Raw genomic sequence first — 57,671 nt, 5'->3', positions numbered from 1 at the left:
TTCGGCATGTAGGCGCCATAGATCATGATCGAGCCGACGCCCACGCTCAGGGAAAAGAACGCATGCCCCATCGCGGGCAACAAGCCGTCCAGAACCTTTTCCGGGTGGAAGTCGAACATGAAATGCACGCCTTCCATGAAATGACCGGTGGTCATGCTGTAGCCCAGCAGCACCAGGACCATCACGAACAACAACGGCATCATGATGCGCAGACTGCGCTCAAGCCCGGCGACCACACCCTTTGCGATCACCACCGCCGACAGCAGCATGAAAATCGTGTGCCAAAGTGTCAGGCGCCAGGGGTCGGCAATGACATTGCCGAAGTAAGCCCCCACCTGATCCGCCGTCACTCCCTGAAAATCGCCACGCCCCATGTCGATGATGTAATCCAGCGACCAGCCGCCCACCACACTGTAGAACGACAGGATCAGCAACGCCGTGATCATTCCGGCAAATGCCCCCCAGGACCATTTGCCCGAGTGCCCCGCCTCGACCGCCAGCGCCTTCAAGGCATTGGCCGGGCTCTGTCGTGCACGCCGACCGATCAGCGTTTCGGCCAGCATGACCGGCACGCCAATCAGCGCGATGCAGGCCAGAAACATCAGCACGAAGGCACCGCCGCCATAGACGCCGACCATGTACGGGAATTTCCAGATACTACCCAGCCCCACGGCCGAACCGGTCGCGGCGAGTATGAAGACCCAGCGGCTAGCCCAACTGCCGTGGACAGAAACCTTGTCTGTCGACATCGTTATCACGCCCAAGCGTTCAAAAAAGAGGCCGCATTGTCCGGGATTCAATCAACCTGCTCAAGCACGTAGCAACCCCGTAGCCGACTCTGTTGTAACTCCCTATAATGCCGCCCCTATGGCTAAACAGAAGAAACACCCAACAGGGACCATCGCGCAAAATAAAAAGGCGCGACACGATTACTTCATCGAGCACAAGTTCGAGGCTGGTCTGGTCCTGGCCGGCTGGGAAGTAAAAAGTCTGCGGGCAAGCAAGCTGCAACTGGTTGACAGTTATGTCCTGCTCAAGGATGGCGAAGCCTGGCTGCTCGGCAGCCACATTACGCCCCTGACGACCGCCAGCACCCACGTCATCGCCGACCCGGTGCGCAGCCGCAAGCTGCTGCTCAACCGTCGCGAGCTGGACAAGCTGTCCGCTGCGGTGCAACAAAAGGGTTACGCCTGCGTGTGCCTGTCCTGGTACTGGAGCAAGCACATGGTCAAGTGCGAGATCGCCTTGGGCAAGGGCAAGAAGGAATACGACAAGCGCGACACCGAGCGCGAACGCGACGCGGGTCGCGAGTTGCAGCGCGCGGTGCGCAACAAGGGCAAGGAAGACTGATTTTTCTGCCCGAGTTTCGCGGCGTCAGCGAAAAGATCGCAGCCTTCGGCAGCTCCTACATTGGAATGCGCTCCCTGTAGGAGCTGCCGCAGGCTGCGATCTTTTGCTTCAAAAGGTCACATCCCCTTGCGCCGTTCCGCCCGGGCCACGCGCTGCACTTCCTGACGCACTTCTTCCAGCACCTCCTGCACATACAGAATGTGCCGGCTGGAAACTTCCCGCGCCTGCTCCGCGCGCCCTTCGATAATCGCCTGGTACAACTCCCGATGCTGCGTGATCAGCATGTCGCGGGTTTCAGTGCGCTGCTTGTACATGCCGCCGATGTTGGTCACCACGTTGCGCTTGAGCAAGTCGAACAGCCCGCGGATGGTATGCAGCAGCACGGCATTGTGGCTGGCCTCGGCGATCGCCAGGTGAAAGCTTGCGTCCGCGGCCCCCTCTTCGGCACGGCTCACCTCTTCGTGGCGCGAATAGCAGTCCTGCAACTTGTTGAATGCCGCGGTCAGCCGCTCGCGATCCACATCAGTGGCGCGCAACGCCGCGTAGTAGGCGCAGGACGCTTCCAGCGTATGGCGAAACTCGAGCAGGTCGCGCTGCGCCTCGGGGTTGCTTTCCAGCAGCTGCAACAAGGGATCACTGAAGGTGGTACCCAGTGATTCCACCACATAGTTGCCGCCGCCCTGGCGACTGACCAGCAACCCCTTGGCGGTCAGCTTCTGAATGGCTTCACGCAACGAAGGGCGGGACACGCCAAATTGTTCGGCCAACGCGCGCTCGGCCGGCAAGCGCTCTCCGGCCTTCAGCGTGCCCTCGAGAATCATGCCCTCAAGCTGCTCGACAATATCGTCAGACAAACGGCGCTGACGAATCTGATCAAACCCCATAACTCGATTTCTCCACGATCCGACGACTCGCCGGGGCTCTATTCTGGCCTATCGGCGCCGCGCCAGCACCTGCCACAACGCATTTGGTCATACCAGACGGACGACCTGCGCACTTTGCATTCGACAAAAGTTTTAGGGCGGCAAATTGACACACCACCTACAAGGCTTTTACCCTAGCCAACAGCGATTGTAAATTGGTCTTACCAATTATCCAAGAACGCTGATCAGTGCCTGACCAACAACAATTAGGGGCCACCCCATATGCAAACCTGGCAACAGCTCTATACCCCGCTCGGCAGCCTCGGCCTGTCCGCACTCGCCGCCGTCATCCCCATCGTGTTTTTCTTCCTGGCCCTGGCGGTGTTCCGCCTCAAAGGGCACGTGGCCGGCAGCATCACCCTGGCGTTGTCGATCCTGGTGGCGATCTTCGCTTTCCAGATGCCGGTCGATATGGCGCTCGCCGCCGCCGGGTATGGCTTCGCTTATGGCCTGTGGCCGATTGCCTGGATCATCGTGGCAGCGGTATTCCTCTACAAACTGACGGTCAAGAGCGGCCAGTTTGAAGTCATCCGCAGTTCGGTCCTGTCGATCACCGATGACCAACGCTTGCAGGTGCTGCTGATCGGCTTCTGCTTCGGTGCTTTCCTGGAAGGTGCCGCCGGTTTCGGCGCGCCGGTGGCGATTACCGCCGCACTCCTTGTAGGGCTGGGCTTCAACCCGTTGTACGCCGCTGGCTTGTGCCTGATCGCCAACACCGCGCCGGTGGCCTTCGGCGCCCTCGGCATTCCGATCATCGTGGCCGGGCAAGTGACCGGTATCGACGCCTTCAAGATCGGCGCCATGACCGGCCGCCAACTGCCACTGCTGTCGCTGTTCGTACCGTTCTGGCTGGTGTTCATGATGGACGGCCTGCGCGGCGTGCGGGAAACCTGGCCAGCAGCGCTGGTGGCCGGTTTGAGCTTTGCCGTGACCCAGTACTTCACTTCGAACTTCATCGGCCCGGAACTGCCGGACATCACCTCGGCCCTGGCCGCACTGATCTCCCTGACCCTGTTCCTGAAAGTCTGGCAACCAAAACGCGCCGCTGGCCAGCACATCGTCGGCGCTGTCTCGGCCTCCGTGGTAAGCGCCAGCGTCGGTGGTTTCGGCCAGAAACGCACAACAGTGGCTTCGCCCTACAGCCTTGGGGAAATCTTCAAGGCCTGGTCGCCGTTCCTGATTCTCACCGTACTGGTCACGATCTGGACCCTGAAGCCGTTCAAGGCGATGTTCGCCGCTGGCGGCTCGATGTACAGCTTCGTGTTCAACTTTGCGATCCCGCACCTTGATCAAATGGTGATCAAGGTCGCGCCGATCGTGGCGACGCCAACGGCTATTCCGGCAGTGTTCAAACTCGACCCGATTTCTGCCACCGGCACAGCGATCTTCTTCTCGGCGCTGATCTCGATGCTGGTGCTGAAGATCAACGTCAAAACTGGTCTTACCACTTTGAAGGAGACCTTCTACGAACTGCGCTGGCCGATCCTGTCCATCGGCATGGTGCTGGCGTTCGCCTTCGTCACCAACTACTCGGGCATGTCCTCGACCATGGCACTGGTACTGGCGGCGACAGGCGCGGCGTTCCCCTTCTTCTCGCCGTTCCTCGGTTGGCTGGGCGTATTCCTCACCGGCTCCGATACTTCGTCCAACGCCCTGTTCAGTTCGCTGCAAGCGACCACCGCACACCAGATCGGTGTCAACGACACCTTGCTGGTGGCGGCGAACACCAGCGGCGGCGTGACCGGCAAGATGATCTCGCCACAATCGATCGCCGTGGCCTGCGCCGCGACCGGCCTGGTGGGCAAGGAATCGGATCTGTTCCGCTTCACCCTCAAGCACAGCCTATTCTTTGCAACGATTGTCGGCTTGATCACCCTGGCTCAGGCCTACTGGTTCACCGGCATGCTGGTGCACTAAGGACTACAAGCAAATCGGTAAAAACCGACGCCGGGCCACGCCCCCGGCGTCCGCAATTCACACCCCGGTCTGTAAGGCTGCTGAAAGCTTCCGGCTCTATATTCAGCGGCCTCGACAGACGAATAACCGGGACCACCCGGAGACACGCCTGATGAGCGAGCTTTTTTACAACGCTGTGCCGAATGCGACCCGTGTCGCCCCGCCGCTGCCCGAGCCTCGGCAATACCCCAGCGAGAAACCGTCACGGGTCTACCTGTTCGGAACCTGCGTGGTCGATTTGTTCTACCCCGAAGCCGGGATGGACGCGATCCACCTGCTGGAGCGCGAAGGCATTCGTGTCGAGTACCCGCAAGGGCAAAGCTGCTGCGGACAACCGGCCTACACCTCGGGTTACACCGAACAGGCACGGACCGTGGCGCGCTCGCAACTGGCGCTGTTCGCCGGGGATTATCCGGTGGTGGTGCCGTCAGGCTCTTGTGCCGGGATGTTGCGCGAACACTATGCCGACTTGTTCAAGGACGAGCCGGACACGTTGAAACAGGTTCAGGCGCTGGCTGCCAGAACCTATGAACTGGCCGAGTTCCTGCTGTTTGTCTGCAAGGTGCAGTTCAAGGACAGCGGTGAGCCGGTGAAAGTGGCGCTGCACACTTCGTGTTCGGCACGCCGCGAAATGAACACCCACCTGCACGGCCGCGAGTTGTTGTCGCAGTTGAGCAATGTGGAACGGGTCAATCACGATCACGAAAGTGAGTGCTGTGGCTTTGGCGGAACATTTAGCGTCCGTATGCCAGACATTTCCGGCGCGATGGTGGCTGACAAGACCCGGGCGTTGAAGGAATCCGGCGCGCACAAGGTATTGAGTGCCGATTGCGGCTGCCTGATGAACATCAACGGCTCATTGGAAAAACAGCAGGAAGCGTTGCGCGGTCAACATCTGGCCAGCTTCCTCTGGCAGCGTACCGGAGGTGCCCGATGAGCACCTCCACGATTATTCCTACGGTTGCCGTAGAAGAAGATTTCCGCACCCGCGCCCACAACGCGCTGGGCGACGCGCAATTGCGAGGTAACTTTCGCAAGGCGATGGATTCACTGATGACCAAACGGGCAGCGGCGTTCAGCGATGCCCATGAAAGAGAACACTTGCGCGCACTGGGCAATGCAATCCGTGCCCGCGCGCTCTCCAAGTTGCCCGACCTGCTCGAGCAACTGGAACAGAACCTGACCCGCAACGGTGTGACAGTGCACTGGGCGGAAACGGTGGACGAAGCCAATGGCATCGTCCTCTCGATCATCCGCGCTCACGAGGGGCGGCAAGTGATCAAGGGCAAATCGATGGTCAGCGAAGAAATGGAGATGAACCATTTCCTGGCTGACCGGGGCATTGAATGCCTGGAATCGGACATGGGCGAGTACATCGTCCAGCTCGACCACGAGAAGCCTTCACACATAATCATGCCGGCGATCCACAAGAATGCCGGTCAGGTCGCGTCCTTGTTCCACGACAAACTTGGGGTGGAATACACCAAGGACGTTGACCAACTCATTCAGATCGGTCGCAAGGTCTTGCGGCAGAAATTCTTCGAAGCGGACATCGGCGTTTCCGGCGTCAACTTCGCCGTGGCCGAAACCGGCACCCTGCTGCTGGTGGAAAACGAAGGCAACGGGCGCATGACCACCACCGTACCGCCCGTGCACATCGCCGTCACCGGTATCGAAAAAGTCGTGGAAAACCTGCGCGACGTGGTACCGCTGCTGTCGCTGCTGACCCGCTCGGCCCTGGGCATCCCGATCACGACCTACGTCAACATGATCTCCGGCCCGCGCAAGGCACATGAACTCGACGGTCCGCAGGAAGTGCACCTGGTACTGCTCGACAATGGTCGCAGCCAGGCCTTTGCCGACAGTGAATTGCGCCAGACCCTGAACTGCATCCGCTGCGGTGCCTGTATGAATCATTGCCCGGTGTATACCCGAATCGGCGGCCATGCCTATGGCGAGGTTTACCCCGGCCCTATCGGAAAAATCGTCACCCCGCACATGGTCGGCCTGGCGAAAGTCCCGGATCACCCGAGCGCTTCTTCGCTGTGCGGTGCCTGCGGCGAAGTGTGCCCGGTAAAAATCCCGATCCCTGCGTTGCTGCGGCGCCTGCGCGAAGAAAACGTCAAGGCCCCGGACAGCCCCCATCAAGTGATGCGTGGTCAGGGCAGCAAGTATTCGCGCAAGGAACGGTTCCTCTGGAATGCCTGGGCGAAGCTCAACAGTTCGCCGACGCTGTATCGCCTGTTCGGCTTCTTCGCCACCCGTTTGCGCGACCTCACGCCGAGCAATGTCGGCCCGTGGACGCAAAACCACAGCGCACCGAAACCCGCCGCCCGCTCACTGCATGACATGGCCCGCGAGCACTTGGCCAAACAGGGAGACCGCTGATGAGCGCCAAGCAAAATATCCTCGCCAAACTGCGTAAAAGTCTGACAGGCACCACGCCGGTGGCCGACAACTTTGATGTCGATCTGGTGACCCAGCCTTACACCTACGCGCCTGAGCAACGCATTCCACAGCTGCGCAAACTGATGGAAGCGGTGCACACGGAAATCCACCTGACCTCCGGTGAAGAGTGGCCGGTGCTGTTAGCGCAATTGCTGCGGGATCGCCAGTTGCCCAGCCTGCTGATCGCACCGACAACACCCCACGGTCAACGCATCACACAGCACTGGGCGAATAATCCCGATCTGCCGACGCTCAAGGCCTACGACCGCCCGGTCGAAGAATGGAAAGCCGAGCTGTTCAACGACACCCCGGCGAGCCTGACCGGCAGCCTCGGTGCCATCGCGGCAACCGGCAGCCTGATTATCTGGCCGACCCGGGAAGAACCGCGCTTGATGAGCCTGGCGCCACCGGTGCATTTCGCCCTGCTCAAGGCCAGCGAAATCCGCGACAACTTCTATCAGGTGCAACAGGAGTTCGAATGGGCCCAGGGCATGCCGACCAACGCGCTGCTGGTGTCCGGCCCGTCGAAGACCGCCGACATCGAGCAAGTGCTGGCGTACGGCGCCCACGGTCCGAAAGACCTGGTGGTGTTGATCCTGGAGGACCAATGAGTCTACCGGCCGCTTTCCTGCGAGATGCACAGCAACTGATTCCACAAGAGCGACGTTTCGACGACCCGCTGTCGACCCTGGCCTTCGGCACCGATGCCAGTTTCTATCGGTTGATTCCGCAACTGGTGATCCGCGTCGAATCCGAAGACGAAGTCGTGGCGCTGCTGCAACTGGCGCAACGCGATCAGGTGCCGGTGACCTTCCGCGCCGCCGGTACCAGTTTGTCCGGCCAGGCGATCAGCGACTCGGTGCTGATCGTGCTGGGGGACAACTGGAACGCGCGCGAGATCCGCGACCAGGGCACACAAATCCGCCTGCAGCCGGGTGTGATCGGCGCCCAGGCCAACGCCTGGCTGGCGCCGTTCGGACGCAAGATCGGCCCGGACCCGGCCTCGATCAACGCCTGCAAGATCGGCGGCATCGTCGCCAACAACGCCAGCGGCATGTGCTGTGGCACGGCGCAAAACACCTATCACACCCTGGCGGGCATTCGTCTGGTGCTGGCCGACGGCAGTCGTCTCGACACTGAAGATGCCGCCAGCGTCGCGGCGTTTCGCCAAAGCCATGCCGCGTTGCTGGAGCGTCTGGCGACGCTGGGTCGCGAGACCCGCGCCAACGCTGATCTGGCTGCGAGAATCCGCCACAAATACCGTCTGAAAAATACCACTGGCCTGTCGCTCAATGCCCTAGTGGATTTCGACGAGCCTGTGGATATCTTGAGCCACTTGCTGGTGGGCTCCGAGGGCACGCTCGGGTTCATCAGCGCGGTGACCTACGACACGGTGATCGACCACCCGAACAAGGCCACGGCCCTGATTGTCTTCCCGGATGTCGAGACCTGCTGCAACGCGGTCACCGTACTGAAAAGCCAACCGGTGTCGGCCGTGGAACTGCTGGACCGGCGCAGCCTGCGCTCAGTGCAGGACAAACCCGGCATGCCGTCTTTCGTACAGCATCTGTCGAACAATGCCTGCGCCTTGCTGATCGAATCCCGCGCCGCTTCGTCCGCCCTGCTGCACGAACAACTGGCGCAGATCATGGCGTCGCTGCAGGCGTTCCCGGTGGAAAAGCAGGTCGACTTCACGGAGGACCCACGGGAAAACGCCCGTCTCTGGGCCATCCGCAAAGACACCTTCCCCGCCGTCGGCGCGGTGCGCAAGACCGGCACCACGGTGATCATCGAAGACGTCACCTTCCCGGTCGAACAACTGGCCATCGGCGTCAATCGCCTGATCGAGCTGTTCGACAAACATCACTACGATGAAGCGATCCTTTTCGGACACGCACTGGAAGGCAATCTGCACTTCGTCTTCACCCAAGGCTTCAACAACACGGAAGAAGTCGCACGCTATCAGGCGTTCATGGACGACGTGGCGCAACTGGTGGCGGTGGAGTTTGGTGGCTCGCTGAAAGCCGAACACGGCACCGGACGCAACATGGCGCCCTTCGTCGAACTGGAATGGGGCAGCGATGCCTACCGGTTGATGTGGCAACTCAAGCGTCTGCTCGATCCAAACGGGATTCTCAACCCGGACGTGGTGCTCAGCGAAGATCCGCAGATCCACCTCAAGCACCTCAAGCCCTTGCCGGCCGCCGACGAGATTGTGGACAAGTGCATCGAATGCGGCTTCTGCGAACCGGTCTGCCCATCGAAGGGCCTGACCCTGAGCCCACGCCAACGCATCGTGATCTGGCGCGACATTCAGGCGCGAAAACGCGCCGGCATCGATACCACCGAACTCGAAGCCGCGTACGAATACCAAGGCATCGACACCTGCGCCGCCACCGGCCTGTGCGCGCAACGTTGCCCGGTCGGCATCAACACCGGCGAACTGGTGAAAAAACTCCGTAGCCGCACGGCAACCCATACGAAAACCGCCAACTGGCTTGAAGGCAATTTCGCCACGGCGCTACAAGGGGCGCGGTTCACCCTGCACGTCGCCAATGGCGCACGGATGTTGTTGGGCGCGCCACGCCTGGCAAAACTCTCGGCTACATTGACGAAGCTGTCCAAAGGTCAGGTCCCGCAATGGACCAACGCCATGCCGCAGCCGGAAAAAGCCATCCGCTTCAGTCCTGCCGTGTCGGACGAACGCCCTCGGGTGGTGTACCTGGCGGCGTGTGTGTCGCGGGTCATGGGGCCGGCGGCGGGGGATAAAGAGCAGGTGTCGTTGTACGACAAAACCCGCGGGCTGCTGGAAAAGGCCGGTTACCAGGTGGTCTTCCCGGACAATCTGGACAACCTCTGCTGCGGCCAGCCATTCGCCTCCAAAGGCTACGCCGAACACGCCGAACACAAACGCCAGGAACTGATCGGCGCCTTGCTGCACGCCAGTCGCGGCGGGCTCGACCCGATCTATTGCGACACCAGCCCCTGTACGTTACGGCTCACTCAAGACCTTGGCGACGTTCGACTGGACCTCTACGATCCGGTGCGTTTCATCCGCACGCACCTGATGGATCGCCTCGACTTCACACCACAGGAAGCACCGATTGCGGTGCACGTCACCTGCAGCACCCAGCACCTTGGCGAAAGTCAGGCGCTGATCGATCTGGCGCGCAAATGCAGCAAAAACGTGGTCATTCCTGAAGGCATTCACTGCTGCGGCTTCGCCGGCGACAAGGGCTTCACCACGCCGCAGTTGAATGCCCATTCGCTGCGCACCCTCAAGGACGCGGTGCAACAATGCAGCGAAGGCATCTCCACCAGCCGCACCTGTGAGATCGGTTTGACGCAACATGGCGGCATTGATTACCACGGTCTAGTCTATCTGGTGGACCGCGTTACCCAGGCTAGGGTGCCCTGATAGAAGGACCCAAGGAAGGTGCATAGATGTACCTACTTGCCGGAATCGATAGCTCCACAGTAAAAAACAGAACCCTGAGGTGCCACCGCAGTCCACTGATCAAGTCCCGCCAATGCGGGACTCTCCCAACACTCGGTAGCTCGATTTGATGGCCAGCAATGCCTGGCCCTTCAGCTCAAGGAGATACACATGAATCGTTCTGTGCTGTTAGGTTTGTTTATTACTGCCTCTATGCTCGCCTCCCCCTCGTTTGCCGCAGAAAAAGATCAGTGCGCGGTCAATCTGCAAACCATCGAAAACGCAAAGGCACAGATTCCTCCGGAAATGGTTGACCAGGTAAAAGCCTCCGTCGAGCAAGCCGAAGCCGACCATGCAAAAGGCACCAAGCAGGGCACTGATGATTGCATCGCCGAGACCAACGACGTCATCAAGGCCCTCACCGACGCGAAAAAAGGCGGGAAGTAATCCGATACGAAGCAAAACAAAACCCGCCAACGGCGGGTTTTTTTGCATCCGGGGTCTGGGAATGTGTAACCGCCCGCATCGAGGGAAAAGCTTGGCACGCTGTCTGAAAAAACCGAATTCTTGTGTTGAATCGTAGTCTTTGAGGTAGGCCCCATCCGTTCAAGGTGATATCCATGAAGCGCACCACACTCGCTGGTCTGTTCATTTCCGCTGCAATGCTGGCCTCCCCTGCATTTGCTGCGGACAACAACCTGTGTACGAGCAAGCTGCAAGAGCTCAAAGGCAAAGTGAACGCGCTGCCGGCGACCTCCGGAAGCACCGCCATGGAGATCAAGAGACTGATGTCCAGCGCCGAAGCCTCACAAGCCTCCGGAGACGACACAAAATGCGTCACCGAAGCCACCCAGGCATTGGCACTCGCTGACAAACAGAGCAACCAGCCAAACCCATGATGTGTGGTGGCCTACCTTCGGGTTGGCCTTCTGAGTCGTGTTGACGTACACTGTGCAGGCTTGTTGCTCACTTGATTCACAGAGCACCAGGCTCGGGGCCGTTTAGGATTCGACGCCGGTTGCGAAACTTTAGGTGCATGCCGAGTTGGTAACAGAACTCGTAAATCCACTGTTGCAACTTCCTATAGTTGCCAATGACGAAACCTACGGGGAATACGCTCTCGCTGCGTAAGCAGCCTTAGCCCTTCCCTCCTGGTACCTTCGGGTCCAGCAATCATCAGGGGATGTCTGTAAACCCAAAGTGATTGTCATATAGAACAGAATCGCCGTGCAGTACGTTGTGGACGAAGCGGCTAAAACTTACACAACTCGCCCAAAGCACCCTGCCCGTCGGGTCGCTGAGGGTTAACTTAATAGACACGGCTACGCATGTAGTACCGACAGCGGAGTACTGGCGGACGGGGGTTCAAATCCCCCCGGCTCCACCACTTTTACATCTAAAGACGTCCAAGGGCGTCTTTTTTTGTGCCTGAATTCCAGCAAAATCAAGTCTTTAGGGTCCATTGGCGTCCATGGACGTCCGCCACAATCCGCGACATCGGGTATTCCAGATGGTATTCCAAGCCCTTCAGTGGTAATTTTTGGAATACCAATTGATATCATGGAACACCTCATGTGCGCCCAAGCCACCCGCCTCTCTGACCGCCAGCTCAAAGCGGTAAAGCCGAAAGACAAAGACTATGTCCTCAGCGATGGAGACGGCTTACAGCTGCGCGTGAGGGTCAATGGCTCTACGCTCTGGAACTTCAACTACCGGCAGCCGATCACCAAAAACCGCATCAACATGGGACTCGGCACCTACCCAGAACTCTCACTCGCGCAAGCCAGGAAGAAGACGGTCGAAGCCAGAGAGCTTCTAGCCCAAGGCATCGACCCTAAAGAACAACGTAGCGAGTTGGAGCAGACAAAAAGGCAGGCAACCGAGCATACGTTCGAGAACGTGGCGTCTGCCTGGTTTGAACTGAAAAAGGATTCTGTGACCACGGCTTATGCCGAGGACATCTGGCGCTCGCTCACGCTGCATGTTTTTCCATCGCTGGGAGCAACACCTATCTCGCAGATCAATGCCCCAAGGGTCATCGAGCTGCTGCGCCCTTTGGAAACGAAGGGCAGTCTGGAGACAGTGAAGCGACTGACACAACGACTCAACGAGATCATGACCTACGGCGTGAACTCGGGAATGATCTTCGCCAATCCGCTCAGCGGCATCCGGGCTGTTTTCAAGAAACCGAAAAAGCAGAATATGGCAGCCCTTCGTCCTGAAGAGCTGCCAGAACTGATGATCGCCATCGCCAATGCAAGTATTAAAAGAACAACGCGCTGCTTGATCGAATGGCAGCTCCATACCATGACCCGCCCCGCTGAGGCCGCCACGACCTCTTGGGCTGACATCGATCTAGACAAGAAAACCTGGACGATCCCAGCGGAGCGTATGAAAAAGCGCCGCGCTCACGTCATACCGCTGACCGAACACGCACTTGCGCTGTTGGAGACGATCAAACCCTACAGTGGCCACAGAGAATACGTGTTCCCGGCCGACAGGGACCCTCGAGATCACTGCAACAGCCAGACGGCAAACATGGCCTTGAAACGTATGGGCTTTGAAGGTCGATTGGTGAGTCATGGCATGCGCTCAATGGCGAGCACCATCCTGAACGAGCAGGGGTGGGACCCAGAGCTGATCGAGGTCGCACTCGCCCACGTGGACAAAGATGAGGTGCGCAGCGCCTACAATCGTGCGGATTACATTGAGAGAAGACGCCCGATGATGATCTGGTGGAGCGAACACATCCAACATGCCGCTACTGGCAACTTGTCGGTTTCGGCCATTCAAGGAACCAGAGGCCTCAAAGTAGTATCGATGCGTTAAACGGTAAATGTAGCACCTTACGAAATTGCACTCTACATGATCACCACTCGTTTGCATTGCACTTGACCAGGCGCTTGCATTCGACCTGATCAACCAGTGCATCGGATTTGACCAGCACGCTTAGTAACCATGAACGGCAGAGTGCTGTTCATTTCTGCCGGTAGAAACAGGCAGTGATAGGCCAGTAGTCAGCTCAAAGAAAGCTTGACCGAAATGGGAGAAGGTACTACAGGTAATATTCAGAGCTGGCTGTCAGGGCGAATCCTACTTGTCGAAAGCATGGCAGAAAGTTTAGCAACTTTGCCAGCCGCAGATGCGCAGAACCTCGCACTCAAGCAAAAAACCTGTTTGCCACATTCATGAACGTCTATGTGGGTCAGGGTGACGGCACTTTTATCATGCAGCCCCCCAATGAAATGCCTGCCGGCTACGATCCACGCACTCGCCCTTGGTACAACGAAGCAGTCAGCGCTGGCAAGATGACGCTTACTGAACCCTACCGTGATTCCGTCACTAAAGGGCTGTTCATCACCATTGCAACACCGGTCAGGAGCCTCACCGGACAGCGTGGAGTTGCGGGCGGCGATCTGAGCTTGGCAACGCTCGTGAAAATGATCAGTTCGATACATTTTCAGGGCGACGGATGTGCGTTTTTGGTCGATGAGAGTGAGCATATCTTGGTGCACCCGGACACATCACTGGTGATGAAAACACTGGCCGAAGTCTATCCAACTGACACGCCCAAGCTGTCGCAAAAAATCAGCGAAAACACGCTTGGTGGCCATGCGCAAGTTCTGACCTTTGCGCGGGTAAATGGCCTGCCTTCAGGGAACTGGTATGTGGGTGTAGCCCGAGATAAAGGAAGGCGTACTCAATGCTCAGTGAGCTCCGGAACTCTGCGATAGCGGCGACCATAATCGGCGTTGCTCTGATCATCATTCTGCTCGAGGTGCTGCTGAGCGTCCTGATGCGCCCTCGTAACCTGATGGGCAAAGGCGCCAACGCTTTACCACCACTTCGGCGACAAGGTCGGGCTAGAGTTGGCACTCGTGCGGCGTGCAATGGCTGATTTTATGAAACACAAACGCTCACCGGCCGACACCGCCGACCTGGTGGAGCAACTGCGCTTCGGTTGGGATGTCGCCATGGAGTTCGCGCTGAAGCGCCCCTTGCTTTATGCGCTGTTCGCGCAACATGTGGTCGTCAACCCAGACTTGGCTGCCGAGGGATACGCGCTAATGAAGGCCAGAGTGCAGCGCTTAGTCGATACGGGGCGCTTTAATCAGCCGGTCGATGTGGCGGCGCGCGCAGTGTGGGCCGCGTCACAGGGCCCGCTCTCGCTGGCCGCCCAGCACGTCGCGCAAGGATGTCGAAATGACCAGCAGACTTCTCTTCGATGCCGTGGTCAACGAGCTCTCGCGGGCTCCAGACTAGAGGCGGCGTGTGAGCGATGGTGAAAAGTTACCGACCTACCCCGTTCGCGCTTGCTGGTGTCACGTCATCCCTGCCTGAATCAGCTGCACAACATGGCGCATAGCTGGCAGGTACCGGCGAGCGGCTTCCTCAATTGGCATCGCCTTGGCGATGTACACAAGGTTCAGGCAGCCCATCACCCTCTCCTCATGAACGACCGGAATTGCAATGGCAGCAATTTTGCGCTCTTCAGACCAATGAGATCGGTTTTCCCCATAGCCTTTAGCAAGCGTGTGCTTCACAAGGCGATCTACGAAACGCCGGTCTGCAGCTAGCACTGACTGTTCATCGTCACGGCTAATCATCAACTCAATCAGCTCTTCGCGTTCGGCGGGCGGACAAAATGCAAAGTACGCCCGTCCGGTCGCCGTGCTGAGCAAGGGCAAACGTCGGCCCACCATCGACCGGTGAAAGGACAGACGACTAAAACGGTGCGTGGTCTCCCGTATGACCATGGCATCGACATCCAACGTGCATAGATCTGTCGGCCAGACAACTTCTTGCAGCAACCCCCCGAGCAACGGCGCAGCGAGAGAAGAAATCCACTGGTCGTCGCGATATCCCTCGCTCAGTTCACGCACTTTCAGACTTAAACAATAACTGTCGTCTGACTCACTGCGGCGCACATACCCTTCGGCTTGGAGCGTCTCCAGCAACCGACGCACCGTGGTGCGATGCAGCCCGATCTGCTCGGCCAGCTGGGCGATGCTGGCCCCTCCGTCGAAGCGGTTTAACGCGTTAATTAACGCCAGGCCGCGCGTTAGCCCGCGCACCGACTTGTATTGCGTTTCGCTCATCGTCCTTTCCTTGCCTTGAAAATCAGCCTTGTGCACCTAGTGCACACTAACAACTGTTCCCGTTGTTCACCACCCAGGTGATTTCCATACTCCGCCGCACAAGAAATTCAAAAAGTGCAGTACGGAGATACACATGAGTTCCACGTCATCTGCTTACCCGCCTGAGCACACCACTGACGTTGCCATCATCGGCGCCGGTCCCGTCGGCCTGATGATCGCCAACTATCTTGGCCAATGTGGTGTGAATGTCACGGTGGTGGAAAAGCTCGACACCCTAATCGACTACCCCCGCGCCATTGGCCTGGACGACGAAAGCCTGCGCACTTTCCAGGCGGTGGGTCTGGCGCAGGCAGTACTGCCGCATACAACGCCGTCACACGCCATGCGTTTCATGACGCCTAGGGGTCGCTGTTTTGCCGATATCCAGCCCAAGACCGACGAGTTTGGCTGGTCGCGGCGCAACGCGTTCATCCAACCGTTGGCCGACCGCGTGTTGTTTGAAGGGCTGCAGCGTTACAACAACGTCAAGGTGCTCTTTGGTCTTGAACTTCAGGATTTTGAGCAAAACGAAGCCGCCGTGACCCTGCGCCTGAAAGACCAGAGTGGCCATGAAGATATCTTGCGAGCCCGTTACGTGGTGGCGTGCGATGGCGGCAACAGTTTAGTTCGCCGCACGCTCGATATCAGCTTTGAAGGAAAGACTGCACCCAATCAGTGGATCGTTTTGGACCTCGCTAACGATCCGCTCGGTACGCCACATTTATATATGTGCTGCGACCCTATGCGGCCCTATGTTTCTGCAGCGCTGCCTCATGGCGTTCGGCGCTTCGAATTTATGGTCATGCCTGGCGAGACCGAAGCAGAACTGACTAAGCCCGAAAGCCTGCGCAAATTGCTGGGCAAAGTGCTGCCCAACCCCGACGACATAGAGCTGATCCGCAGCCGGGTATACACCCACAACGCACGGCTGGCTGGGCAGTTTCGGCAAGGCCGGCTACTGCTGGCCGGTGACGCCGCGCACATCATGCCAGTGTGGCAAGGACAGGGTTACAACAGCGGCATGCGCGACGCGTCCAACCTGGCATGGAAGCTGTCGCTGGTGGTCAAGGAGCTGGCGGCCGACCACCTGCTGGATACCTACCAACTAGAACGTCGCGACCACGCGAAAGCGATGATCGATCTTTCTGTGCTTGCCGGGCACGTGTTGGCCCCACCGAGACACTGGCAGGGCACGTTGCGCGACGGGGTTTCGTGGTTACTCAACTACCTCCCCCCTATCAAGCGCTACTTCCTGGAAATGCGCTTTAAGCCCATGCCGCAATACACGCAGGGGGCATTGGTCGTATCAACGGATAAGGCTTCGCCAGTGGGCAAGATGTTCATACAGCCTAAGGTGCTCACAGAAGAAGGTGAAACCGCCTTGCTTGATGACGTCATCGGCAACGGGTTCGCCATCATCGCGTGGGGCTGCGACCCGACATGGGGGCTGAATGCCGCGCAACTCCAACAGTGGCAAGCCCTGGGCGCGCGGTTCATCCAGGTCATACCCGACGTCCAGCTCAAGGCAGCCCGCAGCGGTGGCGACGATGTCATTCGCGTTGGCGATACCACCGGGCGCCTGAAAGAGTGGTTCGCACGCGGCTCATCCTCCATTGCAGTACTGCGCCCTGATCGCTTCGTTGCCGGTTTGGCTATCCCGCAAACGCTTGGTCAAACCTGTGACAAGCTGGCGTTGGCGCTACACGCATTACCACAACGCACTGCAGCGCCTGCTGCCAGCAAGGTGGCCTGATATGAGTGTGTATCTGCAGTGCCTGTCGCACACGCCACTGGTGGGTTACGTCGATCCGGCACCCGAGGTGCTCGCGGAAGTCGAGGACATGATCAGCGAGGCCCGCGCCCGAATTGCGCGTTTCGATCCAGAACTGATCGTGTTGTTGGGGCCCGACCATTACAACGGCTTTTTCTACGACGTTATGCCGGCGTTTTGTATAGGCGTAGCCGCCCATTCAATTGGTGATTTTGGTACGCCTGCCGGACCGCTGGACGTCCCCAAAGCTTTAGCCGAGAACTGCGCTGGTGCGTTGCTCGATGCCGGTATCGACATCGCAGTGTCTTACCGCATGCAGGTTGACCACGCGTTCGCCCAACCCCTGGAGTCGCTGCTGGGCGGGTTGCAAGGCTGCCCGGTCATTCCAGTTTTCATTAACTCAGTTGCAGTCCCCCTGCCCGGCTTTAAGCGTGCCCGCTTGCTTGGCGAAGCCCTCGGACAGTGGGCACGCACTCTGAATAAACGGGTGCTGTTTCTTGCCTCCGGCGGTTTGTCTCACCAACCGCCAGTGCCCGAGTTGGCCCATGTGGACGCGACCATGGCCGACCGCTTGATGGGCAGTGGCCGAAATCTGTCGGCTGATGAGCGTGATGCACGCCAGAAACGCGTCATTCAGGCCGCCCACCATTTCATTGAAGACCAGAACTGTCTGCACCCCCTCAATCCGACGTGGGATCAGCAGTTTCTCGACACCCTGGAGCAAGGGTGCCTGAGCAATCTCGATGCCCTGGGCAACGATGAGCTGTCGGCCCTGGCCGGCAAGTCCACTCACGAGGTCAAGACGTGGGTCTGCGCCTTCGCCGCGCTATCATCCTTCGGTCCCTACGAGTGCGAGGGGCGCTACTACCGCCCTATTCCTGAATGGATTGCCGGTTTCGCCGGTCTTGGCGCCCACCCCGTGAACAGTCACTTCTGAATACAAGGAACCCCTATGACTTCCGCCGCATTTACTGAGTCCTCCACCAGCCACCTGGTACGTATCCGTGAGGGCAAGCTGGACTTGCAACTGCATTACAACGACATAGGCCAAGGCACTGAAACCGTAGTGATGCTCCATGGCTCCGGGCCTGGCGCAAGCGGGTGGGCCAACTTCAACCGCAACATTGAGCCGCTGGTGAATGCCGGTTACCGCGTCATTCTGATGGACTGCCCAGGCTGGAGCAAAAGCGATCCAATCGTCAGCGAAGGCTCGCGCTCGCATCTCAACGCACAAGCGCTCAAGGGTTTACTTGATGCGCTAGACCTCGACCAGGTGCACATCGTAGGCAACTCGATGGGCGCCCACACCACGGTGGCATTCGCGCTCGACTACCCCGAACGCATTGGCAAATTGGTGCTGATGGGCGGCGGTACAGGCGGCAACAGTGCCTTTGTGGCGCAGCCCACCGAGGGCATCAAGTTGATCGGCGCGCTGTATCGCGACCCCACGATTGAGAACCTGAAGAAGATGATGACCGTCTTCGTCTTTGACGCCAGCAGCATGACTGAAGAGTTGTTCCAGACGCGCTTGGACAACATTCTTGCCCGTAAGGAACACCTGGAAAACTTCGTCAAAAGCAGCACGCTGAACCCCAAACAATTCCCCGATGTCAGCCACCGCCTGCACGAGATCAAAGCCAAAACCCTGATCGTCTGGGGCCGTGAAGATCGGTTCGTGCCCATGGACACCGGCCTGCGCCTGCTGGCCGGCCTACCGGATGCCCAATTGCATGTGTTCAACCGTTGCGGCCACTGGGCTCAGTGGGAACACGCCGATACGTACAACCGCCTGGTGTTGGACTTCCTGACCCACTGATGATCGAGGCCGACATGCAGCCTGCTCAAGAAAAACTCGATCAACTCGCTGCTGACCTGCGTAACGCGAACGCTCACCGCCAAGCGATTGCGCCGCTGCGCGAACAGATCGGCGAAGACAATGCCGATGCGGCTTACGCCATTCAGCGCCTCAACGTGGCTCACGTTGTCGCCAATGGCGGCCGTGTTGTGGGTCGCAAGATTGGCCTGACCAACCCAAAAGTACAGCAGCAACTGGGGGTGGATCAGCCGGACTTCGGCACCTTATTCGCGACCATGTGCTACGGCGATAACGAGACCGTGCCTGCCAGCCGCGTCCTGCAGCCAAAAATAGAAGCCGAGATCGCCTTGGTTCTGGAGCGTGATCTGCCCTTTGCAGACACCACGTTTGCTGATGTAGCAGTTGCCGTTGGTTGGGTTATGCCAGCACTCGAAATAGTCGGCAGCCGCATCCAAGACTGGAACATTCGCTTCGTCGACACCGTGGCAGACAACGCATCGAGCGGCGCGTTTGTACTGGGCGGCCCGGCCCGGCGCCTAGACGGGCTAGACCTGCGTCAAGCCAGCATGCGCATGACCTGCAACGGTGAGCTGGTGTCCAGCGGCAGTGGAGCCGAATGCCTCGGCCACCCATTGAATGCAGCTGCGTGGCTGGCGCGGACCCTCGCTCGTCTGGGCGATCCGCTGCGCGCCGGGGACATCATCTTAACCGGCGCATTGGGGCCCATGGTGGCGGTGGCTGGGGGTGACCGATTCGAGGCTGAGATCGACGGCGTAGGCCGAGTCAGCGTGAATTTTAGTGCCGAGAGATCCGTGGCCAGCGCACAAGTGAGGCAACAACCATGAAAAAACTAAAAGTCGCCGTAGTGGGTTCCGGGAATATCGGTACCGACCTGATGATCAAGATTTTGCGCAACGCAAAGCACTTGGAAATGGCAGTGATGGTCGGCATCGACCCGGCATCCGACGGTCTGGCCCGAGCGCAACGTATGGGAGTGCAAGTCACCCATGAAGGGGTTGAGGGGCTGTCCAAAATGGACGTTTTCCAACACATCGATTTTGTCTTTGATGCCACCTCGGCTGGCGCGCACGTGAAGAATGATGCGTTTCTGCGCGCAGTAAAACCTGGCATTCGTTTGATCGACCTGACACCTGCGGCCATTGGTCCCTACTGCGTGCCGGTGGTGAATCTGGAGCAGAACCTCGAGCAACTCAACGTCAACATGGTCACGTGTGGCGGGCAGGCAACCATTCCAATGGTTGCAGCCGTGTCGCGTATCACCAAGGTGCATTACGCCGAGATCGTCGCCTCCATCGCCAGCAAATCGGCAGGGCCTGGCACTCGCGCCAACATCGACGAGTTCACCGAAACCACCTCCAAAGCGATCGAAGTGATCGGTGGGGCCACCAAGGGTAAAGCCATCATCGTGATGAACCCGGCTGAACCGCCCTTGATGATGCGAGACACAGTATTTGTGCTGTCCGCCCTCGCCGACCAGGCGCACGTCCAAGCATCTATTGAAGAAATGGCCGCTGCCGTAATCGCATACGTGCCTGGGTATCGGCTTAAACAGAACGTGCAGTTCGAACTCATCCCAGCCAGCGCGCCTTTGCGAATTCCCGGCCTGGGGACGTTTAGCGGCTTGAAAACCTCAATCTTCCTCGAGGTCGAAGGCGCTGCCCACTATCTACCGGCCTATGCCGGCAACCTCGACATCATGACATCCGCAGCCTTGGCCACAGCCGAGCGCATGGCGCTGTCGATGCTCAGTGCCTGAGGAGACGGCTATGACATTCAAAACTGCCAACAAGCTTTACATCAGTGACGTCACTCTGCGCGACGGCAGCCACGCAATACGTCACCAGTACTCCATTCAGAATGTTCAGGACATCGCCCGCGCGTTGGATAAAGCCGGCGTCGACTCAATCGAAGTCGCACACGGCGACGGGCTCCAAGGCTCCAGCTTCAACTATGGCTTCGCCGCGCACACCGATCTGGAATGGATTGAAGCGGCGTTCGATGTCATCAGTCGAGCCAAAATCGCTACGCTGCTCCTGCCGGGAATCGGTACGGTGCCTGACCTGAAGGCCGCCTACGGTGCGGGTGCGCGTGTAGTACGGATCGCCACGCATTGCACTGAAGCAGACGTATCGAAACAACATATCGAATATGCCCGCGAGCTGGGGATGGACACCGTCGGTTTTCTGATGATGAGTCACATGATCCCCGCCGAGCAGTTGGCCGCGCAGGCCAAGCTGATGGAAAGCTACGGGGCGACCTGTGTGTACATGGCCGACTCCGGCGGCGCGATGAGCATGCAGGACGTACGCGACCGGTTCCGTGCATTCAAGGCGGTGCTAGATCCGAGCACCGAAACAGGTATGCATGCCCATCACAACCTGTCGCTAGGCGTGGCCAATTCCATCACCGCCGTTGAAGAAGGCTGCGACCGCATCGATGCCAGCCTTGCAGGCATGGGCGCGGGAGCGGGCAATGCTCCACTTGAAGTGTTTATTGCCGCCGCTGAGCGCCTGGGCTGGAACCACGGCACTGACCTGTACACCTTGTTGGATGCCGCCGATGACATCGTCCGTCCGCTGCAGGACAGGCCCGTGCGTGTAGACCGCGAAACGCTGGCACTCGGTTACGCCGGCGTTTACTCAAGCTTCCTGCGCCACGCCGAAATCGCCGCCGCCCGGTACGGCCTGAAAACACTCGACATCCTGGTCGAGCTGGGCAAACGACGGATGGTCGGCGGCCAAGAAGACATGATCGTCGATGTGGCGCTGGACCTGCTCAAACGCTAGCGACCGACGAGACGTTTTGACCCAGCAGCGGTGGACATCCCTGCTGCGAACCGCCCCTTCATTTTCAACAGGTAATCACTTCACGGCCCTCGCCAGGGGGCCTTGCTACACCCGTGCGTCTGCGCACGGCATTCCAATAATAAAAACAAAACACCGGAGTACAACAGCTATGAAACGCATTGATCGCCGTCTCGTCGGCGTGCTCGCCGTCGGCGTATGTCTACCTGCGACGGCCGACCTGCTGAGCGACAGCTCAGCCACCTTGCTTTCGCGCAACTATTATTTCGACCGGGACTATGCCAATGGGACGGGCCCGTCTGAGGCCAGGGAGTGGGCGCAAGGTTTTATCCTGCGCATGAACTCGGGTTACACCCAAGGCCCCGTCGGCTTTGGCCTTGATGTATTGGCAATGGGCGGTATCAAACTGGACTCCAGCGCAGGCCGAAGCGGAACAGGTCTATTGCCTTTTGATGCGGTGACCCGGGAGCCGGCCGACGAGTACAGCAAATTGGGAGTAGCCGCCAAAGTCCGATATTCCTCAACCGACCTGCAGGTGGGTACATTCCAACCGTTACTCCCCGTGATATTGGCCATTACTACCACACGGCTCTTTCCTCCGACCTTCCGAGGCGGTTACCTGCGCTCACAGGAAATCCCCGGCCTCACCCTGCACGCGGGCAACGTCGACCGTATTATTTTGCGCAACTCAACCGACGAAGAACGCATGGGCGTCAGTAGCCTCAACGGGCGATTCAACCCCAGCGGACTGTCCGATTCGTTTAGTTTTGCCGGCGCTGACTACGCCTTTAATGACCATCTCACCGGCACCTACTACTACGCCGAGCTAGACAACTTGTATCGTCAGCAATACGTGGCATTGCTGCACACAATGCCGCTGGGCGAAGGCAAGCTTAAAAGCGATATACGCTTCTTCGACAGCACAGGGGATGGCGCCTCCAAAGCAGGCACTGTAGACAACCGCACGCTGAGCACCATGTTTACCTACAAATGGCGCGCGCACTCGATTGGCCTGGGATATATGCAGTTGAATGGGTCCTCGGCAATGCCCTACATCGCGGGGACAGACGTCAACGTCAACTCCGAAGGCGCTCAGGCAGCGGACTTCGTCAATCCAAAAGAACGCAGCACGCAACTTCGCTACGACGTCGACTTTACAAGCTATGGTGTCCCCGGCCTCGGGGCAACATTGCGGTATCTACGGGGTAGAGATATCGAATTGGCGAACAACCCGGCTGCTTCCAAAGAGAACGAACGTGACGTCGAGCTGAACTACCTGGTCCAGTCCGGCACGTTTAAAGGGCTGAATGTTCGCCTTCGCCAGGCCACCTATAACAACGACTTCTCCCGTGACTTCACTGAAACCCGGTTCTACCTCGATTACCCTCTAAAACTTTGGTAAGCGCCGCAGGATAGAGGCGCAGACTGCAACCTGCGCCTCAGCCAAGACTACGCAAAAGCCCGCGCCTCAATGGCTGCGGGCTTTTTTGCGACAATTTTTTCCTACCTACAGCGAAAGAGATCGCGTAGTCGCACTCCGGTTCACTCGGCTGTCTGCCGCTCAGCCTATTGCTAAACGTTCGCAAGGCCGCGCAAACATGAACAGTCGCATGCGTGCCCAGGCCTTAGAGACCGTGGTAGCAAGGGGGCCAGCCAGCATTATCTGGAGTGCGCAAGCGTAGTGCCGAATGTGCTCTGCGCTGGTCGTCCAGTCGTGCTACCGACGAACTCATTCATCTGCTGAACGTTTGTTTCGCCAAGGTGAAAACCCATCTGAACAACGGTTAACTACTTGTGGGAAGTAAGCGACGGTATACGTTGGAAGGGAAGGATCATAAGACCCAAGCGCTGAGGATTTCCATCGGGAAAAAATGAACCCGCCACGAGAAGCTCGTGGCGGGTTATTGGGAGTGGTCACCGCGGTGACAGGATAAATGTGGAAGCGATAACCGAAGCGCGGTTACGAGAAGATATTGCGGCTGGCCCTCAGAAGGCCGGCAGCCGCAAAAACGATCAGCACAACACTGAATGCCACGAGCATTACCCCGCTCTGCCCCTGCCCTAAGAGGATGCCCGCCAGCAATGGCCCGATCACAGAGCCAAGCCGCCCCACCGCCCCCGCCGCGCCAATTCCTGTACCGCGCACGGCCACTGGATAAGCCGTGCCGGCGAGCGCGTACAACACCGACTGCGCGCCGGTCAGAAACAAACCGGCAAGCAGGCCACCCGCAGCCATCGCCACACCATTTGTGGCAGCAGCCAGCGCCAGAAGCGCGATCACTACGCCGATGTATGTGGCGATAACCACCACCCGTTTGTTTGAGCGATCGAACAGAGCGGCAATGGAAATGGCACCTATACCCGCACCGATGTTAAACATGATTTGAACGCTGCTGGCCTGCAGCGGCGTCAGCCCGCGAGAGAGCACCAGAGTAGGCAACCAGTTGATCAGGAAATAGAGAACAATGAGCGTGCACAGGTAGCTAAGCCATAGGGCGAGCGTTGTGCTAGCGCGACCGCCTTTCCATAGCGCATCGACGACAGCCCCCGACGCTTGGACGCCACCTTTCTCACTGGCGCTGATGTACTGATTGGACTCTTTCAGGAACAGTGCCAACAAGGGCAGCGTGAGCAAGGGGCCGATTCCGCCCAGGTAAAAGATGTGCCGCCACGCATCTTCAGCATTGCTGACAATACCGATAACCGAAGCGAACACAGCACCGAACGGCAGGCCGCAGTACATCGCACCCACCACAGTACCGCGCCTTTCCGGCGGTGTGGTTTCCGAACACAAGGCAATGAGGGTAGGCATCGCGCCCCCCAGACCTAGACCTGTCAAAAAACGTGCAACCAGAAGGCTATCCAGGTCCCAGACCTGAGTGGTCAAGATGGAAAAGATACCGAACCAGGCCACCGCAAGCATCAACATATTCTTGCGGCCAATGCGGTCAGCAAGCCATCCACCAATCGCGGAACCCGGCAATAGCCCTAACGCGTTAATACCAAAAACCCAGCCAAGCTCGCCTGGGGCCAGGTGAAACTCGCGCGCCATACGAGGCGCCGCGACGCCGATCGATTGAAGATCCAGCCCCTCCAGCAACGCCACTAAGAAACACAATCCAATCGTAAATTTGCCCGCTGTACGGGGCTGAATGCTCGCTAAGGTAGTCACCTTAATCTCCTTATTTTTTCGCTAGGTGCGGTGCTCATGGGCAGCGCGTTGTTGTAATTGGGCTCGACTCGAAGCGCTGGTTTAAGCAGCGCGTTCGGCAGATGGGGGATTACGGAATACAGCGGTGGCGGTCATTAAGGTGATGCCGTCTGAAACCAGGCTTGCGCTAACCCAACTCATGGTCCTGGTGCTGCCATCGACATTGGCCCGTCCGATGACGGTCGCGCCCGCATGCGCCGGCCCAATCATGTTGCTGTTCAACTGAATGGTGACGGGGTGCCGGCCGTTATCGCACTTCAGAAATGCCTCGACCGTCATGCCCAGCGTAATGTCCATAAGGGTTAGCAAAACGCCGCCATGCGCCGTTCCATTGGGGTTGAGATGATGGGGCTGTATTCGCAGTCTGGTTTCAACAACACCTTCGCAGATCGCCCGCTCGATCCCGCCCACGTGGCCCAGAAAGCTGTTCTCCTGGCCTACACTTTCAAACTTCTGCGCACTCATTTTTCATCTCCATCGAACACAACGCAGAGCCAATCACACACCGCTGCCGGGCGCGTGCCACCTTCAATTTCAATGACGCAGCCAAGCTGCAAACGCATACCGCCAGCCTGCTGACCGATATCAACCAGTGTCAGTCGTAAACGTACGCGGGTATTGGCGGCGACGGTCGCGGGAAACCGGACTCGGTCCAGCCCGTAGTTAAGCCAGCGCTCTGCCCTCTTCACCCGGAAACACTGTGTAGAAAGCCCAGTCACCAGCGACAACACCAAAAAGCCATGCGCAATCACCCCGCCAAAAGGCGTTTCGCGTCGAGCGCGCTCCTCATCCATGTGAACCCAATGGGTATCACCGGTAGTCCGCCCGAAGCTGGCGATCAACTCCCGATCCACGAGCACCCAATCGCTGACACCTAGCTCCATGCCTACGTATTCGGCGAGGTCCTTACCTTGATCAAACTCGATCATGCTTGCCCCCTGACGTTGAATAACGCCTCAATTTCAAATGGTCGGTTTTTACGCAACGCGTTTCGATCCACCTCCCCTTTGGGTGTCAGTTCAGATGCCGAGGGCGCTGGGGAAAGGGTGGCGAAACGCTCGATGCGCTTGGTGGGACTGGAGTGTTCGGCATTGTGCTGAGCGAACAGGTCGTCCAGCGCAATGGGGCGAGCCGCCCAGCACAGCGCGGCGATGTACGCTTGATCGGCACCCAGGATCACCACATCGTGCAAGGCGCCATCGGCGCGCCTAAGCAGCTCATGCCGAAGGCCGCTGGCATTCACCCAGCTCCCGTTTTCAAGCTTGAAGTCTTCAGCTAGCCGACCCTCGAAACGCAGACCGAGCTCTGGGCGTTCGGGGTCAACCAAACGACCTGCATCGCCCGTCCGATAAAAACCTTCTTCATCGACTGCTGCGCTGGCGCTAGCGCCCCAATAACCGCGCATGACGCTTGGCCCGCGCACACTCAGCTCAAACTTATCCCCACTGGGGCTTAGGCGAATCTCGGCGCCCGGCAAGGGCGTTCCAATCCAGCCGGGCTCAGCATTTGGCGCATGTACAAGCGTGGCGCCGGGGCCTGTTTCGGTCGCACCCCATCCGGTCAGAATGGGCACCGGTAAACCGCGCACGGCTGCTGAGTTGCGGCACAAGCGCGTGAAAATGTCCGGCGCCATTGCCGCACCGGCAGAGAACATTGCATCGAGATTGCCGAAGAACGCCTGGCGAAACTCGTCATCAGCCTCCATCACCGGTAACAAGGCTGCCCAACCCGACGGCACAGCGCCGTGAAAGGTGGGCTGTAACCTGCGAAGGTTCTGCACATGGAGGTCGAAACGCTCCGGCTTGCCCCTGGACTCATCAATATGCAGAGTGCCGCCCTGCGACAGGACAAGGTGGACATTGTTATTGCCGCCAAACGCGTGATTCCAAGGCAGCCAGTCCACTAAAACGGGCTTGCGGCGGAGCACAAATGGCCAGACGTCCAGGGTTGCCAGAAGATTGTCCGTCATCATGGCGTGGCTATAGGGAACCGGCTTGGGCTGGCCAGTGGAGCCTGAGGTGAGCAACAATTTTGCTGGCGCAGACGGGTCAAGCCAGGCGATGTCTGGATCGTCGACACCATCGGCAGCTTCGAACAGCTGCGCCAAACCGGCATCGCCCTCGATTACCAGCCGTGCCGCCCTCGCCGCCAAAGGGGCATCGGCAAAGCTGTCGCAGTAAACGGCTGCTGGCTTAAGCTTCTCTAGCACACTGGCAAGCTTCTCCTTGTCCCCACCCAGCGCGGCATACTGGGCTGCAATGGGCACATAGATAATTCCAGCACGCAACGCACCCAGTGCGATGCGCATATGGCGGATACCGTTAGGTGCAAATACAGCAAGCCGATCTCCGGGCTTCAGCCCTATTGCAAGCAGCCCCGCGCCAAGTCGCCCTGAGTCATGCCACGCTTTGGCGTACGACAGGCCCTGACGCTGTCCGCTCGACATCACCTCGGAAATAAATACAGCGGCTGGCGTGTCATGCGCCCACTGCTCCAGCCAGTCGACGACCGTGCGTACGCGCGCACTCAAAATGCGGCGTGAAGTGAGGTAGAGGCTACCGTCTGGCGAGGCGCGTAAGTCGACGTCGGGCGTGGCGAACATCGCCGAGCGCCAGTCTTCGCTGTTGTCGTGTTTGTTCGGGCCGTGTTTGATTTGATCAGGCATTTTTATTATGAGCTCCTCTGAACGACTGCTCGCCTTACGGCGGCAGCCATTCAGGCCTGTACGATTCAAAAGCAGTGTGTTCAGTAGACCTTGTGCAAAAGGTCCAGGAAGTAAGGTGCTTCGGCGGGTAACGGTGCAGTCCGGTTAAAGACACTTTTAGTGGCTGCCTCGGCGACTTCGGGCAACGCGTCGAAGGGCACGCCCAATGAACTCAACGTACGAGGCAAACCGATCTCCGATACGAGCGCCGAAACGATGTCCTCGCAGCGTCCTCCCAGGACACGATCAAGGCGCTCGAACTTTTCCGGGACAACCGTCCGAGCCCACTTGAGGGTTTCAGGGAGAAGCAAGCCGATCAACGTGCCGTGGTGCAAATTGAACGTGTCCAGAGGAATGGAAAGCGCATGAGCCCAGCCCAACCCTTTCCACATGCACATGCCCCCCTCCATAGCGCCCATCAACACCTGCGAACGAGCTTCGCGATCTGAAGGGTTGGCCACAGCTGTGCCCAGGTTGCGGCACAGCCTTTCTATAGCGTCCAGTGCAATGGCATCGACTGGCGGGTTCACCGCCGGTGAGAGATACCCTTCGATTGCATGACCCAGCGCATCAATACCGGTCGCGGCAGTCAGCCGCGCGGGAAGCGTAAGGGTGAGATCCGGGTCATAGAGCGCGACCTTTGGCACCAGGTTTACGCTCATAAAGATCGCTTTTTCGCCACCAGAGCCTATTGCGATCCCCGCGCCGCGTCCCACCTCGCTACCGGTGCCGGCAGTGGTGGGGATGCAAAGCAGCGGCGCGACAAAAGGACCAATCTGTGCCCCTCGCGCGCTCCCCACTGCATAGTCAGCCAACTTGCCCTCGTGGGTCGCCATCAACGCGACGCCCTTGGCCAGGTCGATAACCGCACCGCCGCCCAGGGCAATCAGGCCATCGCAATTCTCGTCTTGGTAAACACGCAATGCCGAAAGCACCGCGTCCTCAGAGGGATGGCTCGGGCAATCACTAAACGTTGGGGTTTGCTCACCCAGCGGTAGGCTTTCAAACACTTTTACCTGCAGACCGGCTTTGCATACGCCGTCGTCCAGCATGAGTAATGGCCGAGAGATACTCAGCAATTGAAGCTCGCTAGCCAGCTCGGCCAACGCGCCAAAGCCAAATCGGATCCTGCCAACATGTTGAATATAAGCGACCACGTTAATCACCTGATAAGTAGAGGCTGCAACAGCCAGATACGGACTCGACTACAACTTTCAGCGCCGATGCTCGGCAAGATCGCGCAGGTCGGCGACCCCGCCCCGGTTGGTCACCAAAGCTTTGCGAAGGACAAAACGCAGCAGTGCGTTGGGGCCCATGCGAGACCCGCCAATTCCAGAAGATTTGAAAGACATTTTTTCCGCGTCGCGAAGGATGTAAATCGTGATGGCCGCATCCTGCAGGGCCACAGCGCCAGCGTCGATTTGCTGGCCGATACGCATGGCCTCCTCTTCGCTACCGGCAAAGACTGCTGCAGACAGGCCATAGACTGAGTCGTTGGCCAGCGCGACCGCTTCATCTTCCGTGCGGTACTTCATAACGGGAGTAACCGGCCCGAATGTCTCCTCGGTCATCAACTTCATGTCGTGCGTTACGTCAGAGATAACCGTCGCTCGCATGTAGTGACCGCCGCCCAGGTTTTCGCTTTTGCCACCGGTCACGATTTTCGCGCCCTGCGATACAGCATCATCGATATGGGAATCGACGATCGCTGCTTGGCTGGCGAGAATAAACGGGCCCAAATCCCCATGCGCAGGGTCTGGGTACGCAAGCTCCAGCGCTTGCGACTTGCCCGCCAACAAAGCAACGAAATCGTCGTAAACGGACTCATGGACATACACCCGCTCAACCGAAAAACAGATCTGACCCATGGCGAATACCGACCCGCGAAGAACCGAAGTAGCCGCACGCTCTAGATCCGCATGCTCGGTGACGATTGCGGGGTCTTTGCCACCCAACTCGAGAAACGCCGGTATGAGCCGTCGTGCACATGCTTCCGCCACCAAACGACCAGTCTTGATGCTGCCGGTGAAGCACACGGCATCGACCCGCTGAATCAGTGCCTGTCCTGTGGCGCTGTCACCAGCCACGTACCTCAGAACTGCGGCCAGCTCAGGCAACTGACGCACCGTGTCCATGACCGGCTCGATAAACCTGGGCGCGATTTCGCTGGGTTTGATAACGGCTGCGCAGCCGGCAAGCAACGCCGGGATAGCGTCGATCATTGACAGAAGAAAGGGGTGGTTCCACGGCGTAATAAACCCAACCAAGCCGTAGGGCACCAGTTGGGTTTCGAACACGACATTAGCGTTGATCACTGACGCGCCAGAACGCTGCGCGGACTCGAAGATCTGCGGCGCTTTTGCACACCAGTCACGGATTGAACCCGCCACCATGTGCGGGACTTCGTGAGATAACCGCTGCCGCCCAGTATCCAGCGCTTCGGCAGCGCCGATGAGGTTTGCATTGGCCTCGATTGCACCGGCCCATTGAAGAAGCACCTTCACTCGCGCTTCCAGTCCGGCTTTCGACCATGTCTTTTGCCCGCTGCGCAGCTCCTCGCAAACCGTGTCGAAATCCGGCTCTGACAAGCGAGCAATGCGATAGTCAACGCTGCCTGTGCGCGGGTTCTTCACGTCAATTTCTAATGTCACGCTACTTCTCCTAATTTTTGTTCTTGGCGACCGCTACAGCCCGAGAGCTGGCTACCGCATGAGGCGAATTCTGACGGGACTTTAGCCGGCTCTTTTCTTGAACAACTGCGCGGCGTTTTCACGGTAAATACGGCGACGCGTCGCATCGTCCATGGCGTAGTTTTCAAGGAGTCTCAAGAAGTTCATGGACCTGGCCTTCGGCGCATACGGCCAGTCACTGCCGAAGAAAATTCGTTCCGGCTTTGCAAACTCCAATAAGGCCGCAAGGGCAAAGGGGCTGCTGGCCAGCGCGGTGTCGAAATAGAACCTTCTGAGCCGCTCGATTCCCACGTCATCCGGGCCGCCATCCGATACCGCCCGAGCGATTCGCTGGGCAGCGAACGGGAGAAAGCCTCCGCCGTGAGACAGCACGAACGAAATGTTTGGATATCGCTCTAGCCAGCCAGCCTTAGCGATATTGATTGCCGCACGGGTTGTATCCAGGAGGAAGTCGGCCACATAGGGCGGAATGCCTTCTACCGGCTTGCATGGCAGTTCACTGGGATGGATGAACACCACACTGCTCCGACGATTCAACTCTTCCATCAACGGCTCGAATGCGGCCTCGCCCAGGTAGCGGCCGCCTACGTTAGCCAGCAGGATGACGCCGTCGGCGCCCAGGTTATCGAACGCATAGGCCGCTTCAGCAATCGCACCTTCAACATCCGGCAGAGTCAACGTCGCGAAAAACCCGAATTTCCCAGGGTAGGTTTTGGTGACACTGGCAGCGTACTCATTCAATTCCCGAGCTTGCGCGCGAGCCTCTTGATCATTCCCCAGGTGAACACCCGGCGTGGACACCGAAAGAATCGAACAAGAGGTTCCCTGTGACTCCATAAGATCCAAACTGCCCTCGGCTGACCACACTGGAATAGGCAAACCACCCGCTGTTATCCCGCGCGAGCCCAACCACTTTGCGTAATCAGGCGGGACTATGTGGTGATGGGTGTCGATCTTGAGTTCCATGAACTGAACCTTCAAATAATGTGAGCGGTGACAGCGGAGCTTGTTGTTGTTTGAGCCCCAGACTCGGCCTTGCCCAAAGACCGCCCCACTGCATTGACCGAAATCTACAGAGCGTGTGAGTATTGATCCAGCGCGTATAACGGATAAGCGAAATCGACATGGTAGATATCAGGAAATTCGACCTCAACCTTCTTCCCATACTGGAAGCCTTGCTGATCCACCAAAACGTTTCGCGTGCGGCGGATGAGCTGGAAATGAGCCAATCAGCGGTCAGTGCCGCGCTAGGCCGCCTTCGGGTGCTGCTGGGGGATGATCTTCTAGTGCGCACGGGCCGAGGCATGCGCCCCACAGCACGAGCACTGGAGCTCAAAGCGACGGTGTCGCTCGTGCTTGATCAGGTTCGTGATGAGTTGATGAGCAGCGAAAGCTTCAACCCTGCAGAGTCCACGCGGAGCATTATCCTGGGTCTTTCGGAGGTGGGATGTTTCGTACTGGGCGCACGCATCACCAAACGTGTGCGTACGGAGGCGCCCAACATTCAACTCAAACTCACGACATTGTCGACAGAGGTCGTTGAAGATGCGCTTGAGCGAGGAGGAGCTGATCTAGCGCTGGGTCCCTTTGAATGCCACAGATCGACAGTGTTTCAACGACGGCTTTATGAACGCCACTACGTATGCCTGGCAGCCAAGGGAAGTACTTACTGCCATGAAAAAATGACGCTGGCGCAATTCGCACAAGCGCCACAGCTGGTCGTCAAATCGCCGTCACGCGTTCATGAAGTCATCAGTCAAGAGCTAGCCGAGCACGGACATACGTCTGCCAACACCATGGAAATTCCCAGCTTTCTCCACGCGCCCATGATGCTTGAAACGGGGGAGTTCATATCCGTAGTACCCGGCCAACTCGCGGACGTTTTTACAGCGCATTGGGACCTACAGATTATCGACGCTCCAATGGTCCTTCCCTTGCGGACGATTCGATTATTTTGGCACCGCCGGTCCAACACGGATCATGCTATTCGCTGGTTGCGGAACATGATTGTTGACGAGCTGACTTCAGAAATATTTTCATTGCCGGGCAATATCTAACGCAAATAGCTTCGAGCGATAGTTGGGGTTTGTGGTCGGCAGTTTTTGCCGTCATCGGACAACTGCATCAGACCGAAGACTGGCTGGCGGGACTTGCTTCTCCGCCTGAACTGGACAGTGGTTCGTCTGTTCAAGACGTCACTACGTCCGAAACCGAAAATCCCAATGCGATCACAACAGGCAGCAATCGGCCCAGATTGTGTAAAAACTCTAGATCCCGTTTTGATTTTCAAGACTGTGTGGCTGTCCGGCTCCGTAGCCTGATCAAGGCACGATGTCCCTTCCTGATGAGCTAAACCGCCCCAGCAACGCGCCAGATCATCGGGAGACGTAAAAACACGCCGGTTTTTAGGCCGTTAGCGCCTTCATCAAGTTATGGGTACCGATGATTTTCATGACCCGTTTCAAGTTGTAGGCAAATACATTCAAGCTCATCTCCGCACTTACTCCGTTCAGCTTTAGGGTCAGGAAATGCGTGGCGCCCCATCCATTGTTTGAGTGTCCCGAAGGGATGCTCAACCGTACGTTTGCGGACTCGCATCATGTCCGGCGCGTTGCTCAGCCTGTTCTGCATTTCCTCCAGGACGACTTCAAGCTCCCAGCGGCGAACCCGCCGTTCCGTGCTCGATGTGCACTGCCGTTTCAGTGTGCAACCCCGGCATTTTGAACTCCAGTAACGGTGCAAAGTCAGGCCTTTTTAAAGCCGCTACTGGAAGCTTGTCAGTTTCAGCCATCCAGGAGGGGTCTCAAATAGGTATAAACCCTCTGCGAGGCTTGGCTCTAACAAGCTAAACCTACGCGCGTTAATGCACAATGCGGATATGCGAGTTGCCGACCCGTTCCGCATAACCCTCAAGCAAAATTGGCCCCACATAAGAAGCGATCGACACCGGGGTGATATTCGCCTGAAGCCAAGCACCAATACTGTCAGCATCGGCGTTTGTCCGAGATGCACCAATAGGCACCACACGGTTAAGGAATGTCTTTCTCAGTGCCGCATACTGCCCGGCACTGACATACATCTTTCTATTTTTGCCATAGGTGATAGTAGTACCGGTCAGTACTGTGCCCTGGTAGTCGAAATTGCTACGCATTCCCCAAGTCTTCATAGAGCCCCCATATCTAGCGTTCCAAGCACTTTAATTGTGCTACTCGAAGTTGCCTGCAGGTTGAGTCTTCAGCCTTCAAGGACCATTTTTTTGTACACCGCATGACGGGAAGCCGTGGTGCGGATGAACTCCAATCCGAAATCCGCCGCATCACGTTTTACCTGCTTACCAAAAGTCACCCGGCTGGAGCGATCAAGGGTTTGCCAGACCTCTTGGCCGATGATTTGAGGTATCTCGAACTCCATGTCCTCGGGCAATTTCAGGACGTTTTCTTTTAAGACGACGGCGGCACGATCTGCAGGAGTATCCGTACTTTTCACGTGCGCTTGCAACAAAGCTAGAATCGTTGCCGATACGTCGGGCTGCTTTTGTGCCCAGGCAGCGAGCTCGGGGGTAAGCATGAGTGAGATAACCATAGAAGCTCCCTTGTGCGCGCATTTAAAAATGCAATGATCAATCTCAAATACAATTGCATTTAAAAATGCAATATGCAACTCGAATATGCAATTTATTCGGGTGACGTAATTTCCTATTCGCCCGCTCACGCAGCTGGCGAGTGAAAATCAGGGAGCTGCTCCTGCATCGTTGACAACCGATTTAGCTATGCAAGACCGGGACACCCGATCACTTATCTCCGCTTTTTCTGATTACGATTTTGACATTGTCAGATATTTAGTAATAATATCTGACAATGTCAAAACCGGTATTCACTGGGGGCTAGACGAAATGAGCGATGGGCCACATAGAAGCTTGAAGCTGCGAAAGCCATGGAAAGAACTGGCAAAGCGTGCGGACCAAGATACCTACGATGCCTCCCAGATAGCTGAGGCTACGGCGTACGCAGTGGCCAGTGACTTCAGAATGGAGGTCTCGTGGCATCTGATGGAAGCCCTGAAAGCAGTCTTTACCGGTTGTGATAACTCCCTGGAAATGCCGGAACTTGCGCTGGATCAACTTGAAAATGCGAAAGCTCTAGCAGCAGCCTCCGTTTTTGGAACGAATCTTGTGGAATGGAGCATCACCCTCATCCATGAAGGCAAATTTGGAATTGAAGCATTCCATGAAGCGGTAGGCCTTGCCGCTAAAGACCGCTGCCACGCAAACATCCGGTCGATCGAAGAACACTACCTTCGCGACTCGAATGAGCACAGAGCAGAGCACGTGAGTAAGAGACTCCAGAATGCCATTTCTACTCTATCGAGCACCCAACTCGGTCTGGATCTTGTGGGCCCAGAGCCCAATCGAATCCTCCCCTTTAGGAAGATGGAAGGTCTTGATGACGGGGTATCGTTGTGATGAACACCTTGCCGACTAAGGAAATAGCTGTAGATATACTTGAACCTGGCGCCCGCAAAAGAAACGGTGTGGTCCCGTGTTACATCGAGAAGAACATCGAGTTCAATCTTGAGGCTCTCGCATCCTTCTCATCCCATGACAAATGGGAGCCCGTAACGTATGACGCACTTCTCATAGCCGCTGCGGTCGAGTTCTGTGATCGCCTCCTTGTCCGCAGCACCATGAGCTGGGGCAGGCGGTTCATCGTGCATGTTCCAGTACACGACGTTGAACGGTGGTCGAGTACCAAGGTAGATCGAGCGCTCGTCAACGCGCTGAACCTCCTGACCGGCGACGACTGGAATTTCAACTTTCGATATCGAAAGCAACCCGCACAGAGACCGCCACAAGGCCAAATATCTTTTCCTTCCGATGCAGAGGCGGTCATTGCTTTCAGTGATGGAATGGACTCCCGTGCGGTCTCTGAACTTGAGAGCAAGCGCCTAGGCAAACGCTTGATTCGTCTTCGAATAGGGAGCAAACAACATGATATTTCAAAGAGGGAGCGGCAAAGGATTCCGTTCACGGCCATCCCATATTCAGTCAAACTTGATGACGCAAGAAGCGCCGAGAGAAGTGCGCGCAGCCGCGGGTTCAAGTTCAGCATCATATCCGCAATTGCGGCGTATCTAATTGATGCTCCAATGGCCATCATCCCCGAAAGCGGACAAGGTGCCCTTGCACCTGTGCTCCTTCCTGTTGCACATGGGTATGAGGACTATCGAAATCACCCCGTGTTCACCAAGCTTATGGAACGCTTTATCGAGGCCCTTCTTGGTTATCGATTCCAGTACACCTTTCCCAGGCTTTGGATGACGAAAGGCGAGACCCTGCGTGAGTTTGTGGAAACCTGCGGCCCTCACGCGAATTGGATAACGACCAGGTCGTGCTGGCAGCAATCCCGACAGGTAGCCGTTTCAGGCGCAAGAAGGCAGTGCGGTATATGCGCCGCGTGTATGCTTCGCCGCCTTAGCGTCCACGCTGCAGGATTAGAGGAGCCACCAACGAATTATGTATGGGAATCCCTAGACAGCCCAACCTGGGAAACAGGCGCAGCAAAAGAATTCACCAGTTGTACTAAAGCCTTGCGACAATACGCTATCGCAGGGGTGCTTCATTTCGAACACCTTTCTTCGATTCGGGAATCTTCGCAGTACGAACTGATCAAACGCCGCAGAACGACCGAACTGGCTCGAGCTCTGGCCGAGTCGCCACATGCCGTGGCGCAGAACCTTGACAGGCTCTTGCAGCAACATGCCAAGGAATGGTCAGCGTTCACGAGCGATATGAGATCAGAGTCGTTCGTGAGGAAGTGGATAGATGGCGCATCATGACCAAACCAAACTTTGAACTGAACCCAGCTGAACTGGGTGAACGACTGAAGGTCGCGCGCGAAACCGCGGCCATGACCCAAGACGCAGCGGCCAAAGCAGTTGGCTTTGCTCGAACCACTCTTGTGGCCATTGAAAAAGGACAGCGCTCTGCAAAGCTTGACGAGATCCAGATGCTTAGCCGCTGTTATGGAGTATCTGCTAACTCTTTGCTGCGCCGAGAAGCGGTCCATGTGGACCTTGTTCCTCGCTTCCGCTCACTCCCAGACACTGGTGATGCAGGCATCGACCAAGCTGCTCGGATGCTGAATGATCTCGTCAGGGCAGAAGTAGAACTTGAGAACATTTTAGGTGTTCGGAAAACCTCAAATTATCCGACCGAAAAAAGCATCTTGCCTGGCGATGTACGCAAACAAGCAGAGCACGATGCACATAGCCTCCGAAGCTGGCTAGGGCTCGGCGAGAGCCCGATTCAAGATCTGTTTTCACTCATAGAGATGCAACTTGGAATTCGTGTCTATAGCCGGAGACTTGAATCGAAAGTGTCTGGGCTGTTTGCCTATGACGACGCCGTTGGCGCCTGTATGCTAATAAATGCAGTACATCGGAAGGATCGTCAAACTCAGACTGGCGCCCACGAGCTCGGGCACTTTATAGCGACGCGGCGTCAGCCCGAGATCTATCAAGCCGAAAAGTATGAAAACTCGCGTGAAGAGCGTTACGCGAACGCTTTCGGAAGCGCGTTTCTAACGCCAGCCCGTACTGTCATGGAAAAGTTCAAAGAAGTGACCATTGGATCAACTCACCTCACTCGTCGGCACATCATCCTGCTCGCTAGTTTCTTTGGTGTTTCACGCCAGGCGATGGTGTTGAGGCTTGAAGAATTGGACCTGACGAAAAAGGGTACTTGGGATTGGTTCATGGATAATGGCGGTATAACCGACGACCAAGCCCAGCAGGTACTAGGCCCGATAGCTCACGATTCCACGCCTACGGAAGGCGCGCAATCAACGAGGCTTTTTTTATTAGCTATCGATGCGTGGAAGAAAGATTTAATCAGCGAAGGGCAAATGTCGGATTTGCTTAAGCTCGATAGGGCAAAAGTACGCGAGTTGCTTGATGAGGCAGAAGAGGATGAGGTTGATGACCTTTTCAAGCTGTCTCACTGATCGAGATAGCATTCTCGTTCTAGACGCCAGTGTCATCATAAACTTGCTGGCGACTGGCTATGCAGGCGCAATCCTGCAAGCAGTTCCGGCTCCTATTGTCGTCACCGACAATGTAATACGGGAGATTGAGCAAGGAGCAGTAAACGGCCGGCCTGAGCCGAAACAGCTTTCGGAGCTAATCCATAATCAAACTTTAAAGAGAGAAGAGCTTTCTGGCATTGCACTAGAGCACTTCTTTGACTTGGTATCCGGATCCACAGCGGCTTCGCTCGGAGACGGAGAAGCCGCGACACTCGCGCTTGCACATAGCAACGGGTTCACAGCGGTCATTGATGAAAAAAAAGCAACTCAGATTTCCTCCCAACGCTTTGGAACACTGAGACTAATTACAACAGTCGATATTCTTGCTTACGAGCCCGTGCGTATTTCAATCGGAGATAAAGCCTTAGCCGATGCAACGCTTCAAGCGCTGAAACACGCCAGAATGCAAGTCCGAGACAGCCAATTCGACTGGATTGAAAAGGTGATCGGATGCGAAAACGTAGGTTTATGCCCAAGCCTTAGGAGGCTTGCAAAGCTTAAGCTGGCAGCGCGCCGCAATGTTAGCCAGTAATGCTGGACCAACTTATACAGCTAAAAATTAGCTGTATAAGTCTGAGAATTCAGTCACCAGAGGGCCGCACTAGGAGAAACAAATTTCTCTTTGCTCGAGTAGCAGCAACGTGCAGCAAGCATCTTTCAGAAATTTCAGTATCTTCGGTTACCCCTGCATCCTCATCACGGCTTAATTGGTCGGCGTAGGAAGCGGCTCCTCTGTAGGCGGCAACAATCACTACGCTAAACTCAAGCCCTTTGATGCGATGCATGGTGGCCAGGCGAACGCCCGGCTGTGCCGAATCGTCAGAGGTTGAGTTGTCCAGTTTCAAGTGAACAATACCTGCCTGCTGCAGAGCCCGAGCGACATTATCCAGATCGTCATTAGTACGCGCAGTTATGCAAACCTGTCGAGGCTCCATCCCATCGTCCTGCAATTGTTTAAGGATCGCCTTTATATGCGGCATATCTTCGTGTGCGGAAGACGACTCGATGATATCCGGCACATCACCATGCGTCAGAGACCGATAACCGCGCAGAGAGTCCACGTTGCCATCCAAGTCATCGACAGCACATCCTTCGAGTTGAGCGCAGGCCCATTGACGGATTTCGTCGGTGGTTCGGTAATTCACCTTCAGGTTATGGCTACGGCCGCGAACCTCGATGCCCACCCGACTAAGCACGACTTTGTGCCGGTAGATACGCTGGTGGGCATCACCAACAATAAACAGGTCGTTTTCGGCTACTTTTACTGCCGTACGAATTAGCTCAAAGCCCGCGTTGCTAATGTCCTGGGCTTCATCCACCACCATGGAGCGGATACCCAGTGCAGGCTGCTCCTTCCTTAACAACTGAGAGGCCTCACGGAAAGCTTCTTCTGGCTCGCGCAAATTGGCAGCTTGCAGTTGGGCCCGGTATTCGGCAAACACCGGCCAGATAGACTTACGCATCGCACGGCCAAGCTGACCGCCGCGGCCTACTCGACTGGCACGCATATAGTCCTCAACAGTTTCGCAGGCTTGAGGAAGCACCACCCGCTCATATTCGGCACGCATGAACTGCAAGCTGAGATCAACCGATGCGGGCATCGCCGATAAGGCTGCTTGCCAGAAACGGCGACGGTCGCCTTCGTTATACAACAGGTTATGTGGGTAACCAAAACGACGCAGAAGACTGGAAGCCCACTGATCCAGGTTCACCACCTGAATTTTCTCCAGCTCCTGCGGTGTGCACAGCAGAGCCAAATGCTGGCGAATGTCCTCAGCCAGGGTTTTGGTGAAAGTGGTAAACAACACCGGACGACCTGGCAAATCCGAGTATTGTCGTGCAAGTCTTGCAGCGCGATGCATGGCTACAACAGTTTTACCAGTACCTGCGCCACCGGTCACCTTCACAGGGCCACTCCAGTCACGCTCAACCAACTTACGCTGGCTTGGGTGCAGGAAGACCCTCCAATGCTCTAGAGGTGCCGCCAGTAAAGCTTCTAGATCGCTGTCGTCAGTAAGCACCACGAAATGACGGCGTGAGCTATCACGCTCCAGCGCAGCACCGAAGTCTGTAGGGTCGACCGCCGCCGGCGCGGATTGATCACTGATAATCTTGTCGAAAGTCTCGCCGGCAGCAAACAGATACAACGCTTCGTATGCCTCATCGGGCAATTGCGCTTCCAGCGCCTCAAGTTCGCCTTCATTAGTTACGGCACGCACCGCTTCCAGCCGATCATCGGGTACGCCCAGCCGGCGAATCTCACGATCCTTGAGGGCATCGAACAGCCCCACTGCACGCACCTCGGCCGAGGCGTCAGACGCTTTCGTGTTAGCCACCTCCTGCACTGCATAAACCTGGATGCTGCCAACATCCGGATGGATCGCGACTCGATGGCGACGTGCCCACTGATAGGCATCGTCATGCTGGTCAACCCACAACAGGCAGTAGACGTTGCCCACATCAGGTTTAAGCACGATTCCACGCATATTTTCGTTAATCCGAACCGAGCGCATGTTCGGATCGGCGGCATCATGAATGCGCTCATAATTGATGCCGGTCGCCATTGGGTTCTGACGAAACTTTGCAACGAAGGCCAGTACCGCCTGCTGATGAGAACGTGGAACTACCGAAAACGACTTCAGGAAGTCATCGGACATTGCAATCTTGAGTGCCAGCGTCATGCCAGTGTCTCCATCAAAAGGGTTCTCAGCTCATCAGGCAACTCACTGCCGTCAGCGGTAAAAGAATGCCAACCTTGGCGAGCAAAAAGCGCAGCCTCTGATCCAGAATCTGGCAGTAGTACCGCGGTACGAACATCTGGCCAAGCCAATTCAGCTTCTGCTATTACGCGGCCTTTTTCATCCATCAACTCATAGCCCACTTCTGGGGCGGTTATGCCCAAACCAGCCAGAGCCAAGCTCCAAGACTGTACTTCATGTGCAGCCAAACTCAGCGCTTCCTGCCAGGCGTCAGACAACCCGCCAGATTTTGCTTTGAGCGCAGAACAATCCTGCAGCGCAGATAACCCCGGCATTTCAGCGTTGCCAACCCAAAACTGACTCAGCGGCAACAATAAGTTAAGTGCCTGCCAAAGTTGCTGCCAGCGTAACTGAAGCTCGCTTTCGGGCAGGCCATCTTCTTTCCATTCGCCAACCAAAAGAGGTTCAGTGTCTGCCGAGCCATTACCCGTCATCACTTGCTTCAGATGCTCCGGGCGCATGGCAATAGCCAGCATCCAAGCTTTACCGAGCTGACGCAGGCTCAATCTATGCAGCTGCAGGTCAGGTAGCAGGCCCAGCTCATCTAAACGCTGCCAGAAAGCCCCTTCGCGCAGGACTTGAAGTGCAGTAGTGTCCCCCGGCGGCATCAACATTCCCGCAGCCAGGGAGACGGCCAATTTGCCGAGCGCTTGGTGTTGCCCACGGGCTAAACGCTGATGCAGCTGGGTAAAGGACGGCAGCGATTTGAAACTGGAGAGTGTTGCGATGCCCTGTGCCGCACACAGCTTCTGCACTACCTGCTGCGGATCATCATCAAGCAATGTTGGCCAAGGCGATGGTGTAGGTAATACCTGGTTTTGCAAGGCGCATTCGACATCATCCCAGGTCAGCGTCCAGACTGAGAACTTCCCGCTCTTGGCCACCGCCATACGTTTGGCCATATCGGTAGTAATGATGTCTTTGTGGTACTGCCAACCATCAACAAAGACCGCCACCGGCAGGTCGTCGGCGGCATCGTCTGGCCAGAACACGAAGTCAGGCTTGCACGGAATCAACACACTTTCGCTGGCTCCCAGATTGACCTGCAACTCCATCCGCCAGCGACGCGAGCCAGCCTGTATCTGATAGCCCGCCTTACCTTTGAACAACAGCTCACTCAGTTTGAACTTCTCACCTTCATGCTCACGGCGCAGCGCTTCGACAAACCGCTTCTCCAGCATGCTGTCCAGTAACTGGTTAGCTGGCTGGGCGTCGGCCAGATGGGTAACTGGCTTCAGTGCCCCCTTGTACTGCATCACTTCACCCAACAACTTCTGTGCTGTACGTCGCGAGATAGACTTACGATCATGGCTGTTGTGATAGCGGTACACGCAGCGATAACAGCCATCGGTGTCCGCATTCTGGTTGCAGGTACAGCTACTGAGGGCTTGCAGTGCAATGTCGAATACGTCCAACAGCGGTTCCGGCGCGCGCATCAATTCCTTGAGATAGCCGGTGCCACCCGGCACGCTGTCGTAGATCACTAGATAACAACGCGGCGTATCTGAGCCCGCAGCCATACGCATATCTAGGGCAATACGCAGATGGTCCACTGCTCCCCTAAAACGCCGCGCCAACCCCAACTCCAGAGCCGACACAAAACTCAGCAAAGCCTCGTTGGTATCGGCAAAACCCACCTCGGGCAAAAATAGACGAATGCCCTCACTAGTGAACTCGCGGTAGAGGAACACGCACTGCTGCGTGCTCGCCTCGGGGTTCTTGCGCTTCGCGCACCAGGACGAATGGTTGCGATACAGCTCCTCGGCCTTGCGCTTGCGCTGCAAGGTTCCACACTCGGGGCAGATGCTAAAACCAGGGCGACTGAGTTCCTTCCCGCCGATCTCCATCGGCATGCCTTCCGCTGACTGCTCGCCAAAGTTCACCTCGCGAAAAGTCACTCGATCAAGAAACTCGAAGCCGAAAGGAAATGTCTGCTCGTCAATCACAAAAGCCTGACGCACCGCCTCAGGCGGGCTATCCACCAAAGCCTGGCGCACATAAAAGCCGCGCTGACGCTCGTCTGAGTCGTCAGCAATACGGCTATCGCGATCCAGCGTACGGGCAAAGACCGTGGTCAAGCGGAGCATCTCGTGTACGCGCCCACTGTCGCGCCACAGCGTATCGCCACATCGTGGGCAGTTAGGGTGTTGATCACCCGAGGACAGCGGCTCGCTATAGGAGCACTGCCTACAGAAACGCCAGTGCTCCGGCTTGATCTTCGATACGTCGATCTGATTGATCACCACCCGCCGGCCTTCGGCATAAAAGGTGTTGTTCGGTGCCAACTCAGTGATGGCCGTTGATCCAGGACGCTCATATTCGAAGGTCAGAGGATCAGGAGCGGATGTTCCAGGCTTTGAATCGCGCACAATGATCGAGCGCAACAGCACACCTTGCTCCGGGAACGCATAGTTGGGTAGCAAGCCCTCATCAGTCAGCACATTGAGCGTAGCCTTACCCTCAATGCTGCCAATCAAACGCGAAAGCGCAGTTCGATCCTGAAGCAGTCGTGCCAACTCCAGATCCTGATCCTCACCACGCACCGTCAATGCCTGCAGCTTATCGATCTCCTTCACTGCAGCCTCACGCTTGCGCTTGATGCTTTCAACATCACTTGCAATGCCCTGCAAACGGTTGACGATCTTGTACGCCAACGGGCTGCTATTGCCGTTCCCGCCCTGAATGAAATTAGCCAGCCACTGGCATGTACCGTCGCTCAAAGGGCACATCTCTCCCTGATTGAACAAGCGCAAGAACCGTTCAAGAAGCGACGCCTGATGCTGTTCCACATAACTCAACCAAGGGTAAGGAAACTTGCTGTTGGTCTGATTATTGATCGCAGTGAACACCCCACGAATTTCTTGAGGGATCTGCGCCGCCCGTCCGTTCTCATGCACCCAGCAATCCAAGGTGAACGCTGTAAGTTGACGTTCAAGTACTGCAGAGGCGTTAAGGAAAACCCCAGGTGCCTGCACGGAACCTGCAATCATGGTTTTCGGGTCATCCCAGAAATACAGGTCATGCGACTTGCTGGTCGCCATGCTCATCAGCAACGCATTACCCGTGCTACGCCCTGCCCGTCCTGCTCGCTGAATGTAGTTTGCCTGCTGTGGAGGAATCGAACATTGCAGCACACTGGATAAATCGCCGATGTCGATGCCCATTTCTAGCGTGGGTGTTGCGGAGAGCACATTGATGCCGCCGGGGCGATCACTGTTGGACTTGAAGTTACGCTCTACCGCCTCGCGTGTCTCGCGTGGCAGCAAGCCGGTATGCTCATGCGCTACCACCCGCTGAATGTCCGCATTCAGATAAAGCTTGCGATAAAAATCACCGGGCGACTCAAGTGCCTGCAACTCGCCCTGGCAATCAACGCGGCGACACGCTTGCTCAGAAAAATCATCCTCTGGGCCTGAGAGTGTGGTGCTGTGGCAGCTGGAACACCGCCACACCTTGCCCCCCAAGATAACGTGAAAAGCAGAGGGCTCCAGCCCCCATACACGGATATCCGGCTTCTCGGTTGCCTCCTCAAAACCTGCTAACCCAACGCTTTCCAATGACTCAAGAGCAAGCCGATAAAGCGGTGCAATCAAGGCATCCGTGCCCAGTGCCAGATCATGCAAAGCAGGCAATGCCTTGAACGCCCAGTCGCTAAACAAACGGGCATGGCTCTTAGTTATACTGACGCAGCGACCAAACTCTGCCAGTGTCAAAAACCTCGGAGGCCGAGGGCTGGTGAGAAGCTTAAACTGGCTTGGATTCTTCTTATACCCCCAAGGGCTGCTACCCATTCGCGCATAAAACCCTAGCTCCTGATCACGCCAAGCCCCGATGCGCTGCATGTTTTCCAGTAGCCCGCGCAGTAAAATAACAACTTCGTCCAGTTGCGCGGCGGCTAAAGGTTCAAGCGTGTCACGTAGACGTGGCAACAGCCATTGAGCGGCTTCGTCTAACTTGCCTGCAAGTGGCACTACGCAAGCAGTTCCTGTCGCAACCAGAGTACGACCAATATGAGCATCCTGGCCAAATTCTGCATTGAGCACCCAAGGCAACACCTTCGCCAGCTCGGCAGGTAGGTTGCTGCTTTCAGGTAGCGCCCCCTCTTCCATCAGGGTCTCGTAGTCACGTAGCCAGTGCATTTGCGGTGGCAGAAAGTTAGCAATGTAATGACCGTCACCTAGCGCCGTTCGCCAGCGGTGCGCGAATGCTGTTGGCAAATTTTCCAATGTCACAGGTCGCCCAGCTGCATAGGCATCAGCAATTACCTGCGCCAACGCCGGGCGTAAGTTCATTCGCCAGGTTCGTGCGGCAAGGAACCCTGCACGATGCGCCGCATCCTGTACCGAGTCAGAGAAAGCAATCAGCTTTTTGTCCGGATTGAAGCGCGTTGCAAACAACTGTCCCACCATCACCGCCGCCAGACTGGCCGCTTGCGAACCTACAATCGTCAGCGTTTTATAACCAGCACAGAAAGGACAATCATGGTGCGACTTGGTGTACTTCGCGCCATTGCGCGTACCTTCACGCAGGTTGCTGGCAATATCTACAGCCAGCAAAGGCTGATCCTCACAGTGTGAGCATTCGGTTTGCGATGCCTGATGCAAGGAACCGCAGGCAGGGCATACCTGCTTGCGCTCGAACACCGCAGGGTTCGTCCCCGCACTAGAAGGAAAGATAAAACGGGTACTCACATCCTCGGCGAAGAACGCACTGTAAAACGCCTGCAAATCATGGGTGAGTTGATTGGGGCTGATCTTTTGCTGCGTAGAACCCCAGCCGGTGGCATGGCACTCGCGGCAATGGATCACCGGCAGATGCAGCCGCTCCATATCGGCTTTGCGTAAGTCATCGTGATGCCGAAGCTGCGGCTCAGCATCCAGCACAGCCACCATGCGACGCAGCTCACGTAGCCAGATTTCCACCTTCACCTGCAAGAAAAAATTCTGATGTGCATCCTGGCGTGCATGCGCCACCAACGACAGCAAGCTAGACAACCAAAGCAGCGCAAAGCGCTCATCATCGCAGTTCGGCAAACGGCGCTTGAGCAGTACCAACAGATCAGCCAGCAACACAGACTTTGGCCCAAGACGCTCCAGATCACGCAAAAGATTCTGGAAGGCGAAATGGCTCTTCAGGTGCTTACCTAAGCAACAGCGCCAAGCAAAATCCTCTGCCTGCATGACGGAGCAAGGCTCACCGAACCACAACGGTGCTTGGGCCGCCAGATAGGCATGCAGGTCGTTGTAGTTCTCGGGTGCCAAGACATCCACGTCACTGGGATGCGGGCTTTGGGTGAACTCAACCAGTGCTTCAGCGAGATAATCCCCGACCGACTCGCGGTCCTCAGCGATAACCGCACTGTCATCCAACACTTCACCAAACACATCACCAGCAAACGCCAGCAAATCGCTAACGCCATCATCGCCCAGCGTTGCCGAAGTACCGACGCACACTAACTGGCCCGGCGGCGCATTCAGCCGCCCCTTTAGGCGGCGAATCAGACAAGCCAGATCAGTACCCTGCGCGCCATCAAATGTATGCAGCTCATCCACCACCAAATAACGTAGCGTGTCCGGCTGCTGATGCGCCCACAAAGGGGCATCTGCTGCACGCAGCAGAAGAAAGTCCAACATTTTGTAGTTGGTCAGCAGAATATCCGGCGGATTTTCACGCAGGCCATTGCGATCGGTAATCACCGAATAACTGCCGTCACTCAATTGGGCGACCGTTGGCGACTCGATAGCCGGTGCATCGCCCACATACAAGCCTGCACGAATTCCACTAAGGCCAGCGGCCTTAACGATTTCCTTGGCCACGCGCCCAGATTGGTCGCTGGCCAAGGCGTTCATGGGATAGAGGATGATCGCCTTGATGCCACGCCGTCCCTCGGCACGCGCCACGCGACAATGCTCAAGGATCGGATATAGAAAGCACTCGGTCTTACCCGACCCCGTACCCGTTGCCACCAACGTGGATTGAGCCTCTGACCCCGCCAGCCGCGCAAAAGCCTTGGCCTGATGTGCATGGGGCACAAAGCTGGTAGGTAACCAAGGGAAAGCCGGTAGACCGCCACTCAGCTGCTTTCGAAATGGCAGTGGCAACGTCAGATACGGCCCTTTGAAAATATTGCTGCGCTCAGCCAAAAAGCGCTCCAGCAAGCCCTCAAAACCAGAAGTAGTGGACGGGAATGCGGTGCGCAGAAAGTCTGCGACACCCTGAGTCACCTGCTGGGAAACGATCAATGGCTGCATGATCAGATTGCCTCATCCGCGGATGGTAATACCGTCAGCCCGTAGAGGCTTTCCAATGCTGCCAACATCTGGTGCCTTCTCCAAGTAACAAATGCTAGTGGATCGCCCCAAAGCAAATTTTTGGGAACGGGAATGAAATCGTAGGAACTCCAGTACTTATTGCCGTCCGAACTTTGAAAAAACTCACTTGGATGACGTGCTCGCTTGTAGTTATTGACCTCGGCTGGCATAGGCTGGAAGTTCCATAGCACATCGACAGTCTCTTGATAAGCCGCATCCGCCCCAACTAATTTGAGCGGAAATATATGATCAACTTGAGGCTTACTGTCATGAAAAACGTAGCTGCGACTGGGCATAAGCACCTTTGTAGCCAACCACGTTTGGCTCAACAGCTGGTATTCGTTGAGCTCTCCAGTTCGGTTTTTCTCGATCGCGATCTTGCGAATAGCTTCAAGCGGGAATGACTCATTTTGCCTTCCTGCTTCCATAGCTTCGCGCGCGAAAACATTGACCATGGTCTGGGTATTCCAATCACACATCTGAGAAAGTAAAAAGTACTGGTGAATGAGCTTTACCTCTGACTCGTCCCAGGCGCGGATACGCCATTCATGACCGTGGCGCTTAAGCTCCGTCAGGTAGGCTGCAATCGGTAAGACGGCCAACCACCGAGGCACGATGGAGGCATGATTGATATTCAGCAACCCCTTTAAATACCCCCTAAATAGCTCTAACAATGGCTCACGATCACTTTCCAAAGCACTCTGGAACGCTTGGATATCGTTACCATCCAGCCGTCCCTCATCAATGCGGATCGTGTTCTTAACCAGCAAATGAAAGAACTGTAGGATCGATGTAGACGAAAACTCAATGCCACCACTCTGCTTTGCAATCTCATCAGACAAAGTCCAGAGCTTCTCCTCATAGTCCGACTGAACCGCCTTGATCTTCCCGAGCACCAGCTCCAACTGAGTTAACGCCACCCCGCCAGTGTTAAGCCGTCGAAAAACCTCATTTACTTCGTTAGGGCTATCGGCGTTGACCGAGAAGTAGGCTATCGACTTATGATTGGTGTCGACAAATATATCCCACAACGAACTCAGGTTTCTGCGCACGCGAAGCTTGGCGCTTTTATCATCACCGACGGCCGTCAGGGCGCGATCCTCAAGATCAACCTTTTCGTCCTCGTTACAGCGCAAACAGGACAACTCCGTCATGCGCAAATAACGAGGTTCGGCTGCCACACTAGCATCGCGGAACAGAAAGCCCGTTTCATCCGACTCCGCAGTGGCTGGATCGAACATCAAATCAAAATGTAAGATCCGGCCATTGAAACGATGACGGAGCACTGAATAAAGCGTCTGCAAGCGTTGTTGACCGTCATACACCAGCGCCTTGGGGGCGCCCCACAACCCCTCATCCACCTGCCGTGCGTGATGACCCGGGGCATAGTCTCCAACAAAGCAGCGATAAGGCACTTTCTGTTCCGTTTCCCACAGCACCACACCACCGATTGGGTAGCGTTTAAGCAGTGAGTCGAGTAACAAGCACACGTAATCTTCCGACTCATGCCGTGCGCCCCACACGTACTGGCGCTGGACCTGCGGCAGGTACCAGCCGTTATTAGGAGCATTCAGCTTCTCCAGCGCTTCACGAACGGAAATTCCTACATACGACATAATCGTCTTCCCTGAGGGGGCGCAATGTTAGAGTGCCTTCAGTTCCGCAATGCGAAATACTGATCTCCGGTGTTTTTATGTGCCGAAGCACGCTCGGATGGCTTAAGAAATGTCATTAGTGTGGTTAGCACGGTGAACACAGCGGACAGTCCCGCTGCTACCTGGCCATACTCTTTCATGAAGGCAGTCCCAGCCACGGAGCTCAATGCAACGGAAAGAATTCCTAACCAGTAGTTCCTCAGTCATTCAACTGCTCCAATTCAAAATGCGCCCAAGCTATACGGTAGTCAGCCTCGCGGTCAGCCAGGGTCAAAGGGGTGGTGTATTGGGTGGTGCGTTGGATCGGGCCGCCGGGTTGAGTATTGTCCAGCACTGTGCGCTCAATAATGGTGCCGTCGGGAAACTGGGGCTGGCCGTTTTTCGGCATGAGATCATCCCAGCCCAGGCGGCGGATTTCGCGGCGACCGTCGGAGTGGATCAAAGTGCAGGGGGCGTCTTTCTTGCCGGGTTTGCGCGGTAAGCCGACGCCGATCAGGCCCTTGCTGGCGGTGAAGACAATACGGCCCTTCGCGTCGTACCAGGTGTCGCGCTCATACTGGCGCATCACCGGGAACTGCACACGATAGATGGTCAGTAGCTCGTCCAATGTGAGCCCGAGGGCCTGAGCGGCGAGCACATCAATTTCCACCAACGCCTGCCGGCGGGCGTAGTCGTTGCGCAAGGCGCAGTTTCGCTGCCATTCAGGAGTGAGCTGAGCAAAGAAATTCTGCGGCAGACGTGGGTCGTTGCTAGCCCAGCTATCCTGCTGGAAAGCGGGTCGCCAGCAGTCGCGCCAGAGATCGGCGTAGTGGATGGTGAGACTTGCAAGCCCCAACGCCCTGATATGCATGCTCCAACGATAAAAAGCGCTTGGCAGGTGTACAGGCATACGACTCAAGTACGCATGGTTGGCATGCCCTGCACCGGTCGACTTCATGAAGAAGTCAAGGGGAGTGCTAAGTGTGAGGGAATGAAAATCCATCAGTTCCTCACTCAGCTTGAATGCCGTGCTGATACAGGTGTGCACATGCCCCACTCCCTTGGGCAGCAATGCAGTAATCAAGGAACGCTCAGCCGATGGGCTGATCATTTCGCGGTTTACGTGGCGGTAATACCCTGTCACCGCCCTCGCCTCGCGCTCGTTCTCTTCAACCCAGCTGACCCGCGGCGCACGTCGGACGTATTCGGCGGCGTCGCAGGCGGGCAAGTAGTTGCTGCGTGGCAGATAGTCGTCTGGCAGGATTTCGAGATCGAGGGTGTCGTAGTGGCCCTTCTCGGTGCAGACCGCTCGCGGAGTTTTGCTGCGCGGATTGCCTACAAAGAAATGCGGACCGGATAGCACAAATTCGCCAGGGTCAGAGACAAAACCCTGCTCGCTGCTGCTGCGACGGCGGATGGTGCCATCACTTTGCCCAATGGACTCGTTCCAATGCTGGGTGCAGTAAATGTCATTACCCAGATCGCCAAGACGTCGGGGCGCATGGGCGAATTTTTCCAGCACCGAGACCAGTTCACGGCTATGCAAAGCAGGCAGACGGGCCTGCAATGGCGAAGTGCCTGGCTCATCGTAAAGCATGGCAAAGGTGGCGAGCAGGGGCTCATCCACCTCGATGATGCGATTAATATGCCCGCTAAAGTCCCAACCGCCCTCATCGCACTTGATCGCCGGTGTCACACCGCCACCAAGATGCTGAAGGCTGGTATTGACCGTAGCCGGGTGGAAAAGATTGGCCAGTGTTTTGAAACGTGGCGACAGTTGAGCTGGGCCATAGATGTTGATACCGTACTTCACACGGTGGCCGACCTCAGCGAACAACATCAGCTGATTTTGGAATTGATAATGCGCACGCAAACGTGGGTATAGTGCAGCACGTAGCTCCCCGGCTTTGGGATCGTCATACACCCCTTCCGGATGCAGCAGCGCCTGCACCCCACTGCCAACCTGCCAGACCAGGGGTAGGAAGCATTTATAGAGATTGGCCTTTTGCCCCTCTAGCAGCGCGTAATTCTGACGGGCATTGAGGAACACGCCCATGCCTTCAGTGGCCACACACTCACTTAGAAAATCAGCCCGCGCCTGCGGCAACGCCGCAAACACCGCATCACGCTGATCCGCCGTCTGCTTGGCCGAGAGTTTGCGGATGGCAAAGCGCGGGTCAAAGTCCGACAGCAGCGCCTGTTCGTTCCATTCCACCTTGATCCAAGGCGGGTTGCCGAGGATTACATCGAAGCCCCCACGGGCCTTGAATACATCGGTAAACTCCAGTGCCCAGTGCATAAAGTGCTGCTGGCTGGCCACCTGCTGCGCCACCTGCAGTTGCGGCAGTGCCTCGACCAGCGCGGCGATATCCACATGGCCGTAGCGGTCGCGCTCAGGGGTAAAGTCCAGCCCCTGCTGCGGGCGGGTTTCCGGGAACAGGTCATCGGCTGGGCCGCTGCTGAGGCTAGCATTGCCGAGCAGTACGGTTTCCAGCACAAACCACCAGTGCTCGCGACTAGGCAGCTCGCTGGCTCTGCCCAGCGGCCAAAACCATAGGGAGCACCAGAAATCCATCACCAGCTTAAGGCGACGGTAAGGGCTAGCGTTTTTCTGCGCCTCACTAAGCATCTCGCGCTGATAGATGGCGTCCTTCTGCGCAGTGCTGGTAGGGGACCGGTTGGCGGCCGGGTCGGGCCACACATGCAACTCGTCACAGGTGGCCTTACGCACCCGGGCCAGCTCCTCGGCATGTTGCTGCCATAGCTGTTCGGCGGCCTGACTCAAGGCCTGCACGCGGCGGATTTCGTCTTTGATAAGTGGCGCGGTAAAAGCCTTGCGCCATTGCTTGAACTGCTCGAAAGCAACCGGCTCCAACGCCTTGACCACCTTGTCGCTGATCATACCCATGCCCTCGGCGGGCAGGAGGAAATGGAAAATCTCGCTGGCCTTAGGCGCCTGCGTGAGAGCGACAACATGTGGCGCTGCAGCGCGCCAGTCGCGCTCGGGCAGACCATTTTCGCCTTTGCCGGGCGTGAGCTGAGCGGCGCTGAACACCTCTCGACGTGCACCAATCAAGGAGTTGCCGTTGTACAGCTGCAGACCGAACCAAGGCACATGGCTACCTTTGAAGATAGCGTTGAGCCAGAGCGACACCTCGGCCAGCTCCACAGCAATCGGGTTCAGGTCCACCCCGAAGACATTGCTGTCGGCGATGTACATCTTCACCCGCTGCTTTTCTTCGGTGTACTGCTCGTGAGGGATGGTGCGGCCCAGCTCTTTCTGTTTGGCCTGCAAGTAGGCTTCGGCTAATTGGCTGACGGCCTCGTTCAAAAACGCCGCACTGCCCATGGCCGGCTCGCACACGGTGAGCTGCAGAATTTCATCCGCCGACTTTCCGGGAAGAATTTCTTTTAACGCATGTTCGACCAGGCATTTAGTCAGTACTTCCGGAGTGTAATAGCTCGCAGATTTCTCGCGGGCACGACCGGCCAGGCGATAAATAAAGCTGCCCTTGGGGTGGATCTTGGTATTGCCGCCAAACAGGCGTTCGGTGTCGGTGTACTGGCTGATGCTACTGGCAGGTACAAAATACGCCGCATCCAGCGGGTTGACCTCGGCGTCTTTTTTCTTCTCGGCAATGCTGGGAGTATCGAGGTGATCCTCGTTATCCGTATCGCTCTCGCTCGAATCGTCTTCTTGGCGCTCATCGCCGTTATTATCTGCAGCGGCTGCTTTCTTACCCTTGGGGTCAGGGCGTACCTCGTATAGATTTTCTTCGGCGAAAAAACCGCGGAAGGACAGCAGCGATTCGTACACCGCACCCAACTGGTTGATACCGAGGGTGCCATAGCTGATGCGCCCACGACGGCTCTTGCCACCACCACGGGACAAGGACATCAGTTCGATGACTTTCTGCAGAATCGAGTTACGCAGTTTGACGCTACCCAACAGCGGTGTGCGCGCGGGGTCAAATAGGTGGCCTTGCAGCGGCGCAATGGTGAAGCCGTTATCGAGCAGGCCGTCATGCCTGCCACTCAAGTCGAGCTGAATCTCCGTGGCATCCCGTCGTGGGTAGCCTTGCCAGATCAGGCCAAAGAGTTGCTTGAGGCTGTCGTGAAAGTAGAAACCTTCCTGGGCTTCGCTGGTGGTCAGCGGGGTTTGTTCCAACTCGCGCAGGTGCTCGATGCTGTAGCCCTTGAGGTAGGACTCGGCATCGATGGGTGCATAGCCCAGCTCGGGCCTCGCTTCGATATAAAACATAAACAGCAGGCGGTACATATAGCGCAGGCTTTCACGGCTGAGCTGGTCAGCCAGGTCGGTGTCGTTACGCTCGAACACCTTCTCCTTGGCAACCGTGCGCTTGTACCAGATGGCCTCGTTAGCAATCAGCTCGATGCATTCACGCAGGGCGTACTTGAGATCAGTGGATACCTCAAAGGCGTGCTTGTGCGAGCTGTCATCCAGGCTATCGAGCAGCGCCACGCCACCTTCCACCGGCAGCACCGATTGGCTGCCCAGCAGCGCCGCCATGGCGCGGAATTGCTTGTCGTCACGCGGGCCGAATAGCTCCGGCAGGTTGAAGCGCAGCAGTGCCTTGCGCCCCCATTTGCTGCGCTCGATCAGCAGCCACTCTTCATGGTGCAGCAGCAACACCCAGCGTGGCGGGTGGTCGTCGGCAAACAGGCGCTTGCTGAGGGTTTCTTCCCAGTCGCTGTGGGCATATTTACCTTTGCCTTGCTCACTGGCCGCTGGCGCAAGCAATTGCAGCGGGCTGCTGTCTTCGTCTTCCGCGTTGGCAATAGCTGCCGCAATGACCAACAGCGGCTGGTGTTTGGCATCGCGATACACCGCGAATACCGGTAATTCGCCTTCGGCCAACGTCAGGTTCTGCGGTGCTAGTTCGTAACCCAGGGCGACGAGCAGAGGCTGCACCAGGTCAATAAACAGGCTGACGCGCTCGCTGGTTTTGCGCTCATTCAGAAAGCGCTCACGGGCGCGAAAGTAACCATTAGCCCCCGCGGCTGTGCGCAGACGAGCGACGGGGCTTTGCGCGCCCTGCTCTTTCCACTGGTCAAACAGCGGCTTGAGGTCTTTTTCGAGGATCTCGTCCAGGTAGTGCTGACTGTAGAACTCGTTGGCATTGGTGAGGCCGGTGATGGCAAAACTCATGCTGTATTCCTTCCTTAAGCCATCAGTGCGGCGACAACGGTGAACTGAGCGCGGTCATCCAGTTGCAGGGTGTCGCGTACCCATTGTTGGTAGTTACTGAACAGGTCTGCGGTGGCGCTTTCTTTCTGTTTACGTTTGGCTGCGATGACCTGTTCGATACCTTTGGCGAAATCGATTTCCAGCTGTTCGTTGTGTTTGAGCTGCAGGGTTTGCAGCTTGGCCAACTCGCGCTCAAGACGCTGGCGACAGTTGGCATCGAAGGCCTGCTTGATCGGCTTGATGTGTTTCTCAGCAGCCTGAATAACCGCGGGTAGTGCACTTTGCAAGGTACGGCTGTCGGGCGCCTGGCCATCGTTGGCCTGAGCTTTTGCGGTGCTGGTGAGCCCTGTGCGCTGCAGTGTTTCCGACAGGCTGAGTACGCCCTGTACCTGCCCAGCAGCATCGAGCTGTACACCGAGCCACTCGGCTAGCACGGCTTGACCACGGCGGTTTGGCACCTGGGCAAGCACCAGCACAATGGCTTCGCCTGCGGCCAGCCCCTGTGCAACGCGCAGCAGCGGCGCGCGCTGGCGACGGAACAGAGCCATAAGTTTGTAGTCGAGCCACAGGGCAATGGGGTTGAGCGCCCAGAGGTAGTGCAGCTGCGGCCAGGCATTGGTGTCGCGCGCCTGTTTGATGGCCTCTTCAACCACAGCCTTATCGGCGCTCAAGGCAAAGGTGTTATCGGTCGGCCACATTTCGCTGGCCAGATCACGCTTGAGCACCTGGGCAAGGTCGCGACTGGGCTGGAAGCTTAGTGTGCGGCTGGCATCATCCGTTTTGATTGCAGCGTGTTCGCGCGGCGACTGTTGCGCCAGCCAACGCAAGGCATCGCGAAGGTAGATGTAGCTGTCGTTAAACAGACTGGTAAGTTCAGCAGTGGATGCCATGAGCGCTGCTGTGCTGGCGGGCGCAACGCTATCGTTGGTGGGTACGTTCGCGCCCCACAGGGCTTCGAAAGGGTCGATATCATCCCCAGCCAGTAGCGCGGCGAACTCATCGACAGTGCGGTTGCCTTCAATGGCCTTGGCCACTGCGACGGTTTCCAGCTCCTCGTCATACAGCCCCATAAAGGCTGATGGATCCCCGATATTCTTTGCCGCCTGCTCGTCCTTATCGATCAGGATTTCCAGGTAGCGCAAATCACCGCGAATTCTCTCGTGGCGCGGCTCGGTCAGCAGGTAGCCGATTTTCGGGGCATGCAGTTGACCATAGCGATCCACACGACCATTGCGCTGCTGGAACACCATCAGCGACCAGGAAATATCGAAGTGGATCAGCCGATGAGCTTGGTAGTGCAGGTTAAGACCTTCGGAGGCCACATCCGAGGCAATCAGCAGGCGCAGGGGCGAATGGGTTTTTCCGAAATCTTCGACCGTCTGCTGGATATCCTGGTCAGGCAATTGGCCGTGCAGGATGGCTACGGCGTTATCTTTTAAACCCAGGGCCTTGGGCAGCTCTTGCTGGAGGAATTTCAGTGTTTCAACTCGCTCGGTGAAGATCACCAGGCGGTCACTTGGATCTTTGCCATCCCAACGCCAGTGCTGACCTTGTTTGAGCTGGCTGATGAGGTGCTGGAATTTGCTGAATTTGTCGGCACTGATGGCCTGCACCAAAACTTGAAGATCACGCAGCCCCTCAAGATCAGGATGGCGTGCGTCTTTTACCTCGAGCTTTCGGATGCGCTCTTTCAGCGTTTGTAGGCAGGCTGCCGGGGAAGAGAACAGCGACTTTTCCAGCACGGTGCGGAACAACATGGCACCGTCGCGCGCACCGGTCCCGTCGCTATTAAGTTTGAGCTCGGCTAGGGCATCGAAGGCGAGGTTTTCCGCCGGGCTTGCGGCGCAGGCCAAACGAAACACTTCTCGCTCTGGGAACTCCTGCTTCATCTGCTCGCGCACGTCTTTCTTGAAACGGCGAACAAAAAGGTGATCGACATCCTCGCGGGTGTAGTCGGCCCCTGCTGGCAGCACCGTGGGGTCTAGCATGCGCACGAGGCTGGCGAAGCTGTCCTTTTTGCCGTTGTGTGGTGTGGCGGTGAGCAAGATCAGTGCATCGGAGCGTTGCGAGAGTAACTCGGCCAAGCGATTACTCTGGGTGCGATTGCCCTTGTAGGAAACGTTGTGGGCTTCGTCGATGATGATCAGATCCCACCAGGCGCTTTCCAGGTAGTGCCGGTACTCGCTGTCGCGCTTCAAGGTATCGACCGAGATGATGGTACGGTCGTAGTAGTTAAAGGGATTGTGATTGGCTGGAATATCGCGACGAATGCGCTGAATACCTGCTGAGTCTAGGCGGGTGAGTGGGATAGTAAATCGGTTCCAGAACTCCTGCTGAAACTGACGCATCATACTTTTGGTAGTGACCACCAAAATGCGGCGAGCTTTACCTCTGCGCATCAACTCGGCGGTAAGGATGCCGGCCTCAAGGGTTTTACCCAAGCCTACTGTGTCCGCGATGAGCAAGCGCGGGCGCAGTTGCTGCAAGACCTGATGAGCAGGCTGCAACTGAAACGGCAGCGCATCCATTACTCCATGCTGTCCAATGACTACAGATTCGTTTTGCAGAGCCGATTGACGCAGACGCGCCTCGATAAACAGGCGCGAAGCGATAAATGTGGGCGAGTCGTCGTACACCAGCTCAGTTTTTGCTGGATCAATCAGGGTAACGTCTTCGAGCTGAGTGAGGAAAAGAGCATGACGATTGCGTACGGTTTCCGACACACCGATACAGGAGAGCTGCCAGCCACCAAGATTGCATTGGTCGGCGTTCTGGATAATCCACTCTTCATCGCGGATTAGTGCACGGGCACCGGGGGCCGGGGCTTGGGTCAGTTGCATGGTGCAATCCTTGTCAGGGCTTTAGGTGCGCAGCGAGCACTGGAAAACGGAAGGCAATCACCACATCGGCCTACCCGGATCGGCACTGCCATCGATATTGAATTAATCGTCTGTCGCGTGGGTAGTTATGTCACCCAAGGGGGGCATAACGAGGTATAGGACACAACGCATATTGCCCCCAAGCAATCGACTTTACGATTTTCACCACATCGATGCGGCGGGTGGCACTTTACCAGCTTTTTAACCCAGAACTGGGCGAATGAGTTATGACGGACGTACTCATCCCAACACGCAGCGCCATGCAATACAGTACATACGACTGGACTCGAAGCTACCGTTACGCCAACAGATGCAGACCATTTCCCGTAGCAGATCTGACATTTTTACGCGCGAGTAATAGATGGAGTGGCTACCTGCCAAATGCTGGAGTAGCCGTCCTACATACCTTGCGTGGTCAAACGGGTACCATCTGTGCTGCAGCAGTAGCTAATCTCGCATAGTAGATATCAAAGCACCGCATCGAGCAGAGAGTAGCGTTATCGAAAAATCGGCTCTGCACTTATCCCCCCCTCTGTCGTCACTCTTAATACACTCCCAGTAGCTATACGAAGAGCGATTCAAGTGACGGCCCGCTGCAAGTGGTAGTTGCATTTTTGCAATGCTGATTGCGAAAACGCCGGTTATGGCAAACGCTTTATGCCGCCGATACTCCGTGAGTCAGCGCCTTAACTTTCGGAAAAATAATGACTAGAAGCTACTTTGACAGCAGGCTCCTGCAATCTATCGATACCCCTCAACTGCATGACTTGCAGAAACGGAATTGGACCACGCACCAATTCGGGGGTTATGTCATATGAAACTTCGTAGCAAGGTTATCCTTCTGGCGCTTGTCCCTACCTTTGTTCTTGCCGTGGCAGTGAGTGCGGTCTCAATAACCGTGCTATTTCGCTTGGCTCAGGAGGAGGTCGAGCAAGCCCGGCAACTACTGTTAAAAGAACGTAGTGCAGCGCTCGAAAACCATGTCCAGATGGCTGTCTCTTCCGTAAAAGCCATCTATGACAGCTCGAGCTTTGGCGACGTGGAGGCCAGAGATCGCGCAGTACAGATCCTGCGCAAGCTCTCCTATGGAGAACAGGGCTATTTTTTTGGATATGATCGAGACATCGTGCGACTGTTTTGGGCTGACAAGGATATCGACATAGGTATTAGTTTTTATAACGCAATGGACGCTAACGGTGTTTACGTTATCCGTGAACTGAACCAGCTAGCGCGTGAGGGTAAACATTTCCTGCGCTACGACTGGCCCATGCCAGGCAGTGACAAGCCGGTTCCGAAGCTCGGTTACTCAGTGCTCCTAGACAAGTGGGACATGATGATCGGTTCCGCGGTAAACCTTGATGACATTGAGGAGGAAGTCAGTCGCATTGCGCAAACCCAATACACTCGAATCAATACTCTAGCCACAGGTATTGTGATTGCGGACCTGGTGTTACTGCTCTTGATTGCGGTCATCGCTGTGATCCTGGGTAATTCGATTATCAAACCTGTCTTGGTTATCCAATCCAATC

41 protein-coding genes, 1 other RNA gene and 2 pseudogenes (2 of these 44 cut by a window edge) are annotated in these 57,671 nt (G+C 56.8%); 25 read left to right on the top strand and 19 right to left on the bottom strand.

What is annotated here, in order from left to right; translation table 11 throughout:
* Positions 1-749 carry the 5' portion of a sodium-dependent transporter gene (locus KW846_RS11425; protein ID WP_218482312.1) on the bottom strand. It extends 655 nt beyond the left edge of the window, so 749 of the gene's 1,404 nt are visible here — the first part of the coding sequence; its start codon is at positions 747-749; its stop codon lies beyond the left edge, outside the window.
* Between the two features lie 118 nt (positions 750-867).
* On the opposite strand from KW846_RS11425, the gene smpB reads away from it, so the two are divergent.
* Positions 868-1,350 carry an SsrA-binding protein SmpB gene (gene smpB / locus KW846_RS11420; protein WP_007973144.1) on the top strand — a complete coding sequence of 161 codons (483 nt, stop codon included), beginning with the start codon at positions 868-870 and terminating at the stop codon, positions 1,348-1,350.
* Between the two features lie 116 nt (positions 1,351-1,466).
* Here the strand turns inward: smpB and KW846_RS11415 are convergent, their stop codons facing one another.
* Positions 1,467-2,234, bottom strand: coding sequence for a GntR family transcriptional regulator (locus tag KW846_RS11415; protein ID WP_007973145.1), 768 nt, complete (start codon positions 2,232-2,234; stop codon positions 1,467-1,469).
* A 261-nt stretch (positions 2,235-2,495) separates the two neighbouring features.
* Between KW846_RS11415 and KW846_RS11410 the strand changes: the two genes are divergently transcribed.
* The 11 genes from KW846_RS11410 to KW846_RS11360 all read left to right on the top strand — a co-directional run bounded on the left by KW846_RS11410 (position 2,496) and on the right by KW846_RS11360 (position 14,399).
* Positions 2,496-4,190, top strand: a complete 1,695-nt coding sequence (locus tag KW846_RS11410; protein WP_007973146.1) for a lactate permease LctP family transporter — start codon at positions 2,496-2,498, stop codon at positions 4,188-4,190.
* 151 nt (positions 4,191-4,341) lie between these two features.
* Positions 4,342-5,166 (top strand): (Fe-S)-binding protein, encoded by an 825-nt coding sequence (locus KW846_RS11405; RefSeq protein WP_218482311.1) that lies wholly within the window; start codon positions 4,342-4,344, stop codon positions 5,164-5,166.
* Positions 5,163-6,617 carry a LutB/LldF family L-lactate oxidation iron-sulfur protein gene (locus KW846_RS11400; RefSeq protein WP_218482310.1) on the top strand — a complete coding sequence of 485 codons (1,455 nt, stop codon included), beginning with the start codon at positions 5,163-5,165 and terminating at the stop codon, positions 6,615-6,617. Before KW846_RS11405 ends, KW846_RS11400 begins: the two co-directional genes overlap by 4 nt.
* A complete protein-coding gene (locus KW846_RS11395) occupies positions 6,617-7,288 on the top strand; it encodes a lactate utilization protein (RefSeq protein WP_116580918.1) in 672 nt (223 codons plus the stop codon). The genes KW846_RS11400 and KW846_RS11395 overlap by 1 nt, the downstream gene beginning before the upstream one ends.
* Complete coding sequence (locus tag KW846_RS11390; RefSeq protein ID WP_218482309.1) at positions 7,285-10,095, top strand: FAD-binding and (Fe-S)-binding domain-containing protein; 2,811 nt, start codon at positions 7,285-7,287, stop codon at positions 10,093-10,095. The genes KW846_RS11395 and KW846_RS11390 overlap by 4 nt, the downstream gene beginning before the upstream one ends.
* Positions 10,096-10,284: 189 nt before the next feature.
* Complete coding sequence (locus tag KW846_RS11385; protein ID WP_007973159.1) at positions 10,285-10,560, top strand: hypothetical protein; 276 nt, start codon at positions 10,285-10,287, stop codon at positions 10,558-10,560.
* A 173-nt stretch (positions 10,561-10,733) separates the two neighbouring features.
* Positions 10,734-11,012 carry a hypothetical protein gene (locus KW846_RS11380; RefSeq protein WP_007973162.1) on the top strand — a complete coding sequence of 93 codons (279 nt, stop codon included), beginning with the start codon at positions 10,734-10,736 and terminating at the stop codon, positions 11,010-11,012.
* A gap of 94 nt (positions 11,013-11,106) precedes the next feature.
* Positions 11,107-11,500: a transfer-messenger RNA gene (gene ssrA / locus KW846_RS11375) on the top strand.
* Positions 11,501-11,685: 185 nt separating this feature from the next.
* On the top strand, positions 11,686-12,942 hold the full coding sequence (locus KW846_RS11370) for an integrase domain-containing protein (protein WP_218482308.1): 1,257 nt from the start codon (positions 11,686-11,688) through the stop codon (positions 12,940-12,942).
* A 359-nt stretch (positions 12,943-13,301) separates the two neighbouring features.
* Positions 13,302-13,847, top strand: a complete 546-nt coding sequence (locus tag KW846_RS30020) for a cache domain-containing protein (RefSeq protein WP_256356690.1) — start codon at positions 13,302-13,304, stop codon at positions 13,845-13,847.
* Between the two features lie 168 nt (positions 13,848-14,015).
* The gene (locus tag KW846_RS11360) at positions 14,016-14,399 is read left to right on the top strand and encodes a hypothetical protein (protein ID WP_218482307.1); all 384 of its coding nucleotides are present in this window, start codon (positions 14,016-14,018) and stop codon (positions 14,397-14,399) included.
* A 36-nt stretch (positions 14,400-14,435) separates the two neighbouring features.
* On the opposite strand, the gene KW846_RS11355 is transcribed toward KW846_RS11360, so the two are convergent.
* A complete protein-coding gene (locus KW846_RS11355; protein WP_218482306.1) occupies positions 14,436-15,212 on the bottom strand; it encodes a DNA-binding transcriptional regulator in 777 nt (258 codons plus the stop codon).
* A gap of 133 nt (positions 15,213-15,345) precedes the next feature.
* Between KW846_RS11355 and KW846_RS11350 the strand changes: the two genes are divergently transcribed.
* The 7 genes from KW846_RS11350 to KW846_RS11320 all read left to right on the top strand — a co-directional run bounded on the left by KW846_RS11350 (position 15,346) and on the right by KW846_RS11320 (position 23,065).
* Positions 15,346-17,004: a bifunctional 3-(3-hydroxy-phenyl)propionate/3-hydroxycinnamic acid hydroxylase gene (locus KW846_RS11350; protein ID WP_218482305.1), complete on the top strand. Its 1,659-nt coding sequence runs from the start codon at positions 15,346-15,348 to the stop codon at positions 17,002-17,004.
* Position 17,005: 1 nt separating this feature from the next.
* Positions 17,006-17,959: a 3-carboxyethylcatechol 2,3-dioxygenase gene (locus KW846_RS11345; protein ID WP_218482304.1), complete on the top strand. Its 954-nt coding sequence runs from the start codon at positions 17,006-17,008 to the stop codon at positions 17,957-17,959.
* 15 nt (positions 17,960-17,974) lie between these two features.
* Complete coding sequence (locus KW846_RS11340; protein ID WP_177132507.1) at positions 17,975-18,838, top strand: alpha/beta fold hydrolase; 864 nt, start codon at positions 17,975-17,977, stop codon at positions 18,836-18,838.
* A gap of 14 nt (positions 18,839-18,852) precedes the next feature.
* Positions 18,853-19,683 (top strand): 2-keto-4-pentenoate hydratase, encoded by an 831-nt coding sequence (gene mhpD, locus KW846_RS11335; protein WP_218482506.1) that lies wholly within the window; start codon positions 18,853-18,855, stop codon positions 19,681-19,683.
* On the top strand, positions 19,680-20,615 hold the full coding sequence (locus KW846_RS11330; RefSeq protein WP_177132505.1) for an acetaldehyde dehydrogenase (acetylating): 936 nt from the start codon (positions 19,680-19,682) through the stop codon (positions 20,613-20,615). The genes mhpD and KW846_RS11330 overlap by 4 nt, the downstream gene beginning before the upstream one ends.
* A gap of 10 nt (positions 20,616-20,625) precedes the next feature.
* Complete coding sequence (gene dmpG / locus KW846_RS11325) at positions 20,626-21,645, top strand: 4-hydroxy-2-oxovalerate aldolase (protein ID WP_218482303.1); 1,020 nt, start codon at positions 20,626-20,628, stop codon at positions 21,643-21,645.
* A 169-nt stretch (positions 21,646-21,814) separates the two neighbouring features.
* Entirely contained in the window at positions 21,815-23,065 is a 1,251-nt protein-coding gene (locus KW846_RS11320; RefSeq protein ID WP_177132501.1) for an OprD family porin, read from the top strand.
* Between the two features lie 558 nt (positions 23,066-23,623).
* On the opposite strand, the gene mhpT is transcribed toward KW846_RS11320, so the two are convergent.
* The 7 genes from mhpT to KW846_RS11285 form a co-directional block, all read right to left on the bottom strand.
* Entirely contained in the window at positions 23,624-24,835 is a 1,212-nt protein-coding gene (gene mhpT, locus KW846_RS11315) for a 3-(3-hydroxy-phenyl)propionate transporter MhpT (RefSeq protein ID WP_371321742.1), read from the bottom strand.
* Between the two features lie 81 nt (positions 24,836-24,916).
* Positions 24,917-25,339, bottom strand: coding sequence for a PaaI family thioesterase (locus KW846_RS11310; protein ID WP_177132496.1), 423 nt, complete (start codon positions 25,337-25,339; stop codon positions 24,917-24,919).
* On the bottom strand, positions 25,336-25,803 hold the full coding sequence (locus tag KW846_RS11305) for a MaoC family dehydratase (protein ID WP_177132495.1): 468 nt from the start codon (positions 25,801-25,803) through the stop codon (positions 25,336-25,338). The genes KW846_RS11310 and KW846_RS11305 overlap by 4 nt, the downstream gene beginning before the upstream one ends.
* A complete protein-coding gene (locus KW846_RS11300) occupies positions 25,800-27,539 on the bottom strand; it encodes an AMP-binding protein (protein ID WP_218482302.1) in 1,740 nt (579 codons plus the stop codon). Before KW846_RS11300 ends, KW846_RS11305 begins: the two co-directional genes overlap by 4 nt.
* An 80-nt stretch (positions 27,540-27,619) precedes the next feature.
* Positions 27,620-28,735: an iron-containing alcohol dehydrogenase gene (locus KW846_RS11295; RefSeq protein ID WP_177132492.1), complete on the bottom strand. Its 1,116-nt coding sequence runs from the start codon at positions 28,733-28,735 to the stop codon at positions 27,620-27,622.
* A 57-nt stretch (positions 28,736-28,792) separates the two neighbouring features.
* Positions 28,793-30,229 (bottom strand): aldehyde dehydrogenase family protein, encoded by a 1,437-nt coding sequence (locus KW846_RS11290; protein ID WP_218482301.1) that lies wholly within the window; start codon positions 30,227-30,229, stop codon positions 28,793-28,795.
* Between the two features lie 81 nt (positions 30,230-30,310).
* Positions 30,311-31,234, bottom strand: a complete 924-nt coding sequence (locus KW846_RS11285) for an amidohydrolase family protein (RefSeq protein ID WP_218482300.1) — start codon at positions 31,232-31,234, stop codon at positions 30,311-30,313.
* A gap of 158 nt (positions 31,235-31,392) precedes the next feature.
* Here KW846_RS11285 and KW846_RS11280 point away from each other — a divergent pair, with 158 nt between their 5' ends.
* Entirely contained in the window at positions 31,393-32,325 is a 933-nt protein-coding gene (locus KW846_RS11280; RefSeq protein WP_218482299.1) for a LysR family transcriptional regulator, read from the top strand.
* A gap of 348 nt (positions 32,326-32,673) precedes the next feature.
* On the opposite strand, the pseudogene KW846_RS11275 reads toward KW846_RS11280, so the two are convergent.
* The 3 genes and pseudogenes from KW846_RS11275 to KW846_RS11265 form a co-directional block, all read right to left on the bottom strand.
* Positions 32,674-33,022: pseudogene (locus tag KW846_RS11275) on the bottom strand (transposase); the annotation flags it as partial.
* A 106-nt stretch (positions 33,023-33,128) separates the two neighbouring features.
* A complete protein-coding gene (locus tag KW846_RS11270; RefSeq protein WP_218482298.1) occupies positions 33,129-33,419 on the bottom strand; it encodes a hypothetical protein in 291 nt (96 codons plus the stop codon).
* Positions 33,420-33,502: 83 nt separating this feature from the next.
* A complete protein-coding gene (locus KW846_RS11265) occupies positions 33,503-33,850 on the bottom strand; it encodes a DUF1413 domain-containing protein (RefSeq protein WP_218482297.1) in 348 nt (115 codons plus the stop codon).
* 466 nt (positions 33,851-34,316) lie between these two features.
* Between KW846_RS11265 and KW846_RS11260 the strand changes: the two genes are divergently transcribed.
* The 4 genes from KW846_RS11260 to KW846_RS11245 are packed head-to-tail and all read left to right on the top strand — an operon-like array spanning position 34,317 to position 37,882.
* A complete protein-coding gene (locus KW846_RS11260; RefSeq protein WP_256356689.1) occupies positions 34,317-34,730 on the top strand; it encodes a hypothetical protein in 414 nt (137 codons plus the stop codon).
* Positions 34,730-36,103, top strand: a complete 1,374-nt coding sequence (locus KW846_RS11255) for a 7-cyano-7-deazaguanine synthase (protein ID WP_218482296.1) — start codon at positions 34,730-34,732, stop codon at positions 36,101-36,103. The genes KW846_RS11260 and KW846_RS11255 overlap by 1 nt, the downstream gene beginning before the upstream one ends.
* A complete protein-coding gene (locus KW846_RS11250; protein WP_218482295.1) occupies positions 36,100-37,269 on the top strand; it encodes an XRE family transcriptional regulator in 1,170 nt (389 codons plus the stop codon). The genes KW846_RS11255 and KW846_RS11250 overlap by 4 nt, the downstream gene beginning before the upstream one ends.
* On the top strand, positions 37,244-37,882 hold the full coding sequence (locus tag KW846_RS11245) for a hypothetical protein (RefSeq protein WP_218482294.1): 639 nt from the start codon (positions 37,244-37,246) through the stop codon (positions 37,880-37,882). Before KW846_RS11250 ends, KW846_RS11245 begins: the two co-directional genes overlap by 26 nt.
* Positions 37,883-37,931: 49 nt before the next feature.
* On the opposite strand, the gene KW846_RS11240 is transcribed toward KW846_RS11245, so the two are convergent.
* The 6 genes from KW846_RS11240 to KW846_RS11215 are packed head-to-tail and all read right to left on the bottom strand — an operon-like array spanning position 37,932 to position 56,103.
* Positions 37,932-40,031 carry a UvrD-helicase domain-containing protein gene (locus KW846_RS11240; protein WP_218482293.1) on the bottom strand — a complete coding sequence of 700 codons (2,100 nt, stop codon included), beginning with the start codon at positions 40,029-40,031 and terminating at the stop codon, positions 37,932-37,934.
* The gene (locus KW846_RS11235; RefSeq protein WP_218482292.1) at positions 40,028-46,360 is read right to left on the bottom strand and encodes a DEAD/DEAH box helicase; all 6,333 of its coding nucleotides are present in this window, start codon (positions 46,358-46,360) and stop codon (positions 40,028-40,030) included. The genes KW846_RS11240 and KW846_RS11235 overlap by 4 nt, the downstream gene beginning before the upstream one ends.
* Positions 46,361-46,362: 2 nt before the next feature.
* Positions 46,363-48,036: a DUF262 domain-containing protein gene (locus KW846_RS11230; RefSeq protein WP_218482291.1), complete on the bottom strand. Its 1,674-nt coding sequence runs from the start codon at positions 48,034-48,036 to the stop codon at positions 46,363-46,365.
* 38 nt (positions 48,037-48,074) lie between these two features.
* On the bottom strand, positions 48,075-48,278 hold the full coding sequence (locus KW846_RS30430; protein WP_371321745.1) for an SLATT domain-containing protein: 204 nt from the start codon (positions 48,276-48,278) through the stop codon (positions 48,075-48,077).
* The gene (locus KW846_RS11220) at positions 48,275-53,224 is read right to left on the bottom strand and encodes an Eco57I restriction-modification methylase domain-containing protein (protein ID WP_218482289.1); all 4,950 of its coding nucleotides are present in this window, start codon (positions 53,222-53,224) and stop codon (positions 48,275-48,277) included. Before KW846_RS11220 ends, KW846_RS30430 begins: the two co-directional genes overlap by 4 nt.
* Positions 53,225-53,238: 14 nt before the next feature.
* A complete protein-coding gene (locus tag KW846_RS11215; RefSeq protein ID WP_218482288.1) occupies positions 53,239-56,103 on the bottom strand; it encodes a DEAD/DEAH box helicase in 2,865 nt (954 codons plus the stop codon).
* Between the two features lie 853 nt (positions 56,104-56,956).
* Here KW846_RS11215 and KW846_RS30425 point away from each other — a divergent pair.
* Positions 56,957-57,671 (top strand): annotated as a pseudogene (locus KW846_RS30425) (cache domain-containing protein) (its annotated part continues 101 nt past the right edge of the window); the annotation flags it as partial.

Origin of the sequence: Pseudomonas sp. PDM32, assembly GCF_019219225.1 — a bacterium.
GTDB classification, from domain to species: domain Bacteria; phylum Pseudomonadota; class Gammaproteobacteria; order Pseudomonadales; family Pseudomonadaceae; genus Aquipseudomonas; species Aquipseudomonas laurylsulfatiphila.
This window is presented reverse-complemented; position numbering and strand designations above follow the sequence as displayed.

Excerpts from the sequence above, each read along its gene's own strand:
- smpB (WP_007973144.1), top strand. The coding sequence starts at position 868 with ATGGCTAAACAGAAGAAACACCCAACAGGGACCATCGCGCAAAATAAA.
- KW846_RS11415 (WP_007973145.1), bottom strand. The coding sequence starts at position 2,234 with ATGGGGTTTGATCAGATTCGTCAGCGCCGTTTGTCTGACGATATTGTC.
- KW846_RS11410 (WP_007973146.1), top strand. The coding sequence starts at position 2,496 with ATGCAAACCTGGCAACAGCTCTATACCCCGCTCGGCAGCCTCGGCCTG.
- KW846_RS11405 (WP_218482311.1), top strand. The coding sequence starts at position 4,342 with ATGAGCGAGCTTTTTTACAACGCTGTGCCGAATGCGACCCGTGTCGCC.
- KW846_RS11400 (WP_218482310.1), top strand. The coding sequence starts at position 5,163 with ATGAGCACCTCCACGATTATTCCTACGGTTGCCGTAGAAGAAGATTTC.
- KW846_RS11395 (WP_116580918.1), top strand. The coding sequence starts at position 6,617 with ATGAGCGCCAAGCAAAATATCCTCGCCAAACTGCGTAAAAGTCTGACA.
- KW846_RS11390 (WP_218482309.1), top strand. The coding sequence starts at position 7,285 with ATGAGTCTACCGGCCGCTTTCCTGCGAGATGCACAGCAACTGATTCCA.
- KW846_RS11385 (WP_007973159.1), top strand. The coding sequence starts at position 10,285 with ATGAATCGTTCTGTGCTGTTAGGTTTGTTTATTACTGCCTCTATGCTC.
- KW846_RS11380 (WP_007973162.1), top strand. The coding sequence starts at position 10,734 with ATGAAGCGCACCACACTCGCTGGTCTGTTCATTTCCGCTGCAATGCTG.
- KW846_RS11370 (WP_218482308.1), top strand. The coding sequence starts at position 11,686 with ATGTGCGCCCAAGCCACCCGCCTCTCTGACCGCCAGCTCAAAGCGGTA.
- KW846_RS30020 (WP_256356690.1), top strand. The coding sequence starts at position 13,302 with ATGAACGTCTATGTGGGTCAGGGTGACGGCACTTTTATCATGCAGCCC.
- KW846_RS11360 (WP_218482307.1), top strand. The coding sequence starts at position 14,016 with ATGAAACACAAACGCTCACCGGCCGACACCGCCGACCTGGTGGAGCAA.
- KW846_RS11355 (WP_218482306.1), bottom strand. The coding sequence starts at position 15,212 with ATGAGCGAAACGCAATACAAGTCGGTGCGCGGGCTAACGCGCGGCCTG.
- KW846_RS11350 (WP_218482305.1), top strand. The coding sequence starts at position 15,346 with ATGAGTTCCACGTCATCTGCTTACCCGCCTGAGCACACCACTGACGTT.
- KW846_RS11345 (WP_218482304.1), top strand. The coding sequence starts at position 17,006 with ATGAGTGTGTATCTGCAGTGCCTGTCGCACACGCCACTGGTGGGTTAC.
- KW846_RS11340 (WP_177132507.1), top strand. The coding sequence starts at position 17,975 with ATGACTTCCGCCGCATTTACTGAGTCCTCCACCAGCCACCTGGTACGT.
- mhpD (WP_218482506.1), top strand. The coding sequence starts at position 18,853 with ATGCAGCCTGCTCAAGAAAAACTCGATCAACTCGCTGCTGACCTGCGT.
- KW846_RS11330 (WP_177132505.1), top strand. The coding sequence starts at position 19,680 with ATGAAAAAACTAAAAGTCGCCGTAGTGGGTTCCGGGAATATCGGTACC.
- dmpG (WP_218482303.1), top strand. The coding sequence starts at position 20,626 with ATGACATTCAAAACTGCCAACAAGCTTTACATCAGTGACGTCACTCTG.
- KW846_RS11320 (WP_177132501.1), top strand. The coding sequence starts at position 21,815 with ATGAAACGCATTGATCGCCGTCTCGTCGGCGTGCTCGCCGTCGGCGTA.
- KW846_RS11310 (WP_177132496.1), bottom strand. The coding sequence starts at position 25,339 with ATGAGTGCGCAGAAGTTTGAAAGTGTAGGCCAGGAGAACAGCTTTCTG.
- KW846_RS11305 (WP_177132495.1), bottom strand. The coding sequence starts at position 25,803 with ATGATCGAGTTTGATCAAGGTAAGGACCTCGCCGAATACGTAGGCATG.
- KW846_RS11300 (WP_218482302.1), bottom strand. The coding sequence starts at position 27,539 with ATGCCTGATCAAATCAAACACGGCCCGAACAAACACGACAACAGCGAA.
- KW846_RS11285 (WP_218482300.1), bottom strand. The coding sequence starts at position 31,234 with ATGGAACTCAAGATCGACACCCATCACCACATAGTCCCGCCTGATTAC.
- KW846_RS11280 (WP_218482299.1), top strand. The coding sequence starts at position 31,393 with ATGGTAGATATCAGGAAATTCGACCTCAACCTTCTTCCCATACTGGAA.
- KW846_RS11270 (WP_218482298.1), bottom strand. The coding sequence starts at position 33,419 with ATGCGTAGCAATTTCGACTACCAGGGCACAGTACTGACCGGTACTACT.
- KW846_RS11265 (WP_218482297.1), bottom strand. The coding sequence starts at position 33,850 with ATGGTTATCTCACTCATGCTTACCCCCGAGCTCGCTGCCTGGGCACAA.
- KW846_RS11260 (WP_256356689.1), top strand. The coding sequence starts at position 34,317 with ATGGAAGCCCTGAAAGCAGTCTTTACCGGTTGTGATAACTCCCTGGAA.
- KW846_RS11255 (WP_218482296.1), top strand. The coding sequence starts at position 34,730 with ATGAACACCTTGCCGACTAAGGAAATAGCTGTAGATATACTTGAACCT.
- KW846_RS11250 (WP_218482295.1), top strand. The coding sequence starts at position 36,100 with ATGACCAAACCAAACTTTGAACTGAACCCAGCTGAACTGGGTGAACGA.
- KW846_RS11245 (WP_218482294.1), top strand. The coding sequence starts at position 37,244 with ATGACCTTTTCAAGCTGTCTCACTGATCGAGATAGCATTCTCGTTCTA.
- KW846_RS11240 (WP_218482293.1), bottom strand. The coding sequence starts at position 40,031 with ATGACGCTGGCACTCAAGATTGCAATGTCCGATGACTTCCTGAAGTCG.
- KW846_RS11235 (WP_218482292.1), bottom strand. The coding sequence starts at position 46,360 with ATGCAGCCATTGATCGTTTCCCAGCAGGTGACTCAGGGTGTCGCAGAC.
- KW846_RS11230 (WP_218482291.1), bottom strand. The coding sequence starts at position 48,036 with ATGTCGTATGTAGGAATTTCCGTTCGTGAAGCGCTGGAGAAGCTGAAT.
- KW846_RS11220 (WP_218482289.1), bottom strand. The coding sequence starts at position 53,224 with ATGAGTTTTGCCATCACCGGCCTCACCAATGCCAACGAGTTCTACAGT.
- KW846_RS11215 (WP_218482288.1), bottom strand. The coding sequence starts at position 56,103 with ATGCAACTGACCCAAGCCCCGGCCCCCGGTGCCCGTGCACTAATCCGC.